This is a genomic window from Citrobacter youngae, assembly GCF_003818115.1.
Lineage (GTDB): Bacteria > Pseudomonadota > Gammaproteobacteria > Enterobacterales > Enterobacteriaceae > Citrobacter > Citrobacter youngae.
The window spans coordinates 287,714-340,313 of sequence record NZ_RPOI01000004.1; the positions used below are offsets into that span (position 1 = coordinate 287,714).

51 protein-coding genes, 1 tRNA gene and 3 pseudogenes (1 of these 55 only partly in view) are annotated in these 52,600 nt (G+C 51.9%); 27 read left to right on the forward strand and 28 right to left on the reverse strand.

The genetic code is table 11. The annotated features are described in order from the left end of the window. Positions 1-606, reverse strand: the beginning of a protein-coding gene (locus tag EHN13_RS03660) for an MFS transporter (RefSeq protein WP_105242192.1). 618 nt of this gene lie to the left of the window's left edge; only the first 606 of its 1,224 coding nucleotides appear in the window; the start codon lies at positions 604-606; its stop codon lies off the left edge, out of view. 338 nt (positions 607-944) lie between these two features. Between EHN13_RS03660 and EHN13_RS03665 the strand changes: the two genes are divergently transcribed. Then, entirely contained in the window at positions 945-1,850 is a 906-nt protein-coding gene (locus EHN13_RS03665) for a carbamate kinase (protein WP_124020905.1), read from the forward strand. A 57-nt stretch (positions 1,851-1,907) separates the two neighbouring features. Here the strand turns inward: EHN13_RS03665 and fbaA are convergent, their stop codons facing one another. The 3 genes from fbaA to epd all read right to left on the reverse strand — a co-directional run bounded on the left by fbaA (position 1,908) and on the right by epd (position 5,307). Beyond that, the gene (gene fbaA, locus EHN13_RS03670) at positions 1,908-2,987 is read right to left on the reverse strand and encodes a class II fructose-bisphosphate aldolase (protein ID WP_003027029.1); all 1,080 of its coding nucleotides are present in this window, start codon (positions 2,985-2,987) and stop codon (positions 1,908-1,910) included. Between the two features lie 88 nt (positions 2,988-3,075). After that, positions 3,076-4,239 (reverse strand): phosphoglycerate kinase, encoded by a 1,164-nt coding sequence (gene pgk, locus EHN13_RS03675; RefSeq protein ID WP_003027032.1) that lies wholly within the window; start codon positions 4,237-4,239, stop codon positions 3,076-3,078. Positions 4,240-4,278: 39 nt separating this feature from the next. After that, on the reverse strand, positions 4,279-5,307 hold the full coding sequence (epd, locus tag EHN13_RS03680) for an erythrose-4-phosphate dehydrogenase (RefSeq protein ID WP_003027035.1): 1,029 nt from the start codon (positions 5,305-5,307) through the stop codon (positions 4,279-4,281). A gap of 374 nt (positions 5,308-5,681) precedes the next feature. Between epd and EHN13_RS03685 the strand changes: the two genes are divergently transcribed. Genes EHN13_RS03685 through EHN13_RS03705 form a run of 5 tightly spaced genes read left to right on the forward strand, consistent with a single transcriptional unit; the run spans position 5,682 to position 8,727 of the window. Then, positions 5,682-6,107: a PPC domain-containing DNA-binding protein gene (locus EHN13_RS03685; protein WP_124020906.1), complete on the forward strand. Its 426-nt coding sequence runs from the start codon at positions 5,682-5,684 to the stop codon at positions 6,105-6,107. Between the two features lie 24 nt (positions 6,108-6,131). Then, entirely contained in the window at positions 6,132-6,710 is a 579-nt protein-coding gene (locus EHN13_RS03690; protein WP_115642903.1) for an ECF transporter S component, read from the forward strand. Then, the gene (locus tag EHN13_RS03695) at positions 6,711-7,418 is read left to right on the forward strand and encodes an energy-coupling factor transporter transmembrane component T (RefSeq protein WP_044700834.1); all 708 of its coding nucleotides are present in this window, start codon (positions 6,711-6,713) and stop codon (positions 7,416-7,418) included. Beyond that, positions 7,406-8,083, forward strand: coding sequence for an ABC transporter ATP-binding protein (locus tag EHN13_RS03700; protein ID WP_124020907.1), 678 nt, complete (start codon positions 7,406-7,408; stop codon positions 8,081-8,083). Before EHN13_RS03695 ends, EHN13_RS03700 begins: the two co-directional genes overlap by 13 nt. Then, complete coding sequence (locus EHN13_RS03705; protein ID WP_101742763.1) at positions 8,077-8,727, forward strand: ABC transporter ATP-binding protein; 651 nt, start codon at positions 8,077-8,079, stop codon at positions 8,725-8,727. Before EHN13_RS03700 ends, EHN13_RS03705 begins: the two co-directional genes overlap by 7 nt. 60 nt (positions 8,728-8,787) lie before the next feature. Here EHN13_RS03705 and tkt read toward each other — a convergent pair whose 3' ends face one another. Continuing rightward, a complete protein-coding gene (gene tkt / locus EHN13_RS03710) occupies positions 8,788-10,779 on the reverse strand; it encodes a transketolase (RefSeq protein ID WP_048213189.1) in 1,992 nt (663 codons plus the stop codon). Positions 10,780-11,058: 279 nt separating this feature from the next. On the opposite strand from tkt, the gene loiP reads away from it, so the two are divergent. After that, the gene (gene loiP, locus EHN13_RS03715; protein ID WP_003027053.1) at positions 11,059-11,817 is read left to right on the forward strand and encodes a metalloprotease LoiP; all 759 of its coding nucleotides are present in this window, start codon (positions 11,059-11,061) and stop codon (positions 11,815-11,817) included. Between the two features lie 196 nt (positions 11,818-12,013). Here the strand turns inward: loiP and speB are convergent, their stop codons facing one another. From speB to EHN13_RS24450, 4 genes are all read right to left on the reverse strand, one after another. Further along, positions 12,014-12,934 (reverse strand): agmatinase, encoded by a 921-nt coding sequence (gene speB / locus EHN13_RS03720; protein WP_003027056.1) that lies wholly within the window; start codon positions 12,932-12,934, stop codon positions 12,014-12,016. Between the two features lie 142 nt (positions 12,935-13,076). Beyond that, positions 13,077-15,053: a biosynthetic arginine decarboxylase gene (gene speA / locus EHN13_RS03725; RefSeq protein WP_124020908.1), complete on the reverse strand. Its 1,977-nt coding sequence runs from the start codon at positions 15,051-15,053 to the stop codon at positions 13,077-13,079. Further along, complete coding sequence (yqgB, locus tag EHN13_RS03730) at positions 15,046-15,192, reverse strand: acid stress response protein YqgB (protein WP_005123310.1); 147 nt, start codon at positions 15,190-15,192, stop codon at positions 15,046-15,048. Before yqgB ends, speA begins: the two co-directional genes overlap by 8 nt. A 91-nt stretch (positions 15,193-15,283) precedes the next feature. Beyond that, the gene (locus EHN13_RS24450; RefSeq protein ID WP_269149342.1) at positions 15,284-15,421 is read right to left on the reverse strand and encodes a hypothetical protein; all 138 of its coding nucleotides are present in this window, start codon (positions 15,419-15,421) and stop codon (positions 15,284-15,286) included. Between the two features lie 419 nt (positions 15,422-15,840). Between EHN13_RS24450 and metK the strand changes: the two are divergent. The 8 genes and pseudogenes from metK (at position 15,841) to ruvX (ending at position 23,024) form a co-directional block, all read left to right on the forward strand. Beyond that, positions 15,841-16,994 (forward strand): annotated as a pseudogene (metK, locus tag EHN13_RS03745) (methionine adenosyltransferase). Positions 16,995-17,395: 401 nt separating this feature from the next. Beyond that, positions 17,396-18,790, forward strand: a complete 1,395-nt coding sequence (gene galP / locus EHN13_RS03750) for a galactose/proton symporter (RefSeq protein ID WP_003027074.1) — start codon at positions 17,396-17,398, stop codon at positions 18,788-18,790. Positions 18,791-18,867: 77 nt separating this feature from the next. After that, positions 18,868-19,365 carry a SprT family zinc-dependent metalloprotease gene (locus EHN13_RS03755; protein WP_061068543.1) on the forward strand — a complete coding sequence of 166 codons (498 nt, stop codon included), beginning with the start codon at positions 18,868-18,870 and terminating at the stop codon, positions 19,363-19,365. Positions 19,366-19,459: 94 nt separating this feature from the next. After that, positions 19,460-20,167 carry a deoxyribonuclease I gene (gene endA, locus EHN13_RS03760; protein WP_016150969.1) on the forward strand — a complete coding sequence of 236 codons (708 nt, stop codon included), beginning with the start codon at positions 19,460-19,462 and terminating at the stop codon, positions 20,165-20,167. A 74-nt stretch (positions 20,168-20,241) separates the two neighbouring features. After that, positions 20,242-20,973 (forward strand): 16S rRNA (uracil(1498)-N(3))-methyltransferase, encoded by a 732-nt coding sequence (rsmE, locus tag EHN13_RS03765; protein ID WP_115601492.1) that lies wholly within the window; start codon positions 20,242-20,244, stop codon positions 20,971-20,973. A gap of 12 nt (positions 20,974-20,985) precedes the next feature. After that, entirely contained in the window at positions 20,986-21,933 is a 948-nt protein-coding gene (gene gshB / locus EHN13_RS03770; protein ID WP_003027083.1) for a glutathione synthase, read from the forward strand. 111 nt (positions 21,934-22,044) lie between these two features. Then, entirely contained in the window at positions 22,045-22,608 is a 564-nt protein-coding gene (locus tag EHN13_RS03775; RefSeq protein ID WP_048213499.1) for a YqgE/AlgH family protein, read from the forward strand. Next, positions 22,608-23,024 carry a Holliday junction resolvase RuvX gene (gene ruvX / locus EHN13_RS03780; protein ID WP_006686843.1) on the forward strand — a complete coding sequence of 139 codons (417 nt, stop codon included), beginning with the start codon at positions 22,608-22,610 and terminating at the stop codon, positions 23,022-23,024. The genes EHN13_RS03775 and ruvX overlap by 1 nt, the downstream gene beginning before the upstream one ends. Here the strand turns inward: ruvX and EHN13_RS03785 are convergent. Continuing rightward, on the reverse strand, positions 23,021-24,001 hold the full coding sequence (locus tag EHN13_RS03785; protein WP_124020910.1) for a type IV pilus twitching motility protein PilT: 981 nt from the start codon (positions 23,999-24,001) through the stop codon (positions 23,021-23,023). The genes ruvX and EHN13_RS03785 overlap by 4 nt on opposite strands. Positions 24,002-24,018: 17 nt before the next feature. Here EHN13_RS03785 and EHN13_RS03790 point away from each other — a divergent pair. Further along, positions 24,019-24,189: pseudogene (locus EHN13_RS03790) on the forward strand (YggS family pyridoxal phosphate enzyme); the annotation flags it as partial. Between the two features lie 5 nt (positions 24,190-24,194). Here the strand turns inward: EHN13_RS03790 and EHN13_RS03795 are convergent. Together EHN13_RS03795 and EHN13_RS03800 are read right to left on the reverse strand one after the other, a co-directional pair. Beyond that, positions 24,195-24,614 carry a DUF3828 domain-containing protein gene (locus EHN13_RS03795; protein ID WP_048213194.1) on the reverse strand — a complete coding sequence of 140 codons (420 nt, stop codon included), beginning with the start codon at positions 24,612-24,614 and terminating at the stop codon, positions 24,195-24,197. Between the two features lie 516 nt (positions 24,615-25,130). Beyond that, positions 25,131-25,256 (reverse strand): annotated as a pseudogene (locus tag EHN13_RS03800) (type IV pili twitching motility protein PilT); the annotation flags it as partial. Positions 25,257-25,273: 17 nt separating this feature from the next. On the opposite strand from EHN13_RS03800, the gene EHN13_RS03805 reads away from it, so the two are divergent. The 5 genes from EHN13_RS03805 to hemW are packed head-to-tail and all read left to right on the forward strand — an operon-like array spanning position 25,274 to position 28,580. Further along, the gene (locus EHN13_RS03805; protein ID WP_124020912.1) at positions 25,274-25,978 is read left to right on the forward strand and encodes a YggS family pyridoxal phosphate-dependent enzyme; all 705 of its coding nucleotides are present in this window, start codon (positions 25,274-25,276) and stop codon (positions 25,976-25,978) included. An 18-nt stretch (positions 25,979-25,996) separates the two neighbouring features. Next, positions 25,997-26,563 (forward strand): YggT family protein, encoded by a 567-nt coding sequence (locus EHN13_RS03810; RefSeq protein WP_003825417.1) that lies wholly within the window; start codon positions 25,997-25,999, stop codon positions 26,561-26,563. Next, the gene (yggU, locus tag EHN13_RS03815; RefSeq protein WP_005123286.1) at positions 26,560-26,850 is read left to right on the forward strand and encodes a DUF167 family protein YggU; all 291 of its coding nucleotides are present in this window, start codon (positions 26,560-26,562) and stop codon (positions 26,848-26,850) included. The genes EHN13_RS03810 and yggU overlap by 4 nt, the downstream gene beginning before the upstream one ends. 7 nt (positions 26,851-26,857) lie before the next feature. Then, complete coding sequence (locus EHN13_RS03820; RefSeq protein WP_115642890.1) at positions 26,858-27,451, forward strand: XTP/dITP diphosphatase; 594 nt, start codon at positions 26,858-26,860, stop codon at positions 27,449-27,451. Beyond that, complete coding sequence (hemW, locus tag EHN13_RS03825) at positions 27,444-28,580, forward strand: radical SAM family heme chaperone HemW (protein WP_032937402.1); 1,137 nt, start codon at positions 27,444-27,446, stop codon at positions 28,578-28,580. Before EHN13_RS03820 ends, hemW begins: the two co-directional genes overlap by 8 nt. A 115-nt stretch (positions 28,581-28,695) precedes the next feature. On the opposite strand, the gene ansB is transcribed toward hemW, so the two are convergent. The 4 genes from ansB to trmB form a co-directional block, all read right to left on the reverse strand. After that, on the reverse strand, positions 28,696-29,742 hold the full coding sequence (gene ansB / locus EHN13_RS03830) for an L-asparaginase 2 (RefSeq protein WP_115601485.1): 1,047 nt from the start codon (positions 29,740-29,742) through the stop codon (positions 28,696-28,698). A 188-nt stretch (positions 29,743-29,930) separates the two neighbouring features. Further along, positions 29,931-30,650: a YggN family protein gene (locus EHN13_RS03835; protein WP_048213199.1), complete on the reverse strand. Its 720-nt coding sequence runs from the start codon at positions 30,648-30,650 to the stop codon at positions 29,931-29,933. Positions 30,651-30,699: 49 nt separating this feature from the next. Beyond that, positions 30,700-31,026: a YggL family protein gene (locus EHN13_RS03840; protein WP_003027115.1), complete on the reverse strand. Its 327-nt coding sequence runs from the start codon at positions 31,024-31,026 to the stop codon at positions 30,700-30,702. Then, on the reverse strand, positions 31,026-31,745 hold the full coding sequence (trmB, locus tag EHN13_RS03845) for a tRNA (guanosine(46)-N7)-methyltransferase TrmB (RefSeq protein WP_003027117.1): 720 nt from the start codon (positions 31,743-31,745) through the stop codon (positions 31,026-31,028). Before trmB ends, EHN13_RS03840 begins: the two co-directional genes overlap by 1 nt. A gap of 160 nt (positions 31,746-31,905) precedes the next feature. Here trmB and mutY point away from each other — a divergent pair, with 160 nt between their 5' ends. The 4 genes from mutY (at position 31,906) to EHN13_RS03865 (ending at position 35,894) form a co-directional block, all read left to right on the forward strand. Further along, a complete protein-coding gene (gene mutY / locus EHN13_RS03850; protein ID WP_124020913.1) occupies positions 31,906-32,958 on the forward strand; it encodes an A/G-specific adenine glycosylase in 1,053 nt (350 codons plus the stop codon). Positions 32,959-32,985: 27 nt separating this feature from the next. Then, positions 32,986-33,255 (forward strand): oxidative damage protection protein, encoded by a 270-nt coding sequence (locus tag EHN13_RS03855; RefSeq protein WP_003027126.1) that lies wholly within the window; start codon positions 32,986-32,988, stop codon positions 33,253-33,255. An 86-nt stretch (positions 33,256-33,341) separates the two neighbouring features. Continuing rightward, positions 33,342-34,427 (forward strand): membrane-bound lytic murein transglycosylase MltC, encoded by a 1,086-nt coding sequence (gene mltC / locus EHN13_RS03860; protein ID WP_049001609.1) that lies wholly within the window; start codon positions 33,342-33,344, stop codon positions 34,425-34,427. 210 nt (positions 34,428-34,637) lie between these two features. Continuing rightward, complete coding sequence (locus EHN13_RS03865) at positions 34,638-35,894, forward strand: nucleoside permease (RefSeq protein WP_061068555.1); 1,257 nt, start codon at positions 34,638-34,640, stop codon at positions 35,892-35,894. Between the two features lie 52 nt (positions 35,895-35,946). Here EHN13_RS03865 and EHN13_RS03870 read toward each other — a convergent pair whose 3' ends face one another. Then, positions 35,947-38,082, reverse strand: a complete 2,136-nt coding sequence (locus EHN13_RS03870) for an ornithine decarboxylase (RefSeq protein ID WP_124020914.1) — start codon at positions 38,080-38,082, stop codon at positions 35,947-35,949. A 469-nt stretch (positions 38,083-38,551) separates the two neighbouring features. On the opposite strand from EHN13_RS03870, the gene EHN13_RS03875 reads away from it, so the two are divergent. Next, on the forward strand, positions 38,552-39,259 hold the full coding sequence (locus EHN13_RS03875; RefSeq protein ID WP_124020915.1) for a DUF554 domain-containing protein: 708 nt from the start codon (positions 38,552-38,554) through the stop codon (positions 39,257-39,259). Between the two features lie 105 nt (positions 39,260-39,364). Next, positions 39,365-39,440: transfer RNA gene (locus EHN13_RS03880), tRNA-Phe, on the forward strand. Between the two features lie 52 nt (positions 39,441-39,492). Here the strand turns inward: EHN13_RS03880 and EHN13_RS03885 are convergent. The 11 genes from EHN13_RS03885 to EHN13_RS03935 form a co-directional block, all read right to left on the reverse strand. Further along, positions 39,493-40,833 carry a VasL domain-containing protein gene (locus EHN13_RS03885; RefSeq protein ID WP_124020916.1) on the reverse strand — a complete coding sequence of 447 codons (1,341 nt, stop codon included), beginning with the start codon at positions 40,831-40,833 and terminating at the stop codon, positions 39,493-39,495. Position 40,834: 1 nt separating this feature from the next. Continuing rightward, positions 40,835-41,278 carry a type VI secretion system baseplate subunit TssE gene (gene tssE, locus EHN13_RS03890; protein ID WP_124020917.1) on the reverse strand — a complete coding sequence of 148 codons (444 nt, stop codon included), beginning with the start codon at positions 41,276-41,278 and terminating at the stop codon, positions 40,835-40,837. Then, the gene (gene tssJ, locus EHN13_RS03895) at positions 41,278-41,802 is read right to left on the reverse strand and encodes a type VI secretion system lipoprotein TssJ (RefSeq protein WP_124020918.1); all 525 of its coding nucleotides are present in this window, start codon (positions 41,800-41,802) and stop codon (positions 41,278-41,280) included. Before tssJ ends, tssE begins: the two co-directional genes overlap by 1 nt. Then, the gene (gene tssG, locus EHN13_RS03900) at positions 41,777-42,865 is read right to left on the reverse strand and encodes a type VI secretion system baseplate subunit TssG (protein ID WP_124020919.1); all 1,089 of its coding nucleotides are present in this window, start codon (positions 42,863-42,865) and stop codon (positions 41,777-41,779) included. The genes tssJ and tssG overlap by 26 nt, the downstream gene beginning before the upstream one ends. Further along, on the reverse strand, positions 42,826-44,592 hold the full coding sequence (gene tssF, locus EHN13_RS03905) for a type VI secretion system baseplate subunit TssF (RefSeq protein ID WP_124020920.1): 1,767 nt from the start codon (positions 44,590-44,592) through the stop codon (positions 42,826-42,828). The genes tssG and tssF overlap by 40 nt, the downstream gene beginning before the upstream one ends. Positions 44,593-44,620: 28 nt before the next feature. Further along, positions 44,621-46,219 (reverse strand): type VI secretion system protein TssA, encoded by a 1,599-nt coding sequence (gene tssA, locus EHN13_RS03910; RefSeq protein WP_124020921.1) that lies wholly within the window; start codon positions 46,217-46,219, stop codon positions 44,621-44,623. Further along, on the reverse strand, positions 46,216-49,566 hold the full coding sequence (locus EHN13_RS03915) for an ImcF-related family protein (protein ID WP_249039287.1): 3,351 nt from the start codon (positions 49,564-49,566) through the stop codon (positions 46,216-46,218). The genes tssA and EHN13_RS03915 overlap by 4 nt, the downstream gene beginning before the upstream one ends. A gap of 59 nt (positions 49,567-49,625) precedes the next feature. Beyond that, the gene (locus tag EHN13_RS03920; RefSeq protein WP_124020923.1) at positions 49,626-50,807 is read right to left on the reverse strand and encodes a hypothetical protein; all 1,182 of its coding nucleotides are present in this window, start codon (positions 50,805-50,807) and stop codon (positions 49,626-49,628) included. A gap of 3 nt (positions 50,808-50,810) precedes the next feature. Continuing rightward, entirely contained in the window at positions 50,811-51,068 is a 258-nt protein-coding gene (locus tag EHN13_RS03925; protein ID WP_071887387.1) for a PAAR domain-containing protein, read from the reverse strand. A gap of 27 nt (positions 51,069-51,095) precedes the next feature. Then, the gene (locus EHN13_RS03930; protein WP_115642856.1) at positions 51,096-51,974 is read right to left on the reverse strand and encodes a hypothetical protein; all 879 of its coding nucleotides are present in this window, start codon (positions 51,972-51,974) and stop codon (positions 51,096-51,098) included. A 37-nt stretch (positions 51,975-52,011) separates the two neighbouring features. Continuing rightward, a partial coding sequence (locus tag EHN13_RS03935) for a formylglycine-generating enzyme family protein (protein WP_148085784.1) occupies positions 52,012-52,600 on the reverse strand: 589 nt, incomplete at its 5' end.

Genomic DNA, 52,600 nt, shown 5'->3' on the forward strand with positions numbered 1-52,600 from the left:
TTTCTTCTCTTTTACGAACAGCCATATAGCCACCCCGACCAACACCGAGGGAACCGCCATCGCATAAAATGGCATGCGCCACGAATGTCCTTGATCGTATACCAGCCAGCTTGAGGTCATCAAACCCAGCGCAATACCAAAGGCCATACCACTGTTGATGATCGCACTACCAAGAGAACGATATTTCTTCGGGATCTGCTCGGAAGAGAGACCGTATTGCGGACCGTAGTAGGTTCCTTCACCAGCCCCCGTTACCACGCGGGCAAATAGCAACGTATACCAGCTTTTCGCCCAACCAGTAACCGCGGTGAAAACACCAAATAGAATAAATCCTGGAACCAGTACTTTTTTCTTACCAATTTTGTCGCCCAGAATTCCGGCTGGAACCTGAAGCAAAGCATAAGAAAAATAGAACACGGAATTAAGAATACCTAACTGTGTGCCGCTTAAACCAAATTCCTTTTCTAATTCGCCCATCACCGGATTGAGCACCGTACGGTCGGCGTACATAAAAATCCATCCGAGCCAGAACAGGAAAACGGTGACCCACCAGGCCGGTATTCCCTTTTTCTTTGTGGCCTCAGCCACTTCATATGAACCAGACATAAGCAATCTCCCGGTAATAATTACCGCTGAATACCTCATGTTACCTGACACGATACGTGAGGTTTGATGTTTTAACTGCGCCTACCTTATCGGGGTAAAAATTTATTTCATTTGAACAAAGTCACACAAAATCCATTGTTATAAATTCCTGGGAACTGACCACAGCATTATTAAAAAAAGTCTAATAATCATTTTTAAAACAATTTAAATAAAGAGACTGAAATCATCATTAATTATCGAGTTATTTTTGTAGATATTTTACTTGTCGCTCCCATCACATAATAAAGGTAATAAAACGTTATTTTGACCGCGAGATAATTTGCATAATGAGGTCATCAATGAAAAAGAGAATTGTCATTGCTCTTGGCGGTAATGCGTTATTACAGCGCGGAGAAATTTTGAGCGCAGAAAACCAGCGGCGGAGCATTCAGGTATTTGCTGAGATGGCAGCCGAATTAGCCCGTGACTATCAGTTGGTCATTGTTCATGGCAACGGCCCTCAGGTTGGCCTGCTGGCGCTACAGAATGCAGCATACAAAGAATCCCCGGTCTGGCCGCTGGATATTCTGGTCGCGGAAAGCCAGGGAATGATCGGTTTCGCTATTACTCAGGAACTGGCGTCATCCGCGGGTAACTCTCCCGTCACAACGCTGATGACCCGGGTTGAGGTGGATCCGCAGGACGAAGCCTTCTCAGCTCCCGGTAAGTATATTGGCCCCGTGTATCAACCGGATCAACAGGCAGAGCTGGAAGCACGCTATGGTTGGCAGATGAAAACCGATGGGCAATATATTCGCCGCGTGGTTCCCTCACCGACTCCGCTGAAAATTCTCGATAGCGACGCCATCCGTACGCTGATGGATGCGGGACATACTGTGGTTTGCTGTGGCGGCGGCGGCATTCCGGTTATTGCACAGGGTGATGGTCACCAGGGTACCGAGGCCGTCATTGATAAGGATTTGACTGCTGCCGTTCTGGCACAATCCATCAACGCTGACCATCTGCTGATTCTGACAGACGCCGATGCCGTGTATGAAAACTGGGGAACACCGCAGGCGCGTGCGTTACGACATGCTACCGTTGAGGAACTTTCACCATTTGCCGCGCCTGATGGCGCGATGGGGCCTAAAGCGGCGGCGGTGATGCAGTTTGTCAAACAGACAGGAAACGCGGCATTTATCGGCGCCCTGAAAGATGCCCCGCAGATTCTGGCTGGAGAAAAAGGCACCTGCGTGACAAAGTAAACCGAGATGAAAAAAAGGCTTCCCGGAGGAAGCCTTGTTTGTCGTTAGCAGACTGAATTACAGAACGTCAACCGCGTTCAGTTCTTTGAAAGCCTGTTCCAGACGGGTGATCATGGTTGCCTGACCAGCACGCAGCCATACGCGCGGATCGTAGTATTTCTTGTTCGGCTGATCTTCGCCTTTCGGGTTACCCAACTGGCCCTGCAGGTAAGCTTCGTTTGCTTTGTAGTAGTTCAGAACGCCTTCCCAGGTAGCCCATTGGGTATCGGTGTCGATGTTCATTTTCACTACGCCGTAGCTTACGGAGTCTTTGATTTCCTGAGCAGTAGAACCGGAACCGCCGTGGAAGACGAAGTTCAGGCTGTTGTGCGGCAGGTTATGTTTCTTAGAAACATAGTCCTGAGAGTCGCGCAGGATGGTCGGGGTCAGAACCACGTTACCCGGCTTGTAAACGCCGTGTACGTTACCGAAGGAAGCTGCGATGGTGAAACGCGGGCTGATTTTGCTCAGCTCGGTGTACGCGTAATCAACGTCTTCCGGCTGGGTGTACAGTGCAGAAGCGTCCATGTGGCTGTTGTCCACGCCGTCTTCTTCGCCACCGGTGCAACCCAGTTCGATTTCCAGAGTCATGCCCATTTTGGACATGCGCGCCAGATATTTGGAGCAGATTTCGATGTTCTCTTCCAGAGACTCTTCAGACAGGTCGATCATGTGAGAAGAGAACAGCGGTTTGCCGGTTGCTGCGAAGTGTTTTTCACCCGCGTCCAGCAGACCGTCGATCCACGGCAGCAGTTTCTTCGCGCAGTGGTCAGTGTGCAGGATAACCGGAACACCGTAGTGTTCAGCCATCTGGTGAACGTGATGTGCGCCAGAGATAGCACCCAGGATTGCAGCGCCCTGAGGAACGTCGGACTTCACGCCTTTACCCGCGATGAAAGAAGCACCACCGTTGGAGAACTGTACGATTACCGGCGCTTTAACTTTTGCAGCGGTTTCCAGTACGGCATTGATGGAGTCGGTACCAACGCAGTTAACAGCTGGCAGAGCAAAGTTGTTTTCTTTAGCTACCTGGAAAACTTTCTGTACGTCATCACCAGTGATTACGCCTGGTTTTACGAAATCAAAAATTTTAGACATGTTGCGAGTCCTGTATCTTCGGCCTTGGAAAGGGCGCGCGCTCTAAAGCGCGCTAATAATTGGGCAGGTTTCCCTGCCCATTAAATTCTTACTTTTTAGCACGCTCTTCGAGCATGGCTACTGCTGGCAGTACTTTGCCTTCCACGAATTCGAGGAACGCGCCGCCGCCAGTAGAGATGTAGGAGATTTTGTCAGCAATGCCGAACAGGTCGATTGCTGCCAGGGTGTCACCGCCGCCTGCGATAGAGAATGCTTCGCTGTCTGCGATGGCATTAGCAACGATTTCAGTACCTTTGCGGAAGTTCGGGAATTCGAACACGCCAACCGGGCCGTTCCACAGAATGGTTTTCGCATTCTTCAGGATGTCAGCCAGCTGCTGTGCAGAAGCGTCGCCGATATCCAGGATCTGCTCGTCTTCTTTCACATCGCTTACGGACTTCAGAGTAGCCGGTGCGGTTTCAGAGAATTCAGTTGCAACGCGAACGTCGGTTGGGACCGGGATGTCGCAAGTGGTCAGCAGACGCTTAGCTTCGTCAACGAGATCTGCTTCGTACAGGGATTTACCCACGTTGTGACCTTGAGCAGCAACGAAGGTGTTCGCGATACCACCGCCAACGATCAGTTGGTCAGCAATTTTTGACAGAGAATCAAGAACGGTCAGTTTGGTAGAAACTTTAGAACCACCAACGATAGCAACCATCGGACGAGCAGGTTCTTTCAGTGCTTTACCCAGTGCATCCAGCTCGGCAGCGAGCAGCGGACCTGCACAAGCGACATCGGCGAATTTACCGATACCATGAGTAGACGCCTGCGCACGGTGAGCAGTACCGAAAGCATCCATAACGAATACGTCGCACAGAGCAGCATATTTTTTGGACAGTGCTTCGTCGTCTTTCTTCTCGCCTTTGTTAAAGCGAACGTTTTCCAGAACAACCAGTTCACCGGCAGCGACTTCAACGCCGTCCAGGTAATCTTTTACCAGGCGAACCGGAGCAGACAGTTTGTCTTTCAGGTAGTTAACAACCGGCAGCAGAGAGAATTCTTCGTTGTACTCGCCTTCGGTAGGACGACCCAGGTGGGAAGTTACCATCACTTTAGCACCCTGTTTCAGGGCCAGTTCGATGGTCGGCAGGGAAGCACGGATACGCGCATCGCTGGTTACTTTCCCTTCTTTAACTGGTACGTTCAGGTCCGCACGGATAAAAACGCGTTTACCAGCCAGATCCAGATCGGTCATCTTAATTACAGACATGGTGAATCCTCTCGTTGATTCATAAAGTTTTGTCGACGCTCAAGCGTCGAGCCTGAAACCAATAGCAGCCATCGCTAACGTCGTGTCGAGCATACGGTTAGCAAAGCCCCATTCATTATCACACCAGACCAGCGTTTTGATCAGGTGAGCGCCACTCACGCGCGTTTGCGTACCATCAACGATGGCGCTGTGCGGGTCGTGATTAAAATCTACTGAGACCAACGGTAATTCCGTATAGTCAACTATACCATGAAATGCACCTTGTGCTGCTTTTTGCAGCAACTGGTTGACTTCACTGGCTTTTACTGGTTTTTTCACCGTCACGCTTAAGTCGATCGCCGTCACATTTATGGTCGGTACACGCACCGCTATCGCTTCAAAACGATCGTTAAACTGCGGGAAAATTCGCGTGATGCCCGCCGCCAGTTTGGTATCAACCGGAATGATCGACTGGCTGGCCGCTCGCGTGCGGCGCAGGTCAGGATGATAAGCATCAATAACCTGCTGATCGTGCATCGCGGAGTGGATCGTGGTGACGGTACCAGACTCAATGCCGTAAGCATCATCCAGCAATTTAATGACGGGTATTATGCAATTCGTGGTGCAGGAGGCATTGGAAACGATCCGGTGCTCAGCGCGCAGCTGATCCTGATTAACGCCAAACACAACGGTTGCGTCGATGTCGTGACTACCAGGATGTGAAAAGAGCACTTTCTTTGCGCCGGCGGCAATATGCGCCTCGCCGTGTTCGCGGCTGCCGAAGACCCCCGTACAATCCAGCACAACGTCGACACCCAGTTCGCGCCACGGAAGCGCATCGAGCGTTCGCTCATGCAGAATGCGGATCGCGTCATCGCCAACGATGAGCTGGTCTCGTTCCTGACGAACATCCCAGGCAAAACGCCCATGGCTGGTGTCATATTTCAACAAATGCGCCATGCCTGCAGCATCCGCCAGTTCGTTGATTGCCACCACGGTGATTTCCGCCCGACGCCCGGATTCATACAAAGCACGAACCACGTTGCGTCCGATGCGACCGAAACCATTAATCGCTACGCGTACGGTCATAGGTCTCCTGCAAGGATTTCTCAGAAACGATGTGGCAGACAGAGTAATGCAGCAAATCGCTCAGGGAAACCTTACCTGTCGCAAACTGCGACTAATTGGTTAATTGTCGAACATTTAATCGACTGAAACGCTTCAGCTAGAATAAGCGAAACGCGGAATAAAAGGAATGATTGTCCAGCAACAGAACACAGTTATCTGACTTACGTCACATTTTAACGTCCTTCAACGCGACTTTTATTCCATATTCCAGAATTACGAATAACCGTAGCAAGATTATTTCGTTGCCATGTCACAAATCCTGATTTATATCAGAAAGCTCCCTAACCCGCGTCTATATTATCAGCGCAACGTCCGAGTCTCGGAGTCCCTCAACTATGACAACATTCTATCCCCAACCTTCTGAAGCTCGCTTTCATGCGCTGCGTTTATTACCGGGCCAGGAAGTCTTTTCAGCGCTACACGCTTTTATCCAGCAACATCAACTACAGGCAGCCTGGATAGCGGGTTGCACCGGCAGTTTGACCAACATTGCTCTGCGCTTCGCCGGACGTGAAGAAACCACATTACTTACGGGTACGTGGGAAATTATCTCTATGAACGGCACGCTGGAACTTACCGGCGAGCATCTCCATCTGGCGGTTGCTGACCCACACGGCGCGATGCTGGGCGGACACATGATGCCGGGCTGTACCGTGCGAACCACGCTGGAGCTGGTGATTGGCGAGTTGACGTCTCTGGCATTCAGCCGTCAGCCCTGCGCCGTTTCCGGTTATGACGAACTGGTTATTTCATCCCGCTAACGCTTCACTTATACGAGGTCTTTTATGACGCGTCGCCAATTTTCCAGCCAGTCTCTGGTTCTTATTGTCATTGCTATCGCTATCAACATGGTCGGCGGGCAGCTTATCAGCATGTTGAAATTACCTATTTTTCTCGACTCGATTGGCACGTTGATAAGCGCAGTGCTGTTAGGCCCGGTTGTGGGGATGCTAACCGGATTACTCACTAACCTGTTGTGGGGGTTACTGACCGATCCGATCGCCGCCGCCTTTGCGCCCGTCGCCATGGTTATTGGACTGGTCGCCGGTTGGCTGGCACGGGCAGGATGGTTTCGCACCTTACCCAAAGTCGTGGTCAGCGGCGTAATTATCACGCTTGCCGTGACCCTCGTTGCCGTGCCGATTCGCACGACTCTGTTCGGCGGTGTCACCGGCAGCGGTGCGGATCTTTTTGTCGCCTGGATGCACTCGGTCGGTCAGAACCTGGTGGAGTCCGTCGCCATTACCGTCATCGGAGCGAATCTGGTCGATAAAATCCTTACGGCAATCATCGTCTGGGTGCTGCTGCGACAGCTTCCGCTGCGCACCACGCGCCATTTCCCTACGATGTCTGCCGTGCGTTAAATGCATCCGTTTACGTCGTTAACTCTGTGGGCGCTTGCCGCCTGCTCCACGCTCCTGCTGCCAGCCGGAGTGCCGCTCAGCTTGTACAGCGCCGCGACGTTTGTCGGTTTGCTATGTATGAAGGCTACGCGGTCGCGGGCGAAATACGTACTCTGGCTGATGATCCCCTTAGGACTGGGGCTATGGCTGGTACACGGCGGATGGCTTACCGAGTGGATTAGCGGGCAGCCGCGCGCACCAGAACGCTGGGCCGATGCCGTTACGCTCTGGCTGCGGATCCTGGCCATTGTGTCGACATCGCAGATGTGGATGCAGTACGTGCCGGTTGCGCGCTTTATGCGCGCCCTGTTTGCTTCACGCCTGCCGCCAGGCGTTGCCTATCTGTTCGCAGGCCCGCTGCTGGTGGTTGAACAACTCAAACACCAATTGGCGATTATTCACGAGGCTCAGCGCGCACGCGGCGTACCGCTGGATGAATCCTGGTACCAACGTTTACGCGCTATGCCGGCATTAATTGTGCCGCTCACCCATAACGCGCTCAATGACCTGGCCGTTCGCGGTGCAGCGCTCGATATGCGGGGATTTCGCCTGCATCGCACTCGCACCACTCTATGGGCGCCGCCAGACAGCACCTTACAACGTCTGGCCCGCTACGGTATGGTGGTTCTGATGGCAGTTGAGACAGGAATCTGGATATGGTTACGTTAGAGCAGTTTCGCTATATTCCGACGCACGCTATGCGGCCATCCGCCTGTTACGATTTCCATTACGCCAGGCCTGGTATGGTGGCTATTTTTGGTGAGAACGGCAGCGGGAAAAGTACGCTGGCACAGCTGATGGCTGGCTGGTACCCCGACTTCCTTCCGGGAGAAATTGAGGGCGCAGGCACGCTACTGGGTAATCCCATCGGGCAACTATCGCTGGTCGAGCAGTCGAGTACCATCCAGCTTGTGCAGCAGTCACCTTACCTGCAGCTTTCAGGTTGTACTTTCAGCGTGGAGGAAGAAGTGGCGTTTGGCCCGGAAAATCTCTGCCTTACCGAGACTGAAATTATGCAGCGCATAGATGCCGCCCTTACGCTGACGGAATGTCAGCCTCTGCGCCATCGTCATCCCGGCACCCTTTCCGGCGGGGAAACCCAGCGGGTGGTGATTGCCAGCGCACTCGCCATGCAGCCGAAAATATTGATTCTGGATGAAGCGTTCAGTCGCCTGACGGCGCAAGCCACGGCAATGCTGCTGGCTCGACTGCAGCAGTGGGCACAGGAACAGCATGCTTTGGTGATACTTTTCGAACGCAACCCTTCACCTTTTCTCAGCTACTGCCAGCAGGCATGGCAACTGCGCGACGGAGCATTGTCATCACTATGCTAACGCTAAACCAGGTCAGCTATCGCTGGCCGAACGCCGCCGATGACTGTTTACGCAATATTTCGCTGGAACTCCAGGAGGGGGAATGGCTGGCGCTAACGGGCGATAATGGCGCAGGAAAATCCACGCTTTTGCGCATCATGGCCGGGCTACTGACGCCCTCATCCGGCACAATAACCGTTCAAAATCGTGCGATTGCGCAACTGAAAAACCGGGAGCGCGCCAGGGTGCTCGGCGTACTGTTTCAGGAGGCGGAGAATCAAATCTTTCACAGCAAGGTTGCAGAGGAAGTGGCCTTCGGATTACGGCTACAGAAGCTTCCGGCGACTGAAATTGCGCAACGCACGATGGCGGCGCTGCGATTATGTCAGTTAGAGGATGTCGCCGACGCGCACCCGCTCGATCTGCATACTGCACAACGACGTATGGTTGCCGTCGCCAGTCTGGAAGCCCTCGAACCCGCTATTCTACTGCTGGATGAGCCCAGCCGGGATTTTGATGCGCACTGGCTTGGCGTCTTCGAAAACTGGCTCGCAGTGTGTCGTACGCGTGGCGCCAGCGTTGTGGCGATCAGTCATGACGCAGCATTTACGCAGCGCCATTTTTCGCGCGTAGTACGTCTTGAAGCAGGTCAGCTACGCACGTAACTACCCTGATAAGCAAAAAAACGGGCCGCCTGAGCGACCCGTTTTCACCTGTAATCGAAATTACAGCAGTTCTTTTGCTTTCGCGACCACGTTGTCTACGGTGAAGCCGAATTCTTCAAACAGCAGTTCTGCCGGTGCAGACTCACCAAAGGTAGTCATACCGACGATAGCGCCGTTCAGGCCCACGTATTTGAACCAGTAGTCAGCAATGCCTGCTTCGATAGCGACGCGAGCAGAGACGGCTTTCGGCAGTACGGATTCACGGTAAGCCGCATCCTGCTTGTCGAATGCATCGGTAGACGGCATGGAAACCACGCGCGCTTTCACGCCTTCAGCGGTCAGTTTGTCCCAGGCAGCCACGGCAAGTTCAACTTCAGAACCGGTGGCGATGAAGATCAACTCCGGCTGACCCGCGCAATCTTTCAGCACGTAGCCACCGCGAGCGATGTTCGCCAGCTGCTCTGCGGTACGTTCCTGCTGTGCCAGGTTCTGACGGGAGAGGATCAGCGCGGTCGGGCCGTCCTGACGCTCAACACCGTATTTCCATGCTACTGCGGATTCAACCTGGTCACACGGACGCCATGTGCTCATGTTCGGGGTCACACGCAGAGAAGCAACCTGCTCTACCGGCTGGTGAGTCGGGCCATCTTCACCCAGACCGATAGAGTCGTGAGTATAGACCATCACCTGACGCTGTTTCATCAACGCAGCCATACGCACCGCGTTACGGGCATATTCCACGAACATCAGGAAGGTGGAGGTGTACGGCAGGAAACCACCGTGCAGGGAAATACCGTTGGCGATAGCGGTCATACCGAATTCACGTACACCGTAATGGATGTAGTTACCGGCAGTATCTTCGTTGATGGCCTTAGAACCAGACCACAGAGTCAGGTTAGACGGTGCCAGGTCAGCAGAGCCGCCGAGGAATTCAGGAAGCCAAGGACCGAAGGCTTCAATCGCGTTCTGAGACGCTTTACGGCTGGCGATTTTCGCCGGATTAGCCTGCAGCTTAGCAATGAATTCGTTGGCTTTCGCGTCGAAGTCAGACGGCATTTCACCTTTCATACGACGGGTGAATTCAGCAGCTTCCTGCGGGAAAGCTTTGGCATAAGCAGCAAACTTCTCGTTCCATGCGGCTTCTTTTGCCTGGCCGGCTTCTTTCGCATCCCACTGCGCGTAGATTTCAGACGGGATTTCGAACGGCGCGTATTTCCAGCCCAGCTGTTCGCGGGTCAGTGCGATTTCTGCATCGCCCAGCGGTGCACCGTGAGAGTCGTGGGTACCGGCTTTGTTCGGAGAACCGAAACCGATGATGGTTTTGCACATCAGCAAGGACGGTTTGTCGGTCACTGCGCGTGCTTCTTCAACAGCGCGTTTAATGGCGTCAGCATCGTGACCATCTACACCACGAATCACGTGCCAGCCGTAAGCTTCGAAACGCTTCGCGGTGTCATCGGTGAACCAGCCTTCAACGTGGCCATCGATAGAGATGCCGTTGTCATCATAGAACGCAACCAGTTTACCCAGTTTCAGCGTACCGGCCAGGGAACATACCTCGTGAGAGATACCTTCCATCATGCAGCCGTCGCCCATGAAAGCATAGGTGAAGTGGTCAACGATGTCGTGACCAGGACGGTTAAACTGCGCCGCCAGCGTTTTTTCAGCGATAGCCATACCCACTGCATTCGCAATGCCCTGACCCAAAGGACCGGTCGTGGTTTCAACACCCGCGGTGTAACCCACTTCCGGGTGACCCGGCGTTTTGGAGTGCAGCTGACGGAAGTTCTGCAGCTCGGACATCGGCAGATCATAGCCGGTGAGGTGCAGCAGGCTGTAAATCAGCATTGAACCGTGGCCGTTAGACAGCACGAAGCGGTCACGGTCAGCCCAGGACGGGTTAGTCGGGTTGTGGTTCAGGAAATCACGCCACAGGACTTCGGCAATGTCAGCCATACCCATCGGGGCACCCGGGTGACCGGATTTGGCTTTCTGTACTGCGTCCATGCTCAGCGCACGAATAGCATTGGCAAGCTCTTTACGTGAGGACATTTTGACTCCAGATCGGATAATGAAGGCCACGCCCTAAACGACTTGACGACAGCGCGTTTTGGGCTACGCCGGAAAAAAGTGCCAACAATGTAACCCAAGCCGCGTGTCATGTACATGGAGCATCCTTTTGCCGCTTCAGAAATCTCTGGATCATGCGCGCAAGTTGCGCAATCTTCTCGCCCGCTTATTGTTCTTTTCTTTATACTTAGGCCGAGCGTCGGTTCACCTGTAAACGACGCATTTTTTAGAATAATCCTGACCTTGTGCGGAAGAGAAAAAATGAAAATTCGCGCTTTACTGCTTGCTACGAGCATGGCGGCGGCATTGACCGGCTGCCAGAACATGGACTCAAACGGACTGCTTTCCTCAGGCGCAGAGGCTTTCCAGGCCTACAGTCTGAGCGATGCGCAGGTAAAAGCGCTGAGCGATCAGGCCTGTAAGGATATGGACAGCAAAGCTACCATCGCCCCGGCTGGCAGCGAGTATGCAACGCGTCTTGGCAAAATCGCCGCCGCGCTTGGCGATAACATTAACGGCCAGCCGGTGAACTACAAAGTGTATATGGCGAAAGATGTGAATGCCTTTGCCATGGCGAACGGCTGTATCCGCGTATACAGCGGCCTGATGGATATGATGACCGACAACGAAGTCGAAGCGGTGATCGGCCACGAAATGGGTCACGTTGCGCTGGGTCACGTGAAAAAAGGGATGCAGGTTGCGCTGGGTACGAACGCCGTGCGCGCAGCTGCGGCTTCCGCTGGCGGTATTGTCGGCAGCTTGTCGCAGTCGCAATTGGGCGATCTTGGCGAGAAACTGGTGAACTCGCAGTTCTCCCAGCGTCAGGAATCCGAAGCGGATGATTACTCGTATGATCTGTTGCGCAAACGAGGGATCAATCCGGCAGGCTTAGCCACCAGTTTTGAGAAACTGGCAAAACTGGAAGCAGGACGTCAAAGCTCAATGTTTGACGATCACCCGGCATCCGCAGAACGTGCGCAACATATTCGCGATCGCATGAGCGCAGACGGGATCAAATAATCTTCGAACAGTGCCGGATGGCGGCGTGAACGCCTTATCCGGCCTACAGAATGACAAATTTAGTCCAGCGATCGGGCGTTATTGGCGAAGTCAGTTTGAGACCGGACAGCGCACAGCCACCGGAGCGTACACGTAGTACGTGAGGATGGCGAGCACTGCCCGGGTTCAAAATGGCGAGTAAAATAGCCCGAAACCGTTACTCGCCTTTTTTCGCCGCCTGGATATAGAGCATTTCTAATGCCAGCGTTGCCGCCGCCAGTGCGGTGATCTCTGACTGATCGTAGGCCGGAGCCACTTCAACAACATCCATCCCGACGATGTTCAGATCTTTCAGACCACGTACCAGTTTTATCGCGCGATCGGACGTCAGGCCGCCGATCACTGGCGTACCGGTTCCCGGTGCAAACGCCGGATCCAGACAGTCGATATCAAAAGTCAGGTATACCGGCATATCACCGACAATCTGCTTAACCTGAGCGATGATGTCATCAACGCTGCGGTCGTTAACCTGACACGCATCCAGCACGGTAAAGCCGTTGTCTTTGTCGAACTCGGTACGAATACCGATCTGCACAGAGTGATTCGGATCGATCAGACCTTCGTTCGGCGCAGTGTAGAACATGGTGCCGTGGTCGAATTCGCAGCCGTTCGCGTAGGTGTCGGTGTGGGCGTCAAAGTGCACCAGCGCCATTTTACCAAAGTGTTTAGCGTGCGCGCGCAGCAGCGGCAGCGTGACGAAGTGGTCGCCGCCAAAGGAGAGCATGCGCTTACCGGCAGACAGCAGCTTCTCAGCATGCGCCTGCAGTTTTTCACTCATTTCACGCGCATCCCCGAACGCATAAACCAGATCGCCGCAGTCCACCACGTTCAGGCGCTCGCGCATATCGAAGTTCCACGGGAAGCGGTTGTGCTCCCAGGCCAGGTTGGTGGAAACCTGACGGATCGCCGCCGGGCCATGGCGGCCGCCCGCGCGACCTGACGTTGCCATATCAAACGGTACGCCGGTGATCACCCAATCGGCGTCGCTGTCGTAAGGCATGAAGTTCATCGGCAGACGCAAAAAACCAAAGGCGTTAGAAACCAGGGAGTTGTCGTATTGATGACCTAAGGTGCTCATGTACTGACCTCTTTTAAAATCGGTGAAAAAAAATCCCCTCCGCGTCGTTAAGCCCGACGAGGAAGGGATTGATTTACGTGACTACTTGTATGGGCGAATTATCGCCGTTAATTTGCCCAGGTTCAAGCGAACCCGAGCAGCCTTACTCGTCTTCGAGATAAGTGTATCCGTACAGACCCGCTTCGAACTCTTCGAGGAATTGCTGTTGCAGCTCAGCATCCAGATCGGTTTTTTTCACCTGGTCACGGAACTGCGTCAGCAGGGTGTTCGGATCCAACTGCACGTACTGCAGCATATCCGCCACGGTATCCCCTTCGTCGGACAGCTCAACTTCCACGCTACCGTCGGGGAAGACGAACACGTCAACCGCTTCGGTATCACCAAACAGGTTGTGCATGTTGCCGAGGATCTCCTGGTACGCACCCACCATAAAGAAGCCCAGCATCGGCGGATTCTCAGGGTCGTATTCCGGCATCGGCATGGTGGTCGCAATGCCATCACCGTCAACGTAGTGGTCGATAGCACCGTCGGAGTCACAGGTAATATCCAATAGCACCGCACGACGCTCTGGCACCTGATTCAGTCCTTCGAGCGGCAGTACCGGGAACAGCTGATCGATCCCCCATGCATCCGGCATCGACTGGAACAGGGAGAAGTTGACGTAGATCTTATCCGCCATACGCTCCTGCAGTTCGTCGATAATCGGACGGTGCGCGCGGTTGCTCGGGTCGAGCTGTTTCTGCACGTCATGGCACATGTTCAGATACAACTGCTCTGCCCACGCACGCTCCTGCAGGCTGAAGGTGCCTGAAGAGTAACCCACGTGAATATCATGCAGATCCATCTGGCTGTCGTGCAGCCATTCGCGCAGCGAACGACGGGTTCCCGGCTCGTGCATCTCTTGCCAGGTTTCCCACATGCTTTGCAGGGCACGCGGTGCATCTTCAGCCGGCGGTGTGGCTTCGGTATGTTCACTACGCTCAACGCCGATAATGTTAGACACCAGCACAGTATGATGCGCGGTAACCGCACGACCAGACTCGGTGATGACCGTCGGATGCGGCAGACCATGCTCTTCACAGGCATCGCCAATCGCCCAAATGATATTGTTGGCGTATTCGTTCAGGCCGTAGTTTACGGAGCAGTCAGACTGCGAACGGGTACCTTCGTAGTCCACGCCCAGACCACCGCCGACGTCGAAGCACTGGATATTCACGCCCAGCTTGTGCAGCTCAACGTAGAAACGCGCTGATTCACGTACGCCGGTGGCGATATCACGAATGTTCGCCATCTGCGAACCGAGGTGGAAGTGCAGCAACTGAATGCTGTCCAGACGACCGCGCTCGCGCAGTATTTCCACCAGTTGCAGCACCTGGTTTGCCGCCAGGCCGAACTTGGATTTTTCGCCGCCGGAAGACTGCCATTTACCGGACCCCTGCGACGCCAGACGCGCACGCACGCCCAGACGCGGAACCACATTCAGACGTTCAGCTTCATCCAGCACGATAGCGATTTCAGACATCTTCTCGATGACCAGATAGACCTTATGGCCCATCTTCTCGCCAATCAACGCCAGACGGATGTATTCACGGTCTTTATAGCCGTTACACACGATCACGCTACGGGTCATTCCGGCATGGGCCAAAACGGCCATCAGTTCAGCTTTGGAACCGGCTTCCAGCCCCAGCGGTTCGCCGGAGTGGATCAGCGATTCAATCACGCGACGATGCTGGTTGACCTTGATCGGGTAAACGAGGAAATAGTCGCCGTTGTAACCGTAAGATTCACGGGCGCGTTTAAACGCGGCGTTAATCGAACGCAGTCGGTGTTGCAGGATCTGCGGGAAGCAGAATAATGCAGGCAGACGCTGGCCCTGCGCTTCACGGGCTTTCACCAACTCAGCAAGGTCAACGCGCGCTTCTGGTACGTCCGGATCCGGGCACACGCTGATGTGGCCCAGCTCATTGACGTCATAGTAGTTATTACCCCACCAGGCAATATCGTAAGTACGCAGCATCTTGCTGGCTTCCTCGGAACTCATTGCAACCTCCTGCATGGAGCGTAGTACACCGTGTTCGCCTGCTGACGAAGGCGAACCCAAAGAAATGTCGTCAGACATAGCGAACCTCAATTTTATTAACAAGTGTAAAACAGTTGACTACTATCGCAATCCATAGACGCGATAACAACCCAAATACAGGCAGAATTTCCAGCAGATAGTGCTGACGCTCCGACTGTGCGACCGGTTTCTTTTTCATATCAATGTAAACACGTAACCGAACTTAATGCTGACGGTTCGGCGAAACCACGAGAAAACTCTTGTTTACCAAGAGCGCCCTTGTTCAGTTCTTAGTGACCGTTACCGGCTCTTGAGTCCTGAGAAGCGCCGAGATGGGTATAACATCGGCAGGTATGCAAGATGCAGATTGCGGGGGACATATGTACACCAGAACGGTGCGACAGATTCAGCAGAATACAACGGTTCATTATCTCGTATCACCTCCACGGTTGCTCCTGACGGAACGAACCCACAAGCCAAAGCTAAAGTGTTAACCCGGCTGGAAGTGGCAACACGATGAAAACGTCGTGTGCTTTTTGTATGAGCCGCGCGCCGCGTTTTATACCGACAACAGTACGAAAATGCAAAAGATAAATACGTACATTGCCAGCACCGTCAGGAAAAATTTCCAGTTACATTTTCAGTACAATGCGACCTCAATCAAAAAAAGCTGGAAATCAGGCGAAGAACTGTCCTAAAATAGCCGTCCAGATGTTAATCCATCTATACCGATTAACACTCAGACTGCCAGTGTCCGTCATCTGCAGACTCATGGTAGAATCTTCTACACATGGCTATTCCACTCGACAGTTTGAGCTAACTAAATATTCCTTAGGTGAAATTAAATATGGCAAAACACCTTTTTACGTCCGAGTCCGTATCAGAAGGGCATCCTGACAAAATCGCTGACCAAATCTCTGATGCCGTGCTGGATGCAATCTCGAGCAGGATCCGAAAGCACGCGTAGCCTGCGAAACCTATGTCAAAACCGGTATGGTTTTAGTTGGCGGTGAGATCACTACCAGCGCCTGGGTAGATATCGAAGAGATCACGCGTAACACGGTTCGCGAAATTGGCTATGTGCATTCCGACATGGGCTTTGACGCCAACTCTTGCGCGGTTCTGAGCGCCATCGGTAAGCAGTCTCCGGATATCAACCAGGGTGTTGACCGCGCGGATCCGCTGGAACAAGGCGCTGGCGACCAGGGCCTGATGTTTGGTTATGCAACCAATGAAACCGACGTGCTGATGCCTGCGCCAATCACCTACGCGCATCGTCTGGTACAGCGTCAGGCTGAAGTACGCAAAAACGGTACTCTGCCGTGGCTGCGCCCGGATGCAAAAAGCCAGGTTACCTTCCAGTATGACGACGGCAAAATCGTCGGTATTGATGCCGTGGTTCTGTCGACTCAGCATGCTGAAGATATCGACCAGAAATCTCTGCAAGAAGCTGTCATGGAAGAGATCATCAAGCCGGTACTGCCGACTGAATGGCTGAGCGCTGCGACCAAATTCTTCATCAACCCGACGGGTCGTTTTGTGATCGGCGGTCCGATGGGCGACTGTGGCCTGACAGGTCGTAAAATCATCGTTGATACCTACGGCGGCATGGCGCGTCACGGCGGCGGTGCATTCTCTGGTAAGGATCCATCTAAAGTTGACCGTTCCGCAGCCTATGCAGCTCGTTACGTCGCGAAAAACATTGTTGCCGCTGGTCTGGCTGACCGTTGTGAGATTCAGGTTTCCTACGCCATCGGCGTGGCTGAACCGACCTCTATCATGGTTGAAACCTTTGGTACCGAAAAAGTACCTTCTGAGCAACTGACCCTGCTGGTGCGCGAGTTCTTCGACCTGCGTCCGTATGGCCTGATTCAGATGCTGGATCTGCTGCACCCGATCTACAAAGAAACCGCAGCTTACGGTCACTTTGGCCGCGAACATTTCCCATGGGAAAAAACCGACAAAGCCGCTCTGCTGCGTGAAGCTGCCGGTCTGAAGTAATTTACTGAAGACTGTCCGCTTAGTAAGACCAGCCTCGTGCTGGTCTTTTTTTATTCCCCAATTTTCCCCCCAACGCCTCGTCACCTGAACAATGCAGTGAAGCGGTCCTCTAACAACAATGAAAGCGATTACATAGCACCGATTTTATATCCACAACAAGTTAACATCTCTTTTCCGTCAAGCTTGCGTCACTGTTACATTATTTTTCAGGATCGTCTTAATTCCAGGCAATTAACCATATTTAATCGTATTATAAAATGTTAATTTTCAAATGGTTAATCGATAATCGTGATAAATGTCAGTGTAACCGATTACACTAATGTGATGTGATTCGCATTTTTTTACCCCGTACTCACCTACCCTTAACATCAACAAAACTAGCTACCCAACCGGAGGGCATCATGCCTGACAATAAAAAAACGGGGCGTTCCAACAAAGCCATGACATTTTTTGTCTGCTTTCTTGCAGCCCTGGCTGGATTACTTTTTGGCCTGGATATCGGTGTTATTGCCGGTGCTTTACCGTTCATCACCGACGAGTTCCAAATTACCCCCCACACTCAGGAATGGGTGGTGAGTTCGATGATGTTTGGTGCTGCCGTGGGTGCCGTCGGCAGCGGTTGGCTCTCCTTCAAATTGGGGCGTAAAAAGAGTCTGATGATCGGCGCAATCCTGTTTGTTGCCGGTTCACTGTTCTCCGCCGCGGCGCCAAACGTTGAAGTGCTGCTGGTTTCCCGCGTACTGCTCGGCCTGGCGGTGGGCGTTGCGTCTTATACCGCGCCGCTGTACCTGTCTGAAATTGCCCCGGAAAAAATTCGTGGCAGTATGATCTCTATGTATCAGCTGATGATCACCATCGGTATTTTGGGTGCGTATCTTTCCGATACGGCGTTTAGCTACAGCGGCGCATGGCGCTGGATGCTGGGCGTGATCATCATCCCTGCCCTGCTGCTGCTGGTTGGCGTCATCTTCCTGCCGGACAGCCCACGCTGGTTTGCTGCTAAACGTCGTTTTGTCGATGCTGAACGTGTTCTGTTGCGTCTGCGTGATACCAGCGCAGAAGCCAAACGCGAGCTGGATGAAATTCGTGAAAGCCTGCAGGTGAAGCAGAGCGGCTGGGCGCTGTTTAAAGAAAACAGCAACTTCCGCCGCGCGGTATTCCTTGGCGTCCTGTTACAGGTGATGCAGCAGTTCACCGGGATGAACGTCATTATGTATTACGCACCGAAAATCTTTGAGCTGGCGGGCTACACCAACACCACCGAGCAGATGTGGGGGACGGTTATCGTCGGTCTGACCAACGTGCTGGCAACCTTTATCGCCATTGGCCTGGTTGACCGCTGGGGCCGTAAACCTACGCTGATCCTCGGCTTTATCGTCATGGCCGTCGGTATGGGCGTGCTGGGTACGATGATGCACGTGGGTATTCACTCGGCGGCCGCGCAATACTTCGCTGTACTGATGCTGCTGATGTTTATTGTTGGTTTCGCCATGAGTGCCGGTCCGCTGATTTGGGTACTGTGCTCTGAAATTCAGCCGCTGAAAGGTCGCGATTTCGGTATCACCTGCTCTACCGCAACCAACTGGATAGCCAACATGATTGTCGGCGCTACCTTCCTGACGATGCTGAACTCGCTGGGAAGCGCCAATACTTTCTGGGTCTACGGTGGTCTGAACGTCTTGTTCATCTTCCTGACCCTGTGGCTGATACCTGAAACTAAAAATGTCTCTCTGGAACACATTGAACGTAACCTGATGAAAGGTCGTAAACTGCGCGAAATTGGCGCACACGACTAATCACGAAAAGCTTCCTCCCCCGCGGGAGGAAGCCTTCCTCTTGCAGTCCCTTCCCTGTCGCACTATCCTCTGGCGTTATGAAAACCTCCCGTCTCCCTATCGCCATCCAGCAAGCCGTTATGCGCAGCCTGCGGGAAAAACTCGCACAGGCCAATCTTAAGCTCGAGCGTAATTATCCGGAACCTAAGCTGGTGTACCAACAGCGCGGCACCGCTGCAGGCACCGCGTGGTTACAAACCTACGAAATCCGCCTCAATCCGGTACTGCTGATGGAGAACGTTGACGCATTCGTGAATGAGGTGGTGCCCCATGAACTGGCGCATTTACTGGTGTGGAAATACTTTGGTCGCGTGCCGCCGCACGGCAAAGAGTGGAAATGGATGATGGAGAGCGTGCTGGGCGTGCCAGCCCGACGCACACATCAGTTCGAACTGCAATCCGTGCAGCGTAAGACCTTTACTTACCGCTGCAAATGTCAGGAACACCAACTGACCGTACGCCGCCATAACCGCGTGGTACGCGGTGAAGCCACCTACCGCTGCGTTCACTGCGGCGAACCACTGATTGCAGAATAATCTTCAGAATTATCAGGAACTTTTCTGATCTAACTGATTGCATACAGGAATGACTTTCGCTACGTTGCGGGCTCGTTTTGACACGGAGTTCGTGATGTACCGTAATTTTTCTTTTGCTGCGGCCCTGTTAGCCGCAGCATTTTCAGGCCCGGCTTTAGCCGAAGGCATCAATAGTTTTTCCCAGGCAAAAGCCGCAGGCGTCAAAGTTAACGCCGATGCGCCAGGCGATTTCTACTGTGGTTGCAAAATTAACTGGCAAGGCAAAAAAGGGGTCGTGGACCTCGAATCCTGTGGCTATAAAGTGCGAAAAAACGAAAACCGCGCCAGTCGAATTGAATGGGAACACGTTGTCCCCGCCTGGCAGTTTGGTCATCAGCGCCAGTGCTGGCAGGACGGGGGGCGTAAAAACTGCGCTAAAGATCCGGTCTATCGCAAAATGGAAAGCGATATGCATAACCTGCAGCCTGCGGTAGGTGAAGTGAATGGCGATCGCGCAAACTTTATGTACAGCCAGTGGAACGGTGGTGAAGGCCAGTACGGACAGTGCGCGATGAAGGTTGATTTCAAAGAGAAAGTTGCCGAGCCGCCTGCCCGCGCCCGTGGTGCCATCGCGCGTACCTATTTTTATATGCGCGACCAATACAACCTGACGCTCTCCCGTCAGCAAACCCAGCTTTTTAACGCCTGGAATAAGCAGTATCCGGTCACCGACTGGGAGTGTGAGCGCGACGAACGCATCGCGAAGGTACAGGGGAATCATAACCCGTATGTGCAACGCGCTTGCCAGGCGCAAAAGAGCTAACCTACACTAGCGGCAATATTTTTAACCATGCCCTGGCCTTTAATAGCCCAGGGCCATGACGCGGATGTTTAACTATGCGCATTCCCCGCATTTATCACCCTGAGCCAATCACTTCCGGTAGCCGAATTTCATTGTGTGAAGATGCTGCCAACCATATCGGCCGCGTACTACGTATGGGGCCAGGCCAGCCGCTACAGCTGTTTGATGGCAGCAATCAGGTATTCGACGCCGAAATTACCCACGCCAGTAAGAAAAGCGTGGAAGTGAAGGTGCTTAACGCTGAACTCGACGATCGGGAATCACCGTTGCATATCCACCTGGGCCAGGTAATGTCGCGCGGTGAAAAAATGGAATTTACTATCCAGAAATCGATCGAACTGGGTGTAAGCCTCATTACGCCACTTTTTTCTGAGCGCTGCGGCGTTAAACTGGACAGTGAACGCTTGAACAAGAAGCTCCAGCAGTGGCAGAAAATCGCCATTGCCGCCTGCGAACAATGCGGTCGTAACCGGGTGCCTGAAATTCGCCCGGCAATGGATCTGGAAGCATGGTGCGCAGAACAGGACGAAGGTCTGAAACTCAATCTGCATCCTCGCGCCAGCGCCAGCATCAACACGCTGCCGCTCCCGGTGGAGCGCATCCGCTTGCTGATTGGCCCGGAAGGTGGGCTATCGGCAGATGAAATTGCCATGACCGCACGGTATCAGTTTACTGATATTCTGTTAGGACCTCGCGTTCTGCGTACTGAGACAACTGCGCTCACCGCCATTACCGCGCTACAGGTGCGTTTTGGCGATCTGGGCTAACGGAGAAAAACAATGATCAAGCTCGGCATCGTGATGGATCCCATCGCAAGCATCAACATCAAGAAAGATTCCAGCTTCGCTATGCTGCTGGAAGCGCAACGCCGCGGTTACGAAATTCATTATATGGAGATGGCCGATCTTTATCTGATCAACGGTGAAGCCCGCGCCCATACGCGTACCCTGAGCGTAGAGCAGAACTACGACAAATGGTATGAGTTCAAGAGCGAGCAGGATCTCCCACTGGCAGACCTGGACGTTATTCTGATGCGTAAGGATCCGCCGTTTGATACCGAGTTCATCTACGCGACCTATATTCTGGAACGTGCAGAAGAGAAAGGAACGCTGATCGTCAATAAACCGCAGAGCCTGCGCGATTGCAACGAAAAGCTGTTCACCGCATGGTTTGCCGACCTGACGCCGGAAACGCTGGTCACGCGTAACAAAGCGCAGTTGAAAGCCTTCTGGCAAAAACACAGCGACATCATTCTCAAACCGCTGGACGGCATGGGCGGAGCCTCTATTTTCCGCGTGAAGGAAGGCGATCCGAACCTTGGCGTTATTGCGGAAACGCTGACAGAGCACGGTACCCGCTACTGCATGGCGCAGAACTATCTGCCTGCAATTAAAGATGGCGATAAACGCGTGCTGGTGGTCGATGGTGAACCCGTTCCGTACTGCCTGGCGCGTATTCCGCAGGGCGGTGAAACCCGTGGCAACCTGGCCGCAGGTGGCCGTGGCGAGCCGCGTCCATTAACCGACAGTGACTGGGAAATTGCCCGTCGCATTGGGCCGACGCTGAAAGCGAAAGGTTTGATTTTTGTTGGTCTGGACATCATTGGCGATCGTCTGACGGAAATTAACGTCACCAGCCCAACCTGTATTCGTGAAATTGAAGCGGAGTTCCCGGTCTCTATTACCGGTATGCTAATGGACGCCATTGAAGCGCGCCTGCAAAAATAAAAGAACTCGCCGGTAGAAGGGACCCTACCAATACTAATAGTGACAGCGCTCCTGTTTGTACGCATACTGGGCGCTGTTGCTTTTTTGAACCAGGAAACAGAACCTCTGACAATGAATTTACAGCATCACTTTCTAATTGCCATGCCTGCTCTCCAGGATCCAATTTTCCGCCGTTCCGTGGTGTATATCTGCGAACACAATGAGAACGGAGCAATGGGGATTATCGTCAATAAGCCTCTGGAAAACTTACAAATTGAAGGGATTCTGGAAAAGCTGAAGATCACGCCTGAAGGACGCGATCCGTCCATCCGTCTGGATAAAGCAGTGATGCTCGGCGGCCCGTTGGCGGAAGACCGCGGATTTATTCTGCATACTCCGCCCGCCCGTTTTGCATCCAGTATCTTAATTTCTGATAACACTATCATCACGACCTCCCGCGATGTATTAGAAACGTTGGGCACGCAGGAGCAACCGTCCGAGGTGCTGGTGGCATTGGGCTATTCATCATGGGAAAAAGGCCAACTGGAACAAGAGCTACTGGATAACGCCTGGCTCACCGCCCCCGCCGATCTCAACATTCTGTTTAAAACGCCGATTGCCGACCGCTGGCGCGACGCTGCCAAACTTATCGGAATAGATATTCAGACCATGCCCGGCGTGGCGGGACACGCATGATGAGCGGAACATTACTCTCTTTTGATTTTGGTACGAAAAGTATCGGCGTCGCCGTGGGTCAGCGCATTACCGGTACGGCCAGGCCATTGCCCGCCATCAAAGCACAGGACGGTACGCCAGACTGGAATTTGATTGAACGCCTGCTGAAAGAGTGGCAACCGGATGAAATCATTGTCGGCCTGCCACTCAACATGGATGGCACCGAACAGCCCCTTACCGCGCGCGCACGTAAATTCGCTAACCGCATTCATGGTCGCTTTGGCGTAACCGTAACGCTGCACGATGAACGTTTGAGCACCGTCGAAGCCCGCTCAGGCCTGTTTGAGCAAGGCGGTTACCGGGCGTTGAATAAAGGCAAAGTGGACTCCGCTTCTGCCGTTATTATCTTGGAAAGCTATTTCGAGCAGGGCTATTAAAGCCGCCCCTGCGCCTGTCGCTGCTGCAAACTTTGTGCAAACGTCTGCATACCTGTCTGCTGCCCGGTTTGAATCACGCCGGGTAGCTGATGGTTCTTCCCTTCGCGGATCAAATTGCCCACGGCGAGCGTGTTAACGAGCAGCTCGAATAGCGCCACGCGTCCCCCCTGCTTATCCTCCTCCAGTTTTTGCGAAAGAACCGCCCGCAAGCTGTCTGCCAGTTGATTACGCACCGGATCTTTCTCTGATGCAGCAAAGGAATCCACCAGCCGCGCAATGGCTTGTGCAGCCCCACGCGTGTGTAGCGTTGCCAGCACCAGATGTCCGGTCTCCGCCGCCGTTAATGCCAGCCGAATGGTTTCCACGTCGCGCAGCTCGCCCAGCAAAATAACGTCGGGATCTTCGCGTAGCGCACCGCGCAAACCGGCGGCGAAAGAGACGCAGTGTACGCCCACCTCCCGCTGTTGAATGAGACAACGCTGGCTGGCGTAGCGGTATTCAATAGGATCTTCCAGCGTCAGAATGTGTCCCTCAATATGCTGATTAAGATACTCCACCATCGCCGCCAGGGTCGTAGATTTACCGCTGCCGGTGGCGCCTGTCACCAGAATTAACCCATTTTCACTGCGCAGCAGTTCAGGTATGGCCTCGGGAGTCTGGAGATCGTCTAAATGAGGACAATCCAGCGGTAGCAGTCTTAGCGCCAGTGACGTTCCTTGCTGATGGGCAAATGCGCTGGCGCGCAGCCGCCGGGAGTCCGTCAGGGTAACGGCAAAATCAACCTGCCCTTGCTCCCGCCACTGTACCTGTTGTTGCTCACTGAGCCAGCACATCAGCAGATTCTCTACGTCAGGCGTGGTAAATGGCGCGTTTTCGATTTTTCCACGCCTGCGCCAACGCGCAGGCCATGCATTGCACAGGTGTAGATCCGACACGTTATGCTTTACACTAAGGGCCACTATTTCTTCCATATTCATATGAACATCCTCGGAAAATGAACGATATCGCGCATAACCTGGCACATGTCCGGGACAAAATCTCAGCCGCCGCGACGCGTTGCGGGCGGTCTTCAGAAGAAGTTATGTTGCTTGCAGTCAGCAAAATCAAACCTGCGAGCGCCATCGAAGAAGCCATTACCGCAGGATTATTTTCAATTGGTGAAAACAATAACTAATGGCGAGTAGCCACGCTCTTGATTTTCCATACACCATTTTCTTCTACCATGCAGTCAATGACTTTTTGAGATGACTCACCTGTTCCAAATGTCAAATAGACATTGGTACAAATAGGATCAGTTATAGTCAGATCAATACTAATATGCTTACTCCAGTCTTCATCTGCAAAATCCTGAACCTTTAGAAAATAATCCTCTTCAAGCTCATTATTCATATAAGCTTGTTTTAATTTATTCAATGTATCAATACTAACGAAAGGCTCTAATGCCGTCGGGTTATCTGCAACTGGGATGACATTATGAGCAATCTGCTTTATATACCAGGTATTGAATTTTAATGCTTGTGTATCAGCAGGAACTATTTCTGCCATAGCAAATGATGAGAATAGAAAAGTAAATAATATTAATCGCTTCATCAGTTGTGCCTATATAATTTATACGAAGACTGACTTTTACGATAACCAGGTCCGGGGTAGACGCCATGTTCGATAGCTGCTGTTACTGCCCTGGCACAATAACCCGTAGCGTGTGGATAAGCATTATGTCTAACAAAATTTATAGCGGCTTCTTTATTCCACATTTACAACACTTCATTTATAAACGAAGAATATGAAATATCACAAAGCGAACCATTAGCATGAACATTAAATGCTTCTAACTCCATTTATTGACATCATCACCATGTCCCAAACTTATATTTGCAATGTGTATTATCGTTTAGTTATAAAATCAGTAACAATATTTACCCCATCAATTATGCAATGGCTTAATTTCATTAGAGATATAATTTCACACCTGTTTTTATTACTTTAAACCTTTAAATTAAAGCAAGCCTGAGCTAAATAAAAACGAATTAAAAATTCTATTTGTTAAATCTGTTTACATCCTCCTACAGACTCACATTTTGTACTCAGCACATCCACAGTCCCACCAGGCGTGGTAAATGGCGCGTTTTCGATTTTTCCACGCCTGCGCCAACGCGCAGGCCATGCATTGCACAGGTGTAGATCCGACACGTTATGCTTTACACTAAGGGCCACTATTTCTTCCATATTCATATGAACATCCTCGGAAAATGAACGATATCGCGCATAACCTGGCATATGTCCGGGACAAAATCTCAGCCGCCGCGACGCGTTGCGGGCGGTCTTCAGAAGAAGTTACGTTGCTTGCAGTCAGCAAAACCAAACCTGCGAGCGCCATCGAAGAAGCCATTACCGCAGGGCAGCGAGCCTTCGGTGAAAACTATGTCCAGGAAGGGGTGGATAAAATCCGCTACTTTCAGGAAAAAAGCGTCAACGATCTGCAGTGGCACTTTATCGGCCCGCTGCAGTCCAACAAAAGTCGTCTGGTCGCCGAGCACTTTGACTGGTGCCATACGATCGACCGTCTACGTATCGCTGCCCGTCTGAGCGAACAGCGCCCGGCAGACCTGCCGCCGCTGAATGTGCTGATCCAGATTAATATCAGCGATGAGAACAGTAAGTCAGGGATTCCGCTGGCAGAGCTTGATGCCCTGGCCGCTGAAGTCGCTGTGCTGCCGCGCATTACCCTGCGTGGTTTGATGGCTATTCCCGCTCCTGAGTCAGATTATGTAAGGCAGTTTGAAGTTGCACAGCAAATGGCTGTAGCATTTGCCGGGTTGAAAACACGCTACCCAAATATCGATACGCTCTCGCTGGGGATGTCTGATGATATGGATGCCGCTATCGCGGCGGGTAGCACGATGGTGCGCATCGGCACTGCCATTTTTGGTGCTCGTGATTACACTAAAAAATAAGGAAAATTAAGGAACACCATGAATACGTTGACCTTCCTGCTCTCAACGGTAATTGAGCTGTATACCATGGCGCTGCTACTGCGCGTGTGGATGCAATGGTCTCGCTGCGATTTCTACAACCCGTTCTCGCAGTTTATTGTGAAAATCACTCAGCCCATTATTGGGCCGTTACGCCGTATTATTCCTCCGATGGGGCCCATTGACAGCGCATCAGCATTAGTCGCGCTCGTTCTCAGCTTTATCAAAGCCATCGTGCTGTTTAAGGTGGTGACGTTCCAGCCGATCATCTGGATCGCCGCCGTGCTGATTGTCCTGAAAACCATCGGACTGCTGATTTTCTGGGTACTGCTGGTGATGGCGATTATGAGCTGGGTCAGCCAGGGCCGCAGCCCGGTGGAGTACGTGCTGATCCAACTGGCGGATCCGCTGCTGCGTCCTATTCGTCGTATTCTTCCGGGAATGGGGGGGATAGATTTCTCGCCGATGATCCTGGTTCTGCTGCTCTATGTCATTAACATGGGGATCGCGGAAGTGTTACAGGCGACAGGCAACATGCTGCTGCCGGGGCTGTGGATGGCGCTATGAGTGCCGTTACACCCTGCGACGACGGTCTGGTTTTACGGCTCTATATTCAGCCGAAAGCCAGCCGTGACAGTATTGTGGGTTTACATGGCGACGAGCTAAAAGTCGCCATTACCGCCCCGCCGGTCGATGGACAAGCCAACAGCCATCTGGTGAAGTTTCTCGGCAAACAGTTTCGCGTAGCGAAAAGCCAGGTCGTCATTGAGAAGGGCGAGCTTGGCCGCCATAAACAGGTTAAAATTATTCATCCGCAACAGATCCCGCCCGAAATTGCGGCGCTAACTGATTAGGTATCCCATGCAAAAAGTTGTCCTCGCGACCGGCAATGCCGGTAAAGTGCGTGAACTCGCCTCTCTTCTGAGTGATTTCGGTCTTGATGTTGTTGCCCAAACGGATCTGGGTGTTGATTCTGCAGAAGAGACCGGACTGACGTTTATTGAGAACGCCATTCTGAAGGCGCGTCATGCCGCGCAAATTACGGGTTTGCCAGCCATTGCTGATGACTCAGGTCTGGCAGTAAATGCCCTTGGCGGCGCGCCAGGTATCTATTCAGCCCGCTATTCCGGCGAAGATGCGACCGACCAGCAGAACCTGGAAAAACTGCTGTACACCCTGCGGGATGTCCCGGATGACCAGCGTCAGGCGCAATTCCACTGCGTGCTGGTGTATATGCGCCATGCGGACGATCCCACGCCTTTAGTGTGCCACGGAAGCTGGCCGGGCGTGATTACCCGTGAACCGGCCGGAAACGGTGGTTTTGGTTACGACCCAATCTTTTTTGTGCCGTCCGAAGGAAAAACAGCTGCTGAGCTGACCCGCGAAGAAAAAAGTGCGATTTCTCACCGCGGACAGGCACTGAAGCTGCTGCTGGATGCCCTGCGTAATGGTTAACCTTCCGCCGCTAAGTCTTTATATTCACATCCCGTGGTGCGTGCAGAAATGCCCGTACTGCGACTTTAACTCGCATGCGCTCAAGGGCGAGGTTCCTCATGACGACTATGTTCAGCACCTGCTGAGCGATCTGGATACTGAGGTGGCCCACGCCCAGGGGCGTGAAGTAAAGACAATTTTTATCGGTGGTGGTACGCCGAGCCTGCTTTCTGGCCCGGCAATGCAAACGCTGCTCGACGGCGTGCGCGCACGGCTGAATCTGGCCGCAGATGCAGAAATCACCATGGAGGCGAATCCCGGGACGGTGGAAGCCGATCGCTTTGTTGATTATCAACGCGCTGGCGTCAACCGTATCTCGATTGGCGTACAGAGCTTTAGCTCCGCCAAACTCGAGCGTCTGGGACGTATTCACGGGCCGGAAGAAGCCAAACGAGCAGCACACCTGGCGAGTGGTCTGGGGCTACGCAGCTTTAACCTCGACCTGATGCATGGTTTGCCGGATCAGACGCTGGAAGAGGCGCTGGGCGATTTACAGCAGGCCATCGCGCTCAATCCACCGCATCTTTCCTGGTATCAGTTGACCATCGAACCCAACACGCTGTTCGGTTCCCGACCGCCTGTTTTACCGGACGATGATGCGCTGTGGGATATTTTTGAGCAAGGCCACCAGCTACTGACCGCCGCGGGATATCAGCAGTACGAAACCTCAGCCTATGCGAAGCCAGGCTATCAGTGTCAGCACAACCTTAATTACTGGCGTTTTGGCGACTATCTCGGTATTGGCTGCGGCGCGCACGGCAAAATTACGTTCCCGGACGGGCGCATTCTGCGTACCACAAAAACGCGGCATCCGCGTGGCTACATGCAAGGGCGTTATCTCGAAAGCCAGCGTGATGTCGCTGAAGCCGATAAGCCGTTCGAGTTCTTTATGAACCGTTTCCGGTTGCTTGAGGCCGCGCCTCGCGCGGAGTTCAGACAATATACCGGGCTTACCGAGGACGTTATTCGTCGACAGATCGATGAGGCTATTTCCCAGGGCTACCTGAGTGAATGCGATGAATACTGGCAGATTACCCAACATGGTAAGCTGTTTTTGAATTCGCTGCTGGAGCTGTTTCTGGCGGAGTAATACGGTAACGATCCAGGCCGGATAAGGCCTTGAACCGCATCCGGCAAATTGCCTGATGGCGCTGCGCTTATCAGGCCTACAGGGTTAGGTCGATAAGCGCAGCCACCTTCATCGATTAATACTGATTAAACATTTCCTGAATCTGCTTAGGATCTTTGGTTTCGGTCAGCGCCAGCTGCAACAGAACACGCGCTTTTTGCGGGTTCAGCGAGCCTGAAGCGACAAATCCGTATTTCGCATCATCAACTTCAGCATCCTGGGTAGTAGCACCAGTCGGTACACGGGATGAACGTACGACAACGGTTCCTTTATGCGCGGCAGTTGCCAGCGTATCGAAAATGGTTTTATACAGGTTACCGTTACCTACACCCGCACTAACGATCCCTGCGTAACCCGCATCTACCAGCGCTTTTGCCGGCAGATCGGAGGCGTTAGCATAGTTGTAAACAATCCCAACTTTCGGCAGTTCGGTCAGCTTAGAAACATCGAACGGCGTGGATGTAGTGTGCTTACGCGCAGGCGTACGCTGGTAGTCGATTTTACCGTTATGAATGTAACCCAACGGGCCGTAGTTAACGGATTTGAAGGTAGCAACGTCAGTGGTATTGGTTTTGGTCACGTCGCGACCATCCATAACGGTGTCGTTCATCACCACCAGCACACCGCGGTTGGCAGAGGCTTTATCTGCGGCGGTTACCACGGCGTTATACAGGTTGAACGGGCCATCAGCGCTCATACCGGTAGACGGACGCATCGCACCTACCAGCACCACCGGTTTGTTGCACTTGACGGTCAGGTCGAGGAAATAGGCGGTTTCTTCCATGGTATCCGTACCATGCGTTACCACGAAGCCGTCGGTTTTATCACACTCGGTATTAATCTTTTTCGCCAGCGTTAACCAGACGTCGTCATTCATATCCTGGGAGCCGATATTCACCACCTGCTCACCTTTAACCACGGCGATATCTTTCAACTGAGGTACGGCCTCAACCAGATTTTCTACGCCAACCTTGCCTGCCGTGTAGTTAGATTTTGTCGCGGAATCACCGCCACCAGCAATCGTCCCGCCGGTCGCTAAAATGGTGATATTTGGCAGTGCAAGCGCCGCGCCGCTGAAACCCATAACCAGTGCGGCAAGTGCCGTTCTCTTGAAAAACTCCATGTTATTTCTCCAGTTACTTGAATTTGCAGCATTATGTCTATCTCACAGATGAATAATGTGACGAGTTCCAATTAACCAGATTTATATCTCCATCAAATTGTTATTCTTAGAGATGGATATCAAAAAAACAGAAAAGTACAAAATAAAACGGCGCAGAATGTTTCTGCGCCGTTAAACAGAGGTGAAGATTATTTCAGAGTGCTAACCAGCGTTTTACGATCGTTTTCCAGCGTCACGACGCGGGCACAAACATCTTTGCCAAACTGCTGGAAGTCTTGTTCCTGATTCTTCCATTCGTTCTGAATTGAGGTTTGCAAGCCACCGAGACTCCCGAGCACGCCCTGCAACGGATTACCACCGCCTTTGAGTACGGCTTTGGCACCCATTTCGTTGATGCTGTCCTGCAAAATACCGCCCATCGCCTGATTAACCAGCTGTTGTCCGTCCGCGCGGACTTGATCAATCGCCTTATAATGGAAGGTCAGGCCATCAGTTCGATGCTCGATGATGCGGTTCATCTGCTCTTTCAATTGCGCATCCAGCTTGGTTAAGCGGCCACGCATGTTGCTGCTTTCACCGACCTCTTTGGCGATGATTTTATCCAGCGCCACGCGACCTTTCTCTACGCGCGCTCTGGCACCTTCGTCAATCCACGGCAGGCTGCTACGCAACGCCGCCTGATAATCTTTGGCTTGCTCACGCTGTGCGGCGTTCAGGTTGTACTGTTTACCGTTAAAGGTGACATCGCCGGCCTGGGTAATAATCAGGTCGCCGTTCTCGCCCTTCACCTGCACCGTTTGTGGGCTCAAAATCACATCGTCACGCGGGGTGACGCTGCACTGGTAATCTGCATGTGCGGCCATCGCCGTGAACGTTAGGACTGCCGCCAGCAGCGTTTTGCGCATCATATCTTTCCCTCAAGACAAATCGGGCCGGCATTTGCCGACCCTGTGCTACTTAGTCCCACCAAATATCGAAAAGTTCGCTGGTACGCACTTCTTCGAGTTTGTGCTCTTCCAGCCACTTACGCACGATTGCCTGGTGTTCTTCGGTGCATTTGCCGATTTCCTGCAGACAGATCAGACCTTCCCAGGCCAGATAGCCGCTGCCGTCAAAAGCCAGCTTGTTCGGTTCGATAACTTCATTGATAAAGTCATCAACGATTTGATCGACCTGCTCTCCAGATGTACCTTCCGGGAAACGCCATGCAACCGAAAATCCTACTTCCTGGAATTCTTCGATGTGCATCTTTTTACGCAGACGACGGCTACGGTTCTTTGCCATTATTTCACCCTCTCGAACATTAAGTCCCATACGCCGTGGCCAAGACGATGACCACGTTGTTCAAATTTGGTTACCGGGCGCGATTGTGGGCGCGGTACATAATCGTTACTCTCGGACTGGTTTTTATACCCGTCAATGGAGGACATCACTTCCAGCATATGTTCCGCATACGCTTCCCAGTCGGTTGCCATGTGGAATACGCCGCCCAGCTTCAGCTTACTTAAGATATGCTCAGCAAACGGTACCTGAACGATACGGCGTTTATTATGACGTGCTTTATGCCACGGGTCAGGGAAAAACAGCTGAACCATAGATAAAGAATTGTCAGGAATCATTTTATGCAGGACTTCAACAGCATCATGGCACATGACGCGCAGGTTCTCGACACCCTCTTCATGGGCTGAAGCCAGACACGCACCAACGCCCGGCGAGTGAACCTCAATGCCGAGGAAATTCTGTTCCGGACGCGCTTTCGCCATTGCGACCAGCGACGCTCCCATACCAAAACCGATCTCAAGGGTGACTGGCGCATCACGACCAAACAGTTCTGCGAAATTTACAGGCTCTTCGCTGAACTCAACGCCCATCACCGGCCAGTAGTTTTCCAGCGCGTGTTCCTGCCCTTTCGTCAGTCGCCCCTGGCGACGAACAAAACTACGAATCCGGCGCAGAGGGCGGCCGTTTTCATCAAATTCCGGTGAAATGACGTCGTTCTTCATAAAAGTTTAGTCTGCTGTGTTTGAGTTCTGAAAACGGGCATTATCCAAAGTTAGTTGCCGGATGCAAGTAAAGGAAGAAAGTGAGCAGCGGAAAGTTCCGGTTTACACCCCGTTGCCGCTGTGCTGCAATCTTGCCCCCGGCAATAATGAAACGGTAATCATGCAAGCGTCTCAATTCTCGGCTCAGGTGTTGAGCTGGTACGACAAATACGGGCGGAAAACGCTACCCTGGCAAATTGACAAGACGCCTTACAAAGTATGGCTCTCTGAGGTGATGCTGCAACAAACTCAGGTTGCGACCGTTATCCCTTATTTTGAGCGCTTTATGGCGCGCTTCCCAACGGTAAGCGATTTAGCCCATGCGCCGCTGGATGAAGTCTTGCATTTATGGACCGGCCTTGGCTATTACGCCCGAGCGCGTAATCTGCATAAAGCCGCGCAGCAGGTTGTGACGATGCATGGCGGTATATTTCCGCAAACTTTTGATGAGGTGGCTGCTCTGCCAGGCGTCGGTCGCTCAACCGCAGGCGCGATCCTTTCCCTCTCTCTGGGTCAGCATTTTCCGATTCTCGACGGTAACGTCAAACGCGTGCTGGCTCGCTGTTATGCTGTAAACGGCTGGCCGGGTAAAAAAGAGGTCGAAAAGAAGCTGTGGGAGCTGAGCGAGCAGGTGACGCCCGCCCATGGCGTTGAGCGTTTTAATCAGGCGATGATGGATTTAGGCGCCATGGTTTGTACGCGCTCAAAACCTAAATGTTCGCTGTGTCCGTTGGAAAATGGCTGTGTGGCCAGCGCCAATGCAAGCTGGGCGTTGTACCCTGGTAAAAAACCCAAGCAAACGCTGCCAGAACGAACGGGCTATTTTTTACTGCTGCAGCATGATGATGAGGTGTTGCTCGCGCAGCGGCCACCCAGCGGATTATGGGGAGGGTTATACTGTTTTCCGCAGTTTGATGATGAAGATGGGCTACGTGAGTGGCTGGCGCAACGACACATTAACGCAGATAATCTGACCCAACTTAATGCGTTTCGCCATACCTTTAGCCATTTCCACTTAGACATTGTGCCTATGTGGCTTCCTGTGTCTTCATTCGGCTCATGCATGGATGAAGGCAACGCGCTCTGGTATAACTTAGCGCAACCGCCGTCGGTCGGACTGGCGGCTCCCGTGGAGCGTTTGTTACAGCAATTACGTGCCGGTACACACGTTTAACGTACCGGTCGATAGAGAGGATTTTTTATGAGCAGAACGATTTTTTGCACTTTCCTGCAACGCGAAGCAGAAGGCCAGGATTTTCAGCTGTACCCGGGCGATCTGGGGAAACGCATCTACAACGAGATTTCTAAAGAAGCATGGGCGCAATGGCAGCATAAGCAAACCATGCTGATTAACGAGAAGAAGCTCAATATGATGAACGTTGAGCATCGTAAGTTACTGGAACAGGAGATGATTAACTTCCTGTTTGAAGGCAAAGATGTGCATATTGAAGGCTATACACCAGAGTCTTAAGAACCGTTGCCGGATGGCGCTGCGCTTATCCGGCTTACGATTTAATCTGGTCCTTGCAAATAACAAACACAACACGCACTCCCGGAATGATGAAAAAATTTCTCGCGCTTGCCGTTATTGCGCCGTTGCTCATCTCCTGTTCCAGTTCGACCAAAAAAGGCGATTCCTATAATGAAGCCTGGGTCAAGGATACCAACGGTTTTGATATTCTGATGGGGCAATTTGCCCATAACATTGAGAATCTGTGGGGGTTTAAGGAAGTGCTGATTGCGGGTCCGAAGGACTACGTAAAGTATACCGATCAGTATCAAACCCGCAGCCATATCAACTTTGATGACGGTACGATAACCGTCGAGACCATTGCCGGGACAGATCCCGCCGGACACCTGCGTCGGGCGATTATCAAGACATTGCTGATGGGGGATGATCCGGGTTCTATCGATCTCTATTCCGATGTCGACGACATTAAGATTTCCAAAGAGCCGTTCCTGTACGGGCAGGTGGTCGATAATACCGGCCAGCCCATTCGTTGGGAGGGACGCGCCACCAATTTCGCTGACTATCTGCTGAAAACACGCCTGAAAAGCCGCAGCAACGGTATTCGCATCATCTATAGCGTGACCATCAACCTGGTACCGAACCACCTTGATAAGCGCGCACATAAATACGTCGGCATGGTGCGTCAGGCTTCGCGTAAGTATGGCGTCGATGAGTCGCTGATTCTGGCCATCATGCAAACCGAATCCTCATTTAACCCGTATGCGGTCAGCCATGCCGATGCGCTGGGACTGATGCAGGTGGTACAGCACAGCGCCGGGAAAGATGTGTTTCGCTCGCAAGGGCGCTCCGGCACACCGAGCCGTAGCTTCCTGTTTGACCCGGCCAGCAACATTGATACCGGTACCGCCTATCTGGCTATGCTCAACAATGTCTATTTAGGCGGCATTGATAATCCAACGTCCCGACGCTACGCGGTGATCACGGCGTATAACGGCGGTGCGGGCAGCGTGCTGCGCGTTTTCTCGAACGATAAAATTCAGGCTGCGAATATTATCAACAGCATGACCCCGGGGGACGTTTATCAAACGCTGACCACCCGACATCCGTCTGCTGAATCACGCCGATACCTTTACAAGGTCAATTCCGCCCAAAAATCATATCGACGCCGCTAATATATCCCTCTTCTGCCCCGGTAAACGGGGCCCGGAAGAGGGTAAAGTGTTAACCCCATCACTCTTTTGCTTTGCAATCAGAAATTGTTTGCAAATATTTGTCACAGGTAACAAAAAAAGAGTGTCTCTCGTTGATAGAATCACATCATCAAGCCCCGGCAAATGTGCCTTTTAAAACATTCATCCGCATCACGGTGTGAGGAAATTAACATGAATCTTAAGCTGCAGCTGAAAGTGCTCTCGTTTCTGCAGTTCTGCTTATGGGGTAGTTGGCTCACTACCCTCGGCTCCTATATGTTTGTCACCCTAAAATTCGATGGAGCATCCATTGGCGCAGTGTATAGCTCGCTGGGGATCGCCGCCGTGTTTATGCCTACGCTGTTAGGGATCGTAGCCGACAAATGGATCAGTGCGAAATGGGTGTACGCCATTTGTCATCTGGTCGGCGCAGCAACGCTGTTCGCCGCAGCCGAAGTCACCACCCCAGGCGCCATGTTCTTTGTGATCTTGCTTAACTCTCTGGCCTATATGCCAACGCTGGGGTTAATCAACACCATTTCTTACTATCGCCTGCAGTCAGCCGGGATGGATATCGTTACAGACTTCCCGCCAATCCGTATCTGGGGCACCATTGGCTTTATTATGGCGATGTGGGGCGTGAGCTTCTCCGGCTTCGAGCTGAGTCATATGCAGCTGTATATCGGTGCAACGCTGTCCGTTGTTTTGGCGCTGTTCACGCTGACGCTGCCGCATATTCCGGTGGCTAATCAGCAGAAAAACCAGAGCTGGTCGTCCATGCTGGGCCTGGATGCTTTCGCGCTGTTTAAAAACAAGCGTATGGCGATTTTCTTTATCTTCTCAATGATGCTGGGCGCTGAGCTGCAGATTACCAATATGTTCGGTAATACCTTCCTGCACAGCTTCGATAACAACCCGCTGTTCTCCGGTAGCTTCATCGTTGAACACGCCTCGGTGATGATGTCGATCTCGCAGATTTCCGAGACGCTGTTTATCCTGACCATCCCATTCTTCTTGAGCCGTTACGGTATTAAGAATGTAATGCTTATCAGTATTGTGGCGTGGATGCTGCGCTTCGGCCTGTTTGCCTACGGCGATCCGACACCGTTCGGTACCGTGCTGCTGGTTCTGTCGATGATTGTTTACGGTTGCGCCTTCGACTTCTTCAACATCTCAGGCTCGGTATTCGTGGAGAAAGAAGTTCGCCCTGAAATCCGCGCCAGCGCACAGGGTATGTTCCTGATGATGACCAACGGCTTCGGTTGTATTCTGGGCGGACTGGTGAGCGGTAAAGTAGTTGAACACTATACGCTGAACGGTATTACCGACTGGCAGACCGTGTGGCTGATCTTCGCTGGTTACTCGCTGGTTCTGGCTTTTGCCTTCGTGGCGCTGTTTAAATACAAACACGTACGCGTTCCGACTGGCACGCAGACTATCGCACACTAACGTTTACGCAGAGAAAAGCGGGTTGCCAAAAAGTAACCCGCTTTTTTTGCACTTACTTCACAACATATCCATACAGACGCTTAATACCGTCTGCATCCGTTTCACTGTAAACACCTTGCAGCTCCGGTGAGAAGCCCGGCAGCAGGTTTACGCCCTCTTCCAGCGCCAGGAAATAACGTTGCACCGCCCCGCCCCAGACTTCACCCGGTACCACGCACAGCACGCCAGGAGGATAAGGCAGCGCACCTTCTGCCGCAACGCGACCTGCGGCATCACAAATACGCACCAGTTCGACATCACCACGGATAAAGGCACTGTTCGCATCCTGCGGGTTCATCGCCACGGCAGGCAAACTCTCCTGGCGGAACATCGCTTTTTGCAGATCTTTCACATCGAAGCTGACGTATAAATCGTGCATCTCCTGGCACAGTTCACGCAGCGTGTAATCCCGATAACGTACCGGATACTTGTTGAAGATAGTTGGCAGCACGTCCGCCAGCGGCGTATCGTCCTCGATATGCTGCTCAAACTGCGCCAGCATCGCCACCAGTTGCGCCAGTTTCTCGGTGCTTTCTGCCGGGGTCAGCAGGAACAGAATCGAGTTAAGGTCGCATTTCTCCGGAACAATGCCGTTTTCACGCAGGTAATGCGCCAGAATCGTCGCCGGAATACCAAACTCAGTATATTGCCCGGTTTGCGCATCAATGCCCGGAGTAGTTAACAACAGCTTGCAGGGATCAACGAAGTACTGGTCGCGCGCGTAGCCGGAAAAACCATGCCATTTAGCACCCGGTTCAAAGCTAAAGAAGCGGCGCTCGCTGGCAATCACCGGCGTTGGATAGCTTTCCCACGGTTTGCCATCGACTACCGGAGGAATAAATGGCTGAATCAGCTTACAGCGGGCAATAATCGCTTTACGGGCCTCGATCCCCAGCGCCACACACTCCGCCCATAGCCGACGACCGCTCTCGCCCTCATGGATTTTGGCGTTCACGTCCAGCGCCGCAAACAGCGGGTAAAACGGACTAGTGGACGCATGCAGCATAAATGCATTGTTCAGACGCTTATGCGGACAGAACCGCGCCTGACCGCGAATATGGTTATCCTTTTTGTGGATCTGCGAGGTTTGCGAGAATCCGGCCTGCTGTTTGTGTACCGACTGGGTGACAAAGATCCCCGGATCGTCAGCATTGAGCTCCAGTAGCAGCGGTGACCCATCGGCCATCATCGGAATAAATTGCTCGTAGCCAACCCAGGCAGAATCAAACAGGATGTAATCGCACAGGCTACCGATCTTGTCGATCACCTGCCGGGCGTTGTAGATCGTACCGTCATAGGTACCAAGCTGAATGATTGCCAGACGGAACGGGCGCGGCTGGTCAGCCTTGTGCGGCGCAACATCACGAAGTTGCTGGCGCAGATACGCCTCATCAAAGCAGTGCTCATCAATACCGCCAATAAAGCCAAACGGATTACGCGCCGCTTCCAGATAAACCGGCGTCGCGCCCGCCTGGATCAGCGCGCCGTGGTGGTTGGACTTATGGTTGTTGCGATCAAACAACACCAGATCGCCGCGCGTCAGCAGCGCATTGGTCACCACTTTATTCGCCGCAGAGGTCCCGTTCAGCACAAAGTAGGTTTTATCCGCGTGGAAAACTTTCGCGGCAAATTTCTGCGCATGTTTCGCTGATCCCTCATGAATCAGCAGATCGCCCAGCTTAACGTCAGCGTTGCACATATCAGCGCGGAACAGGTTCTCGCCAAAGAACTCATAGAAATGTCGACCCGCCGGATGCTTCTTAAAAAACTCACCGTGCTGGTGCCCCGGGCAGGCAAACGTGCTGTTCCCCATTTCGACATACTGGGTAAGCGTGTCATAGAACGGCGGCAGCAACTCTTCCTCATACCGACAGGCGGCAGACTCCAGCTCCAGCCAGTCCTGCGCATTGCCGCAGATAACCGCCTCAACGTCTGCCAGGACATCCACGTTGGTCTCTGAAAATATAAACACCGGTATGTGAAACCCGGTGCGTTTCAGCAAAGCCAGGATCCCACTGCGGCTGTCCGCAACGGTAATGACGACTGCCGCGACGTCAGTAAAATCGGTACTGTCCAGCGTCACCACCTTGCGATGAGTAGACAGACGGGAAACCAGTTCACCACTGGCGGCAATATTCATTGATTTCATAAGCGCAAAAACCCGTATCGGGAGAATCAAAAGTCCCGGGCAAAGCCGCATTGCTATGCCCCACGAAATGACAGGTCAAACTGGTCACCAGCCCCGACCGCCAGACATCAGTAAAAGCAGATAGCCTCTGATTTTACTGTTATCCTGCAGTGAGCGTGCGCTGCCCTCACCGCATGGTGGGAGAGTATAGATAAGTCGCAGGAAGGGGCAAACGTCGCGCAAAAAGGCGATATTGAAGGCGATGTAGGGGGAGTAATGTCATCCCAGGCAGCCCCATTCAGACAGGAGAAAATTCGCGCAATCATGGCACCTTTCACCTACAGGCGCAAGATAAAATCCTGTGCTTAAACCTCACAGATAAACAAACATTTCGTCTGAAAATAGCGGCATAATAATGCAATCTGAAACATAATTTCACCTAGGTAATTGCCTTTAACATCAATACGATAATAGGTATGCAGTAGCTAACGTGGTAATCGGACCCTTTATTAATGCCAGCGCCATTTTACTCGGTGGCGTTCTTGGCGCGCTGCTCAGCCAGCACTTACCCGAACGTATTCGGATCTCAATGACCTCAATATTCGGGTTGTGCTCGTTGGGGATTGGTATCCTGCTGGTTATCAAATGCGCTAACTTGCCGGTGATGGTTCTGGCGACGCTGGTCGGTGCATTAATTGGCGAATTCTGCCATCTGGAAAAAGGAATCAATGCCGCGGTTGCCAAAGCGCAACAGCTTTTCACCAAATCGGATGTCAATGCAACACACGAATCCTTTATCCAAAGCTATGTGGCCATCATCGTGCTGTTTTGCGCCAGCGGGACCGGGATATTCGGGGCGATCCATGAAGGGATGACCGGCGATCCTAATATTTTAATCGCCAAGTCATTTCTGGATTTCTTCACGGCCATCATTTTTGCCTGTTCATTAGGAATCGCGGTATCGGCAATTTGCGTGCCGATGCTGGCAATCCAGCTAACGCTTGCCACCTGCGCCACACTGATTTTACCCCTGACGACGCCCGCCATGATGGCCGATTTCAGCGCGGTAGGCGGACTGCTGTTGCTGGCGACGGGTCTACGTATTTGCGGAATCAAAATGTTTGCGGTGGTGAATATGCTTCCCGCCCTGCTGCTGGCAATGCCGCTTTCCGCAGCATGGACGGCATTTTTTGCCTGAGAATGCGTGCAATACCAGCAATGTGGTGATAGATTGTGCAGTCTGCATTGATTTGAAGAAATTTCGTTGACGAAACGAAGTGAATCGGGTTTAATGCGCCTCGTTGCCCGGATAGCTCAGTCGGTAGAGCAGGGGATTGAAAATCCCCGTGTCCTTGGTTCGATTCCGAGTCCGGGCACCACTATTTAGAAGAACCCGCCTATGGCGGGTTTTTTGCTTTTGGCGAATAGTCACTATTCTCTCTTCACCGAACTTTGTTTCAACAGCGCATAACGATTAAGAAGCTGATTAATCCGCATATCGAGTTGCTGATACAAAGCGGGTGATACCCTCCCCTGCAGGCTTAATTCCTCATCGATTTGACGCAATAACTCTTCTGTCGGCGGCGTTTGGTCAAGCTGGCGGCGGATAGTGAAAATGGCTGATTTCAGCTCCGACCCCGTCAGATATTTACCTTTGCGTTCATCAAGCGTATTTAGCCTGGCAGTTAACGCTTCCAGCCCCTGCTGGGCATCATGCCAGTTTTGCAGAGCGCTTTCCGGCAACGCTTCCGTGGTTAACGCTTTTTGTAACCCACTAACGAATGTCGTAGTCTGCGATTCCTCCGGCCATAGGGTGACTAACTGCTGCGCTAATGATGCGGCATACTCCCTCGACCATAGAGGTGACAGGTCATGTAAAACGTCCAATTGCCCTTGCGTTGCGGCAATTATGTCCTGCTTCTGCTCCTTCAAATCTGAAGATTGCCTCAACGTGGACAATTGCTCTGGCGACAGCATCTGCGGCAATGGCTTCACCAGTTCATATCCGTCGGCGCGCATATGAGTGATACCAAGAAAAGCACCTGTAGTTACGAACGCAGTCACCATGACACCGATAGCAAACCCTAACCACATCCGTCGGGCTCCATGTTCGGTTTGAGTAGCAAAAACCGTTGCGCTCGATTGCGCTGGTGACACGGGTTCATTAACCACAAAGACCAACTGTGGCAAAGACGTTTCAACGTTAATGGTCGCACCTGAAGCCGGTATCGTCACAACGGCTGAGCCCGAATCCGCTTCTGACTTCTCCAGGCGTAAAGCGGCATTGTGCATCCAGGTAACAACAGCCTCCAGTTTACTCAGCGCTTTCAACTCAAGCCGTTGCAGCACTTCGCAGGCATGTTTTAAACGCTGTTCAATCCGATAAACCACTGATAAATCAGCATATGACAGCGTTAGCGTACGCAATTCTTGCTGTAAACGGGCCGACAGCCATGTCAGGATTTCAACGCGGGCATGGGTTTGCTGCGGCCATATTGCACTCCAGTGATGCGTCAATAATGCCTCCAGAAGCTCGGCGCCTTCGGCAAGTCCCAGCAGCCCGGCATTACGCATTCTACTGACGGTATACCAGGCCAGGGTTTGCAATTCGACACCGTTATGGCGAAACAAAGTCAGGCTTAACTGTTCAACCTTTTGCCAGTCAACGTCCGGGCGCGCGGGATGAGTCAGCTTGCTGATTTCATCGCGTAGCTGCCCGAACTCCGTGAAAGCACGCGGGTCGCCACCGGCGCTGATGCGATTCGTCTCCATATCAGTACGCTCCTGTCTCAAGCCAACCCTGTTTTTTCAGGTGGCGGATGAGCACCCGTCCCTCGGGGGTAAAATCAGTGCCATAACGAACAACGCCAAGGTCCTGAAGCTCGGCATCGATGGAGTAGCGTAAATGCCCTGGCGATTCCTGCTCCTGCATTGTGACCTGAATACCGTTCAGTCGCGGTTCATACTTCAATAAAACCTGAGAAAGCGTACTGATAAGCTGATGTGCCGTTCCCGGCATACCCTGGAGGATTTTGGTCATATCCGGCAGACCGTAGTCGGGTAAATGTTTAAGGCTACCGGCGCGCGTATTCAAAATGCGTTGCATATTATCCAAAACGGATAAGATGACCTGCGTGTTTTCGCTGACTGCGTGCAAAGGAAAACCACCGGAAAAATTACCCAACAACATGTCATAAAGAGAAGGTCGTTTAATCATTACTCGTCCTCCTGCATCAGGAGAACCAGAGCCTGAGAATTTAATTCAATCACTCGTGCTTTATCAGAATCGAGATCTTCACGACCTAATACCACGCGCCATGAATCCTCAGACTGATCGGGAGAAATGAACATTCCCGCCACGGCAACATATTGCGCTTCCATTTCGAGTGGAATATCGACAGTTACGCTTTCACCAGGACGAACCCAAACATCTTTCTGAGCCAGTAAATCCGCTTTTACCACCGTACTGTCTTGCGCAAATAAAGACTGATAGTTTGTCGAATCAAATGCTTTACGATCTTTGAGTTGGTAAACACGTACGACTGTTGAAAGCGCGATGCCCTGCGCATTTTTATTAGCGCCCTCTCTGGCGCAAAGATCCAAATGCAATGTTTTAATTTCCTTATAAAAAATTGACTTCGTTAATGACACCGTACCTTCAGAGACTTTCTGTGTCAGACCACATCCGGTTACCAGACTGGTCATTACGGCAAAATTAATAGCGATAATCGCCAGTCTCATCGGCTTCCCTCCGCTGATCGTGTTGGCTAAGGCTCTGCCAGAGCCCAAGTTTAATCGTTATGAGTTGATTCTTAATTTCCGGGTTATCCAGACGCATAACAGCCGTGCGGCCGAGCTGTACTGCGCGCTCGCTTTTACTACTGGTAAGTTGAGCATCCGGAAGCGCCGAGCGAGGAATACGTAATTGCAGCCTCGCATTCACTCTGGCACCTAAATAAACGTGCAGGAGCGCGAGAAAATCATGGTAAAGCTGACCGCCGGGTAACCAGTCGCAAACCTCATCAGGAATGTCCGTGGTTAGCGTAATGAGCACCTGACTGTTAATATCTACGGCGCTATGTCCCATCACCGGACGAGAATGAAGGCTAACGGGTTGCCGCGTATTCATTTTTAACGCCTTATCCAGCAGAATTAAGCGTTTATCATGTGGTGTCACGGTAGTATTTGTTGTTGGCGATAATAAAGATACCAGCGCGGATATTCCTTCCGCCGTACGCGTCGGCATTCTCATTATTCCCAACAGCGCCAGGAAACGCGATACCGGGGTAGCCGTTTGCGTGGCGCATCCCTGAATGCCGAGCCCAGTCAGCCCCAGTAAATATTGTGAAGTCTCATCTGTACCGCCAGGGCGAAAAGTCGCTGGATAGCTGTATTTACGCCAGATTCGATAAAACTGCGTAATTAAGCGATGGTTGAAAATATCCAGAAACTCAGCGGCGACGTCCGAGCCTTCCTGACGCTGGGCAATATCATCCTGATAGGTTGTCGGCAGCGGCGATTCCACACCATACAACCCCATAAAAGTGACACGAACCGTTGGCGGCAGTGTGGGATGCTGCAGATCATATTCTGCACTTTTTAGCTCACCCGCCGGGAACCCCATCCCCGGATGAGGGCGAAAACGAATGGCATCGAAGCACGGACTTTGCTGGCTTCCTGGAGCTGGCGCTTGCGGGTTCCCCTGTTCCAACAACTGGCAGAAACGATAAAAATTGGTACGTGGCAGGTTTTCGCCAAGGCTATTTAGCAGCCGGGTAGCCGCTGATTGTGATTCTCTTTCCATCGCAAGCTTTTCCCTGCCGGCTGTATGATTAAAGTAAGCTGATTAAACAAATGAATATCCGCATATAATGCAAAAAAGCGGTTAAGCATTTCTCCAAACAGATGAATATCGCCCTCACCGGTGAATCCGTTCTCATCAAGCGTTACTTCGATGTCCACACCACGGAGTAGAAATCCTTTTTCAAAGCGCTGTATTTCATGTTGTTGAACATCCATGATCGCATCCAGACGACGATAATTCAGCTCATCATCCTGCCAGTTATAGAGAGACAACGTTCCTTTGAGCACTTCAGCGCTGGCCATCATATTCAGAAAGCTGGACCCGAGGTGGCTTAAGACGCGCCAGTGAAAACGATCCTCGGCGGGAGGATAAGCCGGTAGCGTCGGTTTACACAGATTGCGCACGGCAAGCGGCGTCTGGAGGATCTGCTCGCAACGATTAAGCAATGAACTCTGCAAAGCTCGCCTGGGTAGCTGACCGTTTGTTCCGGTCACTTTCAATGACACGGTTTCATACTCAGCAAGACGATCCCGCTCCCAGGCGTCACCGCCGAGGATCAGCCAGGTGTCATACAATCCGGATACGCCGCGCCTGACGCGTGTATGGTAGTAACGTTCGGGCGCATTACGACGCATCATGCCTCCCTTGTGGCGAAAGCTGGTGAATGGGGCATAAACGGCATTACGCGCCCGCTGCGAACCAGAAACCGCATCCACCGAATAAATTTCCGTGTGACCATCCTGCAATCTGCGCGGACGCAGCAAATATTCGCTTTCCAGTCCATTAACCACCAGCGGATCGGCTTCCAGAGTGAAGAGATTAATAACCGGAACGCAGTGCAGACGGATATTTTCACTCCCCAAAGGAAGCTCAGAACTCCACTGTTGAGTCAGTACAGCTTCTATTTCAAAACAATCTATACCGGCAGGAAACGTTACCTTTTCCAGACCGTTAAGATGGACAAACATAAATTTTTCGCGGAACGTAAAATACTCAAGCAATAATTGCCAGCCGCCAAACGCCGCATCACCTTTTGGCCATAAACTGTCTTCACTGGCAAATCCGCCCGGGGAAAAGTGCCCCTCCAGGTGAATACGCTCTACGCTGTTGGGGAGTCTCAAATAAAGAGAGGCCAGACGCTTTGTCAAAGCAAGGTGCAACGCGTGGGTCACCGGCGCGTCACCGCTCAGGTAAAGGCTGAGACGCGTCAGATCGGTTTGCGACCAGTCCATCTGTGGATTGCACTTTATTCGCATACGGATGACCGAGCGTCCGTCAGGTTCGGCATCGATATTCACCGCCGTAACAGACAGTGGGCTGAGCGTGACGGGCTGGGTAGTACGATACTGACATACCGTTTTTTTAGGACCGACGGGCTGGGACAATACGCCAAACCCCGCATTAATCCGTTCGCTCATTTTCAGCACATTAGTATCCGGTAAAAGTTCGACAATGCTTAAGGAGGGAATAGTGCGTAAATAATGTGGCCATAGCAGACTCATCAAGCCTTCGGTAAATTCAGGAAGATGATCGTCTATTTTGGCGCGCAATCGCCCCATCGAAAATGCAAAACCTTCGAACAGCCGCTCCACATAGGGATCGGGGATACCGGCTTTGTCCAGATCCAACATGGCGGCACGATCCGGATGCGCCTGCGCAAACTCTTTTGCCGCTTCCCTTAAATAGCGCATTTCCGCGTCATAATAACGCAGAGTTAAATCTTCCATTTTACAGTTCGCTTATTTTGTTTTTTCTTTAGCCGCATAAAACGGCGGCTCTGGCGGGATCAATGGCGACCAGCCCAGACAACAGTGACTCCATCTCTGGCGCCAGACGTGCTTTGTCGCTTTCACTGCGATTGGCTTTTAAACGCAGAAGCTTCAGCCGTCGCGCTTTGACTTCAAACAGCAGTTCAGGCTCCCACTGTTTGAGAGTGAGAGAGTGCGCAGTCGTATTCAACTCGCCAAGCAAATGCAGCGCGAGATCGTTGCGCCCACACTGTTCCGTCAGACGGGCCATCAACAGCTGGCGTACCCAACGCTGTCGACGTGAAATAATGCCAGGTCGAGCCTGAAGCCAGGCGAGCGCTGCTTCAATGCCTTCGCTATCCGCCAGCGTCAGGGCCTCGCTTTCAAGCAGCAGGATATCGTCATCCTCCCCGACGGTAGCCGCCGCAATTTTATCCGTCTGCCAGTCGCTTTCCTGCAGCACGTCACGGGCTATCCATTCACGCGTGACGTCATCGGCAAAGGGCGTTCCGTCATTAAATGCCAGCGTTTCCAGACCCGGCATCCGATGCAGCAGCATTTTCAGATCGCTGATGATAATGGCGGCATGTTTATCCCATGGCGATCCCGCCCTGGTTAATGCCTGATGAAGGTACCACTGCACGTCCAGCCAGAAATGATTCACTCCCTCAACAAATAAGCTGTCAGTTAGCTCAATCAGTTCGGTCCAGCTTTGCTGCAAATACAGACGCTTGAGCTGGGCTCGGTAATCACTTTTAGGTGGTACCAGGCGTGTACGCCCTGCGCCATCTGGCGGTGGAAGCTGGCTAACCGTATCGAGCCGCACGCTTTTCATCAAATGATGCGCCGCCAGCCAGCCGTCCGGCTGATCGCTTAAGTATTTCGCCAACACACGTGCCTGCTCCAGCAGCTCCCGGCCAGAGGCAATACTTTTGAGGACGGGAGTTTCTACGCTATACCGACCGGTTTGCGGACTGACATTTTGTGGAACCAGCGCCTGAGCGCCGCCAGACTGTGCCAGACGATTCTCCAGCGCGCTATACAGCGCCCCAAGCCCTGGACGAATGCTCTCTTCTTGCTGAACAAACTGCTGTTCCAGCAGCATCAGCGCACCGGCGATCCGCTGCGCGTCAGGTCGTGAAACTTCGGGGAAACGTGTCAGACTATCCAGCATCCGCCCGCCGGCCAGCCATTCCAGCGCGGCCTTATGGCTGTTGGCTCTTAAGGGATGGAGAGAATTGCCATACTGCTGCATCAGGCCAGCCAACAAAATCAGACCATCGGCCAGGCCGGACTCACCATCCTGATGCAAACGCGCCCAAGTGTAGTAGGTGACAACACGGACATCCTTACAGGTGTGGATCAGCAGTTTTTCCGCAAGCTCAACGATGAGATCCGTTTGTGCGCCAGAAAGTTTATTCACCTCCTCTCGCATGCGCTGAAAATCATCGTCATAACCGGGATCTTCCCCGCCCGGGTTGGCTGCGGAAACGGGCAATAACCAGTTTTGCCACAACGCTATTTGCGTTTGCGCCTGTTCCATCAGCTGCTGTTGTTCATCTGGCGAAGCCGTGCTGGCGGCCAGTAGACGTTGCAGAGCGCTCATTCTTCTTCCTCTGAGGGGGACTGGCTGACAACAAAAATGGTTTCTGGCAGCTTAAAATCGCGGAGTTTGAGTAATGCGAGCGGGCCTTCACCGACCTCCGTTCGCAGGGTGTAGTTCAGCGGCAATCCATCCTGCGCAGTCCAGCGCAGGTTAAAACCACTGTTCACGCCGGCGTTATCGCTGATCTCCGCTTTCTCAAGCAGTCTTATCCAGCCCCAGGTGCCGGGGTTATCTGAGTAGATTCGGGTTCCCGTATTCGTACTCACCCAGCTTAGGGTGGCCCCTGACGCTGGCGTATCGGCTGGCCAGACAAGGTTTTTCCAGGTTGGCATCTGATTAACGTAGGTGAGTTTTTGCCCATCCAGTACGAGATCGGTTTGCATCACGTCCCGCGCCGTTCCAGGACGCAGTTCAAAACGCATCCCGGCTTCTCCACGAATAAATGCGACATCCGCAATCTGACTGAGCTGGTCCATCGCCTCGAGGAACGCCGGATTAAACTCCAGCCCCTGCGCATTCACCGTGTCAGCAACCCAGTGACTTCCCTGTTTATGCAATACGCCGCTTAAATGACTTTCGAGAAAATGCGGGATCCGGCCATTATCGCTTCGCAGATATTGCGCCAGCAGCGGCAGAGAGGCCTCGCTACCGACATCGCGAAACGGATAACGTCCGCCGAATGCGCTGTTCCAGTCATTCACAATCAGCGCCTTCCATTGCGCATTCAGACCCGCCGCGGTTGGTTGCAACACCTGCTGCCATGACTGCTCCAGCGGCTGAACAAACATACTTTGACCAAATCCACTCCATGCTTGCCCCAGACTGGCCGCTACCAGATTGCCATAGTCACGCGTGGTAGTGAGATCGACGGTTTTACCCTGAAACACCGTTTGCGCCAGGGCCTGACTCATTCCCTGCGGATCGGCAGCGTTAGTAATCTGCTGGAGTTTCAGCCTGACCTGCGTTACCCGGGTCAGGTAGGTTTGCAGACTAAGGTGGCTGATATCCTGGCCAGCCGATTGTTCATCCATCAATGCCAGGATTGGCGAGAAGGTACCCGCCATAGGGCCTTCTTCTCGCGCATGCTGGTCAATAGTCTGATTTTCTTTAGTGTTAAACAGATCCTTTGCCGACTTCACCAGTGAGTCCGACAGCGCTTCACCGGTTAACCCTGTGCGTCCCTGAACGGCGAGCGTATTCATTAGCGCAACCAGAGGAGACTGACGGATATCTGCAATCAACGTGAGCTGATCGATGGCATCACTCAGCGTTTGGGTGCGCTGCCAGCGAATACTGTTGAGAAAATCCAGCCAGCTGTCGGCAAAATCCGTGAAGTAACGCTCGCTAAGACGCGCCTTTAAGGCCTGTGGAGAGAGAGGGTCGCTTGCAGAATGCGTATCATCCCCCAGTACCTGATCCATTTCTTCCCGGCGGTTGTTTACGATTTTCTCTATGGCGGGCAAAACCTCCTCTTCCCAGGCTTTGCGGGTATATACGCCAGCAACCGAACTGCGGGTATAAAATACGTGGTCTGCCCGGGTATCGCCGGTCATGTCTTCCAGACGAAGTTCGGTGTAATGCGGCGTTACCTGTTCAATGATTTTCTGATACAGAGCGGCTTCGCCATTGCGGATCCCCATCTGACGAATTAACAGCGTTCGCGCCTGGCTAATAAGATTTTTATCCGCTGTTATTTTCCATTCAGGATGCGCCTGAAGGTTTTCGCCCCAGAACTGCCAGAGTCCTGGCCCAACGCCCTGCCATGATGCGCGCGAAATACCCGCTCTCTCCGGCCAGTCTTGCATCAGAGCCTGACTAAAAAATGATGCCTCCATCTGCTCAGGCCGGGAGAGCATCAGATACATTTTCAGCTGGTTGTAGGCGATCTTTGCCTGGGCGGAAAACTGCGGACTGTCTGGAGCCAGTCGGGTTAACGCCGTTAATTCCTGAGTGAGATGTTGCGCGGCTTCATCACGCAGGAGCGGAATAGCGATACGCGTATAACGTGGCCATAGCGCATCCAACAGAGCATCATTTTGGCTTAAGCCGAAGCGGTAGTACCACGGCGCCCCATTCAGTTGACGCCAGCGAAGCATGCCTGGGGTTTGCTGAAGCGCGGACAGCGCCGTAAGACGCTCGGCGAGCGGTTCATCCGCACCACCTGCCAGTCTCGCCTGGTCCAGGCTTTCGCCGATCAGATTGCGATTCGCAAGAAAAGATACCACCATTCCTGCGCCCCATAGCAGCATCAAACCAGCGGTACCGACTGCCAGCACACGCATCCCTGAACGGCCTGTGCGCTGTGCCCTAAGTTCAGCAGGTAACGCAGGGAGCGAATCAAGCAGCGCGCGCCAGCGCTCATCACGCGTCCAGGCATGCGCCACACGCGGTGAAGTACTTTCCACATGCTGACTCAAGATTACCGCCGCCAGCGGCAGAGGCCGATGCAGGCTGAAAAAAGCAGATAACGCGTCGCTGATGGCTTCTGCGTTTTGCGTGAGCGCATTCGCCATTTTTAGTAAGAAGTTATCGTGGATATTGCGCGTAACCTGCTGCGAACCCTGTTCCGCCAACTGCATTACCAGCGCGGCCAGCTGCGAACGGCATAACGCCGTTGTACATCCTGCAGGGAAAAAACACGTCGCAGACTGGGCTATCGCGGCATTCAGAACGGATTGAGCGCCATGCAGCGACCAGAGGTATAACGGCACTCGCCAGCGAAGCGTGGTAAATACAGCCTGAAGATGGCGGGCAGCATTATCTATTTGTTCTGCGGTTAAAGAGACAACAGGTGCCGATTGAACCAATGAATCCTGGTGCTGAAAAGTGGGGGTTACCCATACAATCCCATCCAGCGGGCGCCGATGCAGCTTGCGTATCGCCTCGAACAGCGTGGCATCTGGCACACCAGTTAGCCCGCCCCCCCAGATTAACACCACGCCATCCCCTTCAACCCAGCGCAGAGAGGTGAGTTTTGGTACCAGTAGCTCAACCTGAATGACATCCCCCATCACCAGCAGAATACGGGTTTTGGCGCGCCAGCAATGGCCGTAACTCTGACGAAGATATGTGAGTACATGATTTAAAATTTCAGCACGACTATTTTTAATATCTTTCTTTGATTTATTTCCTGAAATACCAAAACCAGATAACAGATTAAAACGCTGAAAGTAACTTTTTGAAATAATTATTTGCCATAAACGAACAATTGCATCATCAAAAAGTAATATTGTGATACATACGCCAGCAATTGCCAGTGACGCATTTTGTTTTTTCTCCATAGTCGGAATATGAATCAATGGGTTTTCTACCCAGATGAAAAATCCCCCTATAATTATTATCAGCATAACAATAAACCATGTACTTACACGCTTATTATTTTTCACATCATCCTCCTTCATCAAGGTTATACCGGATGAACAATAAGCATATGAGTGGTTTTATCATTAATTAATAGCCATTGTGCCATATTTGATTTAGCCGCATGTTCATTAGCACAAATTAAAATGACATTTCCTACTACAAAATTCAGCCTGCCAAATGTATCATCCAACACGAAATCTCCTTTTTTCGATAACATATATCCAGATTGTTCCATTGACTGGAGTACCAGCGCCAGTGTTTCGCTTTGTATCTGGCTACGCCAAAAAAACCACGGCAGGTCAGTCGTTATATTTCCCCATAATGTCACGGTTGTTACTGATTCCACAGCCTCGTCCATAACTACCGGACGATGTATCCATGACTGCGGTGTTACATGATGGTGAGTTAACCAATCAGGTGAGGCCAACAATATAGCAGATACCGATTCAACCTGCTGGTCTCGTGGTTCAAGGAACAAATTAATCTCAATAGAAAGAATTAATATCGCCTCCTGACAATCCAGACAGTTATCAATCCACATTATACCGTCACTTTCTGTACAGATAGTCAGATTTTGGTCATCAAAAGATAATGAACAGACCCGACGCCAAACGGTATTAATCGTTTCATTCTTGAGCGTGCCATCGTGTTGAATACGGACATGGAGGTTTCCAGAAAATTTCTCTAATTCAGGTTGTAACTGTCGGATTATATCCGTCAGTAATTGTTCCATGCGTAGCAGATAACCGTCCTCACTCATATTGGTAAGTTGTAGGGAGATTAGTGCAGTACTTAACATCCTCTGGTATTGAGGGTAAAAAAATGGTTGAAGTTCACTCCCCCCTTGTAAAAGCGCTGCTGCCAGTTTATTTCTGGCGACTGGAGTAATATATGCTGTTGCCAACACCCCCATAGCCAATTTTCCTAAAGCAACCTGCTCATCGTATTGCTGCTGGTGTAAATGATTCCACCAAATGACACGATCGCGTTCATTTTCATAACGTCGCAATTGAAAAATATAACCCATAAAACCAATTAAAAAAGGAATAAAAAAAGAGCAAAACCAAAACCAGATTGTATGTGTAGGTTCATTTTCACGCCAAAATGAGAATACTAATATTGCTCCCAAAAAAACACAGAGAAGTATAGTAGTTAACCAACGAAATTTATCTGGGGGGACTGGTAATTCGGCTTTCTCAGGGATCTTTTTAAGATCGATTGGCATATATTACAGCCTTCCAGCAATAGGTAATGAGGAAATCAATGTACAACCGCATCCACAACGGTGGCCATGGAGAGCAATAGGCTTACCATTAATTCTGGAACCGAAATCTCCTTCAATTATAATTGTTTCGCCATGTATTGGGCAGAAAACTTTATCCAGCATACAAGAAACCGGCAATCCCATAAAAATAACGCCAGAACTCCCTTCAAGGACAATACCGCCATGAGTCGTTTTATCTGAAAGACGAATAACACCAAGCATATTTTACCCTCTTTATTTTGAACAAAACTATCCGATATCAACTGATAACATCTTCCATATACTCTCTTCCTGGATCATGACAATAGTAATATCGAATACATTACCATCGTTAAATTTAACACTTCCTGAAAGTACACCTCTGTTACCTTCAACGGAGATATTATTAAAACTATAATCCTCTATATTTTCAAATTTATAAGATTTCATTGCCAACTTAAAATCTTCACTTGTGATTTTCTCGCGCATCTCACTCGCAGTTTGTGCATAGGCTAAGATATAGGAATTGTCACGTAACAAATCTATTTCCGCTCTTGCTGCCTCCTTAACGCCGGTCGTCATAAAAAATATGAAGGAAACAATAGATATTGTAAGAATAGCGACAAATGCCAGACAGACAAAAACCTTCCATTTTGCTGATCTCTTCGCTCCAGCAGAAAAAGTTGATTTTACACGCCAGCCGGATTCTTTTACGACATTAAAAAGAGGAGCGGTAACACTGGATGATTCAAAATCGTAACTGTATATCTTTCCTACCTTGCCATTTTCTTTTAATCCCCAGGCACCTCCTAATTTGAATTCTTTTCTTCTCCCTAACTGAAATTCCTTTTTAAAACCAATTCTTTCTGGCCCAACTTCCCATTCAGCACTGGTTGATTTCTCCTGATAACCCACCTGTTTACCAACATCATCAAACACCAGTCGAATCTGAAAACTTTCTTTTAAACCTCCGGCATCATAGATATTTGACCAGTTAGCATCGACATAATTATAAATAACAATAAGGTCATCACTATCCTCCTGTATTGTAAATGGAATATCTTGACATTCATTTAAATCCAACAATCGTTTTTTTAAGGAAATTAGGGTACAAGACCCCGTTGATGATGTAGACATATTTTGAGGCATAATTCTCTCTTCACAATTAATAAATAACAGTAAATGTTTATTTCACCGCCTCCGCAGCGTTCACCGCACAGCGTACGGTGGTGCCATCGGGGTAAGGCTTGTCCTTGATGGCATAGCCGCGAAAAAAGGTCAGGCCCACATCAAACCCGGGAGAAGGACGATAACCTCCGCGGCGGACCTTCATATATTGCCCATTATCGTCATCCAGGATGACGCCCTTCTCCGGACCCTGCGGATCCTGGCGCGGAGATGTCGCGTAATAGTCCGGGTCATACCAGTCGCTCACCCACTCGTAACCGTTCTCTGCCATGCCGTACAGCCCGCCGGGGGTCGGCGGATAGCGATCGACGGCATAACGCACGAAGGAACTTTCCACGCCAGTGGCCTCTTCCGTAGCCTGCCGGTCCTCGCTGGTGGCGTAGTTTTCACCGCGCCCGGTTTTCTCATCTTCACGCCAGTCGCCGTCATCCGTTGCCACCAGAATATACTGACCCCGGTCACGCGCCGCATACTCCCACTGCGCTTCCGTCGGCAGGGAAAACGGCAGCCCCGTCTTCTTTTTCAGCCAGCGGCAGTAATTATCGGCCTCTGTCCATGACACCACAGCCGGACTGTTTTTAAAATGG

What these genes read in the sequence shown, in the direction of transcription:
- EHN13_RS03665 (WP_124020905.1), top strand. Translation starts at nt 945, where the DNA reads ATGAAAAAGAGAATTGTCATTGCTCTTGGCGGTAATGCGTTATTACAG.
- fbaA (WP_003027029.1), bottom strand. Translation starts at nt 2,987, where the DNA reads ATGTCTAAAATTTTTGATTTCGTAAAACCAGGCGTAATCACTGGTGAT.
- pgk (WP_003027032.1), bottom strand. Translation starts at nt 4,239, where the DNA reads ATGTCTGTAATTAAGATGACCGATCTGGATCTGGCTGGTAAACGCGTT.
- epd (WP_003027035.1), bottom strand. Translation starts at nt 5,307, where the DNA reads ATGACCGTACGCGTAGCGATTAATGGTTTCGGTCGCATCGGACGCAAC.
- EHN13_RS03685 (WP_124020906.1), top strand. Translation starts at nt 5,682, where the DNA reads ATGACAACATTCTATCCCCAACCTTCTGAAGCTCGCTTTCATGCGCTG.
- EHN13_RS03690 (WP_115642903.1), top strand. Translation starts at nt 6,132, where the DNA reads ATGACGCGTCGCCAATTTTCCAGCCAGTCTCTGGTTCTTATTGTCATT.
- EHN13_RS03695 (WP_044700834.1), top strand. Translation starts at nt 6,711, where the DNA reads ATGCATCCGTTTACGTCGTTAACTCTGTGGGCGCTTGCCGCCTGCTCC.
- EHN13_RS03700 (WP_124020907.1), top strand. Translation starts at nt 7,406, where the DNA reads ATGGTTACGTTAGAGCAGTTTCGCTATATTCCGACGCACGCTATGCGG.
- EHN13_RS03705 (WP_101742763.1), top strand. Translation starts at nt 8,077, where the DNA reads ATGCTAACGCTAAACCAGGTCAGCTATCGCTGGCCGAACGCCGCCGAT.
- tkt (WP_048213189.1), bottom strand. Translation starts at nt 10,779, where the DNA reads ATGTCCTCACGTAAAGAGCTTGCCAATGCTATTCGTGCGCTGAGCATG.
- loiP (WP_003027053.1), top strand. Translation starts at nt 11,059, where the DNA reads ATGAAAATTCGCGCTTTACTGCTTGCTACGAGCATGGCGGCGGCATTG.
- speB (WP_003027056.1), bottom strand. Translation starts at nt 12,934, where the DNA reads ATGAGCACCTTAGGTCATCAATACGACAACTCCCTGGTTTCTAACGCC.
- speA (WP_124020908.1), bottom strand. Translation starts at nt 15,053, where the DNA reads ATGTCTGACGACATTTCTTTGGGTTCGCCTTCGTCAGCAGGCGAACAC.
- yqgB (WP_005123310.1), bottom strand. Translation starts at nt 15,192, where the DNA reads ATGAAAAAGAAACCGGTCGCACAGTCGGAGCGTCAGCACTATCTGCTG.
- EHN13_RS24450 (WP_269149342.1), bottom strand. Translation starts at nt 15,421, where the DNA reads ATGAACCGTTGTATTCTGCTGAATCTGTCGCACCGTTCTGGTGTACAT.
- galP (WP_003027074.1), top strand. Translation starts at nt 17,396, where the DNA reads ATGCCTGACAATAAAAAAACGGGGCGTTCCAACAAAGCCATGACATTT.
- EHN13_RS03755 (WP_061068543.1), top strand. Translation starts at nt 18,868, where the DNA reads ATGAAAACCTCCCGTCTCCCTATCGCCATCCAGCAAGCCGTTATGCGC.
- endA (WP_016150969.1), top strand. Translation starts at nt 19,460, where the DNA reads ATGTACCGTAATTTTTCTTTTGCTGCGGCCCTGTTAGCCGCAGCATTT.
- rsmE (WP_115601492.1), top strand. Translation starts at nt 20,242, where the DNA reads ATGCGCATTCCCCGCATTTATCACCCTGAGCCAATCACTTCCGGTAGC.
- gshB (WP_003027083.1), top strand. Translation starts at nt 20,986, where the DNA reads ATGATCAAGCTCGGCATCGTGATGGATCCCATCGCAAGCATCAACATC.
- EHN13_RS03775 (WP_048213499.1), top strand. Translation starts at nt 22,045, where the DNA reads ATGAATTTACAGCATCACTTTCTAATTGCCATGCCTGCTCTCCAGGAT.
- ruvX (WP_006686843.1), top strand. Translation starts at nt 22,608, where the DNA reads ATGAGCGGAACATTACTCTCTTTTGATTTTGGTACGAAAAGTATCGGC.
- EHN13_RS03785 (WP_124020910.1), bottom strand. Translation starts at nt 24,001, where the DNA reads ATGAATATGGAAGAAATAGTGGCCCTTAGTGTAAAGCATAACGTGTCG.
- EHN13_RS03795 (WP_048213194.1), bottom strand. Translation starts at nt 24,614, where the DNA reads ATGAAGCGATTAATATTATTTACTTTTCTATTCTCATCATTTGCTATG.
- EHN13_RS03805 (WP_124020912.1), top strand. Translation starts at nt 25,274, where the DNA reads ATGAACGATATCGCGCATAACCTGGCATATGTCCGGGACAAAATCTCA.
- EHN13_RS03810 (WP_003825417.1), top strand. Translation starts at nt 25,997, where the DNA reads ATGAATACGTTGACCTTCCTGCTCTCAACGGTAATTGAGCTGTATACC.
- yggU (WP_005123286.1), top strand. Translation starts at nt 26,560, where the DNA reads ATGAGTGCCGTTACACCCTGCGACGACGGTCTGGTTTTACGGCTCTAT.
- EHN13_RS03820 (WP_115642890.1), top strand. Translation starts at nt 26,858, where the DNA reads ATGCAAAAAGTTGTCCTCGCGACCGGCAATGCCGGTAAAGTGCGTGAA.
- hemW (WP_032937402.1), top strand. Translation starts at nt 27,444, where the DNA reads ATGGTTAACCTTCCGCCGCTAAGTCTTTATATTCACATCCCGTGGTGC.
- ansB (WP_115601485.1), bottom strand. Translation starts at nt 29,742, where the DNA reads ATGGAGTTTTTCAAGAGAACGGCACTTGCCGCACTGGTTATGGGTTTC.
- EHN13_RS03835 (WP_048213199.1), bottom strand. Translation starts at nt 30,650, where the DNA reads ATGATGCGCAAAACGCTGCTGGCGGCAGTCCTAACGTTCACGGCGATG.
- EHN13_RS03840 (WP_003027115.1), bottom strand. Translation starts at nt 31,026, where the DNA reads ATGGCAAAGAACCGTAGCCGTCGTCTGCGTAAAAAGATGCACATCGAA.
- trmB (WP_003027117.1), bottom strand. Translation starts at nt 31,745, where the DNA reads ATGAAGAACGACGTCATTTCACCGGAATTTGATGAAAACGGCCGCCCT.
- mutY (WP_124020913.1), top strand. Translation starts at nt 31,906, where the DNA reads ATGCAAGCGTCTCAATTCTCGGCTCAGGTGTTGAGCTGGTACGACAAA.
- EHN13_RS03855 (WP_003027126.1), top strand. Translation starts at nt 32,986, where the DNA reads ATGAGCAGAACGATTTTTTGCACTTTCCTGCAACGCGAAGCAGAAGGC.
- mltC (WP_049001609.1), top strand. Translation starts at nt 33,342, where the DNA reads ATGATGAAAAAATTTCTCGCGCTTGCCGTTATTGCGCCGTTGCTCATC.
- EHN13_RS03865 (WP_061068555.1), top strand. Translation starts at nt 34,638, where the DNA reads ATGAATCTTAAGCTGCAGCTGAAAGTGCTCTCGTTTCTGCAGTTCTGC.
- EHN13_RS03870 (WP_124020914.1), bottom strand. Translation starts at nt 38,082, where the DNA reads ATGAAATCAATGAATATTGCCGCCAGTGGTGAACTGGTTTCCCGTCTG.
- EHN13_RS03885 (WP_124020916.1), bottom strand. Translation starts at nt 40,833, where the DNA reads ATGGAGACGAATCGCATCAGCGCCGGTGGCGACCCGCGTGCTTTCACG.
- tssE (WP_124020917.1), bottom strand. Translation starts at nt 41,278, where the DNA reads ATGATTAAACGACCTTCTCTTTATGACATGTTGTTGGGTAATTTTTCC.
- tssJ (WP_124020918.1), bottom strand. Translation starts at nt 41,802, where the DNA reads ATGAGACTGGCGATTATCGCTATTAATTTTGCCGTAATGACCAGTCTG.
- tssG (WP_124020919.1), bottom strand. Translation starts at nt 42,865, where the DNA reads ATGGAAAGAGAATCACAATCAGCGGCTACCCGGCTGCTAAATAGCCTT.
- tssF (WP_124020920.1), bottom strand. Translation starts at nt 44,592, where the DNA reads ATGGAAGATTTAACTCTGCGTTATTATGACGCGGAAATGCGCTATTTA.
- tssA (WP_124020921.1), bottom strand. Translation starts at nt 46,219, where the DNA reads ATGAGCGCTCTGCAACGTCTACTGGCCGCCAGCACGGCTTCGCCAGAT.
- EHN13_RS03915 (WP_249039287.1), bottom strand. Translation starts at nt 49,566, where the DNA reads ATGCTGATAATAATTATAGGGGGATTTTTCATCTGGGTAGAAAACCCA.
- EHN13_RS03920 (WP_124020923.1), bottom strand. Translation starts at nt 50,807, where the DNA reads ATGCCAATCGATCTTAAAAAGATCCCTGAGAAAGCCGAATTACCAGTC.
- EHN13_RS03925 (WP_071887387.1), bottom strand. Translation starts at nt 51,068, where the DNA reads ATGCTTGGTGTTATTCGTCTTTCAGATAAAACGACTCATGGCGGTATT.
- EHN13_RS03930 (WP_115642856.1), bottom strand. Translation starts at nt 51,974, where the DNA reads ATGCCTCAAAATATGTCTACATCATCAACGGGGTCTTGTACCCTAATT.